53 protein-coding genes and 2 pseudogenes (1 of these 55 running past the window's edge) are annotated in these 56190 nt (G+C 71.9%); 24 read left to right on the top strand and 31 right to left on the bottom strand.

What is annotated here, in order from left to right; all coding sequences use genetic code 11:
• A protein-coding gene (locus ACZ4A5_RS13460) for an FG-GAP-like repeat-containing protein (RefSeq protein WP_467582179.1) crosses the window boundary here: on the top strand, positions 1-377 show its end. 1408 nt of this gene lie to the left of the window's left edge; only the last 377 of its 1785 coding nucleotides appear in the window; the start codon falls outside the window, past its left edge; its stop codon occupies positions 375-377.
• A gap of 22 nt (positions 378-399) precedes the next feature.
• Here ACZ4A5_RS13460 and ACZ4A5_RS13455 read toward each other — a convergent pair whose 3' ends face one another.
• Complete coding sequence (locus ACZ4A5_RS13455) at positions 400-1386, bottom strand: endonuclease/exonuclease/phosphatase family protein (protein WP_467582177.1); 987 nt, start codon at positions 1384-1386, stop codon at positions 400-402.
• Positions 1387-1909: 523 nt separating this feature from the next.
• Between ACZ4A5_RS13455 and mgtA the strand changes: the two genes are divergently transcribed.
• Both mgtA and ACZ4A5_RS13445 read left to right on the top strand, forming a co-directional pair.
• Entirely contained in the window at positions 1910-4681 is a 2772-nt protein-coding gene (mgtA, locus tag ACZ4A5_RS13450) for a magnesium-translocating P-type ATPase (protein ID WP_467582175.1), read from the top strand.
• A gap of 44 nt (positions 4682-4725) precedes the next feature.
• Entirely contained in the window at positions 4726-5511 is a 786-nt protein-coding gene (locus ACZ4A5_RS13445; protein WP_467582173.1) for an MgtC/SapB family protein, read from the top strand.
• Positions 5512-5562: 51 nt separating this feature from the next.
• On the opposite strand, the gene ACZ4A5_RS13440 is transcribed toward ACZ4A5_RS13445, so the two are convergent.
• From ACZ4A5_RS13440 to ACZ4A5_RS13430, 3 genes are all read right to left on the bottom strand, one after another.
• Positions 5563-6429, bottom strand: a complete 867-nt coding sequence (locus tag ACZ4A5_RS13440; protein ID WP_467582171.1) for a DUF2127 domain-containing protein — start codon at positions 6427-6429, stop codon at positions 5563-5565.
• A 224-nt stretch (positions 6430-6653) separates the two neighbouring features.
• The gene (locus ACZ4A5_RS13435; protein ID WP_467582169.1) at positions 6654-8354 is read right to left on the bottom strand and encodes an IucA/IucC family protein; all 1701 of its coding nucleotides are present in this window, start codon (positions 8352-8354) and stop codon (positions 6654-6656) included.
• A complete protein-coding gene (locus ACZ4A5_RS13430) occupies positions 8351-9541 on the bottom strand; it encodes an ATP-grasp domain-containing protein (RefSeq protein WP_467582232.1) in 1191 nt (396 codons plus the stop codon). The genes ACZ4A5_RS13435 and ACZ4A5_RS13430 overlap by 4 nt, the downstream gene beginning before the upstream one ends.
• A 189-nt stretch (positions 9542-9730) precedes the next feature.
• On the opposite strand from ACZ4A5_RS13430, the gene ACZ4A5_RS13425 reads away from it, so the two are divergent.
• Complete coding sequence (locus tag ACZ4A5_RS13425; RefSeq protein ID WP_467582167.1) at positions 9731-10153, top strand: hypothetical protein; 423 nt, start codon at positions 9731-9733, stop codon at positions 10151-10153.
• A gap of 183 nt (positions 10154-10336) precedes the next feature.
• A complete protein-coding gene (locus ACZ4A5_RS13420; protein WP_467582165.1) occupies positions 10337-11215 on the top strand; it encodes a TauD/TfdA family dioxygenase in 879 nt (292 codons plus the stop codon).
• Positions 11216-11447: 232 nt separating this feature from the next.
• Here the strand turns inward: ACZ4A5_RS13420 and ACZ4A5_RS13415 are convergent, their stop codons facing one another.
• The 6 genes from ACZ4A5_RS13415 to ACZ4A5_RS13390 form a co-directional block, all read right to left on the bottom strand.
• Positions 11448-11663, bottom strand: a complete 216-nt coding sequence (locus tag ACZ4A5_RS13415) for a DUF6243 family protein (RefSeq protein WP_467582164.1) — start codon at positions 11661-11663, stop codon at positions 11448-11450.
• 284 nt (positions 11664-11947) lie between these two features.
• Positions 11948-12325 (bottom strand): nuclear transport factor 2 family protein, encoded by a 378-nt coding sequence (locus ACZ4A5_RS13410; RefSeq protein ID WP_467582163.1) that lies wholly within the window; start codon positions 12323-12325, stop codon positions 11948-11950.
• Between the two features lie 151 nt (positions 12326-12476).
• The gene (locus ACZ4A5_RS13405; RefSeq protein ID WP_467582161.1) at positions 12477-13640 is read right to left on the bottom strand and encodes a magnesium and cobalt transport protein CorA; all 1164 of its coding nucleotides are present in this window, start codon (positions 13638-13640) and stop codon (positions 12477-12479) included.
• A 382-nt stretch (positions 13641-14022) separates the two neighbouring features.
• A complete protein-coding gene (gene lysA, locus ACZ4A5_RS13400; protein WP_467582159.1) occupies positions 14023-15360 on the bottom strand; it encodes a diaminopimelate decarboxylase in 1338 nt (445 codons plus the stop codon).
• A 51-nt stretch (positions 15361-15411) separates the two neighbouring features.
• Positions 15412-15816, bottom strand: coding sequence for an SAV_915 family protein (locus ACZ4A5_RS13395; protein WP_467582158.1), 405 nt, complete (start codon positions 15814-15816; stop codon positions 15412-15414).
• 247 nt (positions 15817-16063) lie between these two features.
• A complete protein-coding gene (locus ACZ4A5_RS13390; RefSeq protein ID WP_467582156.1) occupies positions 16064-16894 on the bottom strand; it encodes a helix-turn-helix transcriptional regulator in 831 nt (276 codons plus the stop codon).
• A 153-nt stretch (positions 16895-17047) separates the two neighbouring features.
• On the opposite strand from ACZ4A5_RS13390, the gene ACZ4A5_RS13385 reads away from it, so the two are divergent.
• Together ACZ4A5_RS13385 and ACZ4A5_RS13380 are read left to right on the top strand one after the other, a co-directional pair.
• Positions 17048-18745 (top strand): AMP-binding protein, encoded by a 1698-nt coding sequence (locus ACZ4A5_RS13385; protein WP_467582230.1) that lies wholly within the window; start codon positions 17048-17050, stop codon positions 18743-18745.
• Positions 18742-20376, top strand: coding sequence for an AMP-binding protein (locus ACZ4A5_RS13380; protein WP_467582155.1), 1635 nt, complete (start codon positions 18742-18744; stop codon positions 20374-20376). The genes ACZ4A5_RS13385 and ACZ4A5_RS13380 overlap by 4 nt, the downstream gene beginning before the upstream one ends.
• Before the next feature lie 141 nt (positions 20377-20517).
• Here ACZ4A5_RS13380 and ACZ4A5_RS13375 read toward each other — a convergent pair whose 3' ends face one another.
• From ACZ4A5_RS13375 to ACZ4A5_RS13360, 4 genes are all read right to left on the bottom strand, one after another.
• Complete coding sequence (locus tag ACZ4A5_RS13375; protein ID WP_467582153.1) at positions 20518-21192, bottom strand: hypothetical protein; 675 nt, start codon at positions 21190-21192, stop codon at positions 20518-20520.
• Positions 21193-21335: 143 nt separating this feature from the next.
• Positions 21336-23069: a glyoxylate carboligase gene (gcl, locus tag ACZ4A5_RS13370; protein ID WP_467582151.1), complete on the bottom strand. Its 1734-nt coding sequence runs from the start codon at positions 23067-23069 to the stop codon at positions 21336-21338.
• Positions 23066-23953, bottom strand: coding sequence for a 2-hydroxy-3-oxopropionate reductase (locus tag ACZ4A5_RS13365; protein WP_467582149.1), 888 nt, complete (start codon positions 23951-23953; stop codon positions 23066-23068). The genes gcl and ACZ4A5_RS13365 overlap by 4 nt, the downstream gene beginning before the upstream one ends.
• 98 nt (positions 23954-24051) lie before the next feature.
• A complete protein-coding gene (locus ACZ4A5_RS13360; protein WP_467582147.1) occupies positions 24052-24882 on the bottom strand; it encodes a TIM barrel protein in 831 nt (276 codons plus the stop codon).
• A 105-nt stretch (positions 24883-24987) separates the two neighbouring features.
• Between ACZ4A5_RS13360 and ACZ4A5_RS13355 the strand changes: the two genes are divergently transcribed.
• From ACZ4A5_RS13355 to ACZ4A5_RS13325, 7 genes are all read left to right on the top strand, one after another.
• The gene (locus ACZ4A5_RS13355) at positions 24988-25242 is read left to right on the top strand and encodes a thiamine-binding protein (protein ID WP_467582145.1); all 255 of its coding nucleotides are present in this window, start codon (positions 24988-24990) and stop codon (positions 25240-25242) included.
• 50 nt (positions 25243-25292) lie between these two features.
• Positions 25293-25628: a helix-turn-helix domain-containing protein gene (locus tag ACZ4A5_RS13350; RefSeq protein WP_467582228.1), complete on the top strand. Its 336-nt coding sequence runs from the start codon at positions 25293-25295 to the stop codon at positions 25626-25628.
• A 101-nt stretch (positions 25629-25729) separates the two neighbouring features.
• Entirely contained in the window at positions 25730-26284 is a 555-nt protein-coding gene (gene uraD / locus ACZ4A5_RS13345) for a 2-oxo-4-hydroxy-4-carboxy-5-ureidoimidazoline decarboxylase (RefSeq protein ID WP_467582143.1), read from the top strand.
• The gene (uraH, locus tag ACZ4A5_RS13340; protein WP_467582141.1) at positions 26281-26649 is read left to right on the top strand and encodes a hydroxyisourate hydrolase; all 369 of its coding nucleotides are present in this window, start codon (positions 26281-26283) and stop codon (positions 26647-26649) included. The genes uraD and uraH overlap by 4 nt, the downstream gene beginning before the upstream one ends.
• Before the next feature lie 8 nt (positions 26650-26657).
• The gene (gene pucL / locus ACZ4A5_RS13335) at positions 26658-27554 is read left to right on the top strand and encodes a factor-independent urate hydroxylase (protein WP_467582139.1); all 897 of its coding nucleotides are present in this window, start codon (positions 26658-26660) and stop codon (positions 27552-27554) included.
• A gap of 20 nt (positions 27555-27574) precedes the next feature.
• On the top strand, positions 27575-28972 hold the full coding sequence (locus ACZ4A5_RS13330; RefSeq protein ID WP_467582137.1) for an 8-oxoguanine deaminase: 1398 nt from the start codon (positions 27575-27577) through the stop codon (positions 28970-28972).
• Positions 28973-29204: 232 nt separating this feature from the next.
• Entirely contained in the window at positions 29205-30656 is a 1452-nt protein-coding gene (locus ACZ4A5_RS13325; RefSeq protein WP_467582135.1) for a nucleobase:cation symporter-2 family protein, read from the top strand.
• A 670-nt stretch (positions 30657-31326) separates the two neighbouring features.
• Here the strand turns inward: ACZ4A5_RS13325 and ACZ4A5_RS13320 are convergent.
• Positions 31327-32496 (bottom strand): helix-turn-helix domain-containing protein, encoded by a 1170-nt coding sequence (locus ACZ4A5_RS13320; RefSeq protein ID WP_467582133.1) that lies wholly within the window; start codon positions 32494-32496, stop codon positions 31327-31329.
• 163 nt (positions 32497-32659) lie between these two features.
• On the opposite strand from ACZ4A5_RS13320, the gene ACZ4A5_RS13315 reads away from it, so the two are divergent.
• Positions 32660-33136, top strand: coding sequence for a hypothetical protein (locus ACZ4A5_RS13315; RefSeq protein ID WP_467582132.1), 477 nt, complete (start codon positions 32660-32662; stop codon positions 33134-33136).
• Positions 33137-33188: 52 nt separating this feature from the next.
• Complete coding sequence (locus ACZ4A5_RS13310; RefSeq protein ID WP_467582130.1) at positions 33189-33743, top strand: HD domain-containing protein; 555 nt, start codon at positions 33189-33191, stop codon at positions 33741-33743.
• A gap of 163 nt (positions 33744-33906) precedes the next feature.
• Here ACZ4A5_RS13310 and ACZ4A5_RS13305 read toward each other — a convergent pair whose 3' ends face one another.
• Both ACZ4A5_RS13305 and ACZ4A5_RS13300 read right to left on the bottom strand, forming a co-directional pair.
• Positions 33907-34194: a TNT domain-containing protein gene (locus tag ACZ4A5_RS13305; protein ID WP_467582226.1), complete on the bottom strand. Its 288-nt coding sequence runs from the start codon at positions 34192-34194 to the stop codon at positions 33907-33909.
• A 50-nt stretch (positions 34195-34244) separates the two neighbouring features.
• Positions 34245-34688, bottom strand: a complete 444-nt coding sequence (locus ACZ4A5_RS13300; RefSeq protein ID WP_467582128.1) for an Imm63 family immunity protein — start codon at positions 34686-34688, stop codon at positions 34245-34247.
• Between the two features lie 264 nt (positions 34689-34952).
• On the opposite strand from ACZ4A5_RS13300, the gene ACZ4A5_RS13295 reads away from it, so the two are divergent.
• Positions 34953-36479 (top strand): YfcC family protein, encoded by a 1527-nt coding sequence (locus ACZ4A5_RS13295; protein ID WP_467582126.1) that lies wholly within the window; start codon positions 34953-34955, stop codon positions 36477-36479.
• 19 nt (positions 36480-36498) lie between these two features.
• Here the strand turns inward: ACZ4A5_RS13295 and pqqB are convergent, their stop codons facing one another.
• The 8 genes from pqqB to ACZ4A5_RS13255 all read right to left on the bottom strand — a co-directional run bounded on the left by pqqB (position 36499) and on the right by ACZ4A5_RS13255 (position 44019).
• Positions 36499-37392 carry a pyrroloquinoline quinone biosynthesis protein PqqB gene (gene pqqB, locus ACZ4A5_RS13290; RefSeq protein WP_467582125.1) on the bottom strand — a complete coding sequence of 298 codons (894 nt, stop codon included), beginning with the start codon at positions 37390-37392 and terminating at the stop codon, positions 36499-36501.
• 18 nt (positions 37393-37410) lie between these two features.
• Complete coding sequence (locus ACZ4A5_RS13285; RefSeq protein WP_467582123.1) at positions 37411-38988, bottom strand: hypothetical protein; 1578 nt, start codon at positions 38986-38988, stop codon at positions 37411-37413.
• Positions 38989-39085: 97 nt separating this feature from the next.
• Positions 39086-40150, bottom strand: a complete 1065-nt coding sequence (gene pqqE, locus ACZ4A5_RS13280; RefSeq protein WP_467582121.1) for a pyrroloquinoline quinone biosynthesis protein PqqE — start codon at positions 40148-40150, stop codon at positions 39086-39088.
• Positions 40143-40442: a pyrroloquinoline quinone biosynthesis peptide chaperone PqqD gene (pqqD, locus tag ACZ4A5_RS13275; protein ID WP_467582119.1), complete on the bottom strand. Its 300-nt coding sequence runs from the start codon at positions 40440-40442 to the stop codon at positions 40143-40145. Before pqqD ends, pqqE begins: the two co-directional genes overlap by 8 nt.
• 23 nt (positions 40443-40465) lie before the next feature.
• Complete coding sequence (pqqC, locus tag ACZ4A5_RS13270; RefSeq protein ID WP_467582118.1) at positions 40466-41164, bottom strand: pyrroloquinoline-quinone synthase PqqC; 699 nt, start codon at positions 41162-41164, stop codon at positions 40466-40468.
• Positions 41158-41346, bottom strand: a complete 189-nt coding sequence (pqqA, locus tag ACZ4A5_RS13265) for a pyrroloquinoline quinone precursor peptide PqqA (protein ID WP_467582116.1) — start codon at positions 41344-41346, stop codon at positions 41158-41160. The genes pqqC and pqqA overlap by 7 nt, the downstream gene beginning before the upstream one ends.
• A gap of 259 nt (positions 41347-41605) precedes the next feature.
• Positions 41606-43231 carry a malate synthase A gene (gene aceB, locus ACZ4A5_RS13260; RefSeq protein WP_467582114.1) on the bottom strand — a complete coding sequence of 542 codons (1626 nt, stop codon included), beginning with the start codon at positions 43229-43231 and terminating at the stop codon, positions 41606-41608.
• A 146-nt stretch (positions 43232-43377) separates the two neighbouring features.
• Positions 43378-44019 (bottom strand): nucleotidyltransferase family protein, encoded by a 642-nt coding sequence (locus ACZ4A5_RS13255; protein WP_467582112.1) that lies wholly within the window; start codon positions 44017-44019, stop codon positions 43378-43380.
• A 153-nt stretch (positions 44020-44172) separates the two neighbouring features.
• On the opposite strand from ACZ4A5_RS13255, the pseudogene ACZ4A5_RS13250 reads away from it, so the two are divergent.
• A pseudogene (locus ACZ4A5_RS13250) lies at positions 44173-44475 on the top strand (DUF5955 family protein); the annotation flags it as partial.
• Between the two features lie 114 nt (positions 44476-44589).
• On the opposite strand, the gene ACZ4A5_RS13245 reads toward ACZ4A5_RS13250, so the two are convergent.
• A complete protein-coding gene (locus ACZ4A5_RS13245; RefSeq protein WP_467582110.1) occupies positions 44590-45369 on the bottom strand; it encodes an IclR family transcriptional regulator in 780 nt (259 codons plus the stop codon).
• 257 nt (positions 45370-45626) lie between these two features.
• Between ACZ4A5_RS13245 and allB the strand changes: the two genes are divergently transcribed.
• Together allB and alc are read left to right on the top strand one after the other, a co-directional pair.
• The gene (gene allB, locus ACZ4A5_RS13240; RefSeq protein WP_467582225.1) at positions 45627-46979 is read left to right on the top strand and encodes an allantoinase AllB; all 1353 of its coding nucleotides are present in this window, start codon (positions 45627-45629) and stop codon (positions 46977-46979) included.
• On the top strand, positions 46976-48118 hold the full coding sequence (gene alc / locus ACZ4A5_RS13235; protein WP_467582108.1) for an allantoicase: 1143 nt from the start codon (positions 46976-46978) through the stop codon (positions 48116-48118). Before allB ends, alc begins: the two co-directional genes overlap by 4 nt.
• A gap of 478 nt (positions 48119-48596) precedes the next feature.
• On the opposite strand, the gene ACZ4A5_RS13230 is transcribed toward alc, so the two are convergent.
• The 3 genes from ACZ4A5_RS13230 to ACZ4A5_RS13220 all read right to left on the bottom strand — a co-directional run bounded on the left by ACZ4A5_RS13230 (position 48597) and on the right by ACZ4A5_RS13220 (position 52211).
• A complete protein-coding gene (locus ACZ4A5_RS13230; RefSeq protein ID WP_467582106.1) occupies positions 48597-49799 on the bottom strand; it encodes a cytochrome P450 family protein in 1203 nt (400 codons plus the stop codon).
• Between the two features lie 132 nt (positions 49800-49931).
• The gene (locus ACZ4A5_RS13225; RefSeq protein ID WP_467582105.1) at positions 49932-51716 is read right to left on the bottom strand and encodes a coagulation factor 5/8 type domain-containing protein; all 1785 of its coding nucleotides are present in this window, start codon (positions 51714-51716) and stop codon (positions 49932-49934) included.
• A gap of 69 nt (positions 51717-51785) precedes the next feature.
• Entirely contained in the window at positions 51786-52211 is a 426-nt protein-coding gene (locus ACZ4A5_RS13220) for a guanyl-specific ribonuclease (RefSeq protein WP_467582103.1), read from the bottom strand.
• A 214-nt stretch (positions 52212-52425) separates the two neighbouring features.
• Between ACZ4A5_RS13220 and ACZ4A5_RS13215 the strand changes: the two genes are divergently transcribed.
• The 4 genes from ACZ4A5_RS13215 to ACZ4A5_RS13200 all read left to right on the top strand — a co-directional run bounded on the left by ACZ4A5_RS13215 (position 52426) and on the right by ACZ4A5_RS13200 (position 54583).
• Positions 52426-53073 (top strand): helix-turn-helix domain-containing protein, encoded by a 648-nt coding sequence (locus ACZ4A5_RS13215; protein ID WP_467582102.1) that lies wholly within the window; start codon positions 52426-52428, stop codon positions 53071-53073.
• On the top strand, positions 53070-53264 hold the full coding sequence (locus ACZ4A5_RS13210; RefSeq protein ID WP_467582100.1) for a DUF6126 family protein: 195 nt from the start codon (positions 53070-53072) through the stop codon (positions 53262-53264). Before ACZ4A5_RS13215 ends, ACZ4A5_RS13210 begins: the two co-directional genes overlap by 4 nt.
• Positions 53265-53400: 136 nt before the next feature.
• On the top strand, positions 53401-54060 hold the full coding sequence (locus tag ACZ4A5_RS13205; protein WP_467582098.1) for a thiaminase II/PqqC family protein: 660 nt from the start codon (positions 53401-53403) through the stop codon (positions 54058-54060).
• 4 nt (positions 54061-54064) lie between these two features.
• On the top strand, positions 54065-54583 hold the full coding sequence (locus ACZ4A5_RS13200) for a GNAT family N-acetyltransferase (RefSeq protein ID WP_467582096.1): 519 nt from the start codon (positions 54065-54067) through the stop codon (positions 54581-54583).
• Between the two features lie 25 nt (positions 54584-54608).
• Here ACZ4A5_RS13200 and ACZ4A5_RS13195 read toward each other — a convergent pair whose 3' ends face one another.
• On the bottom strand, positions 54609-55739 hold the full coding sequence (locus ACZ4A5_RS13195; RefSeq protein WP_467582095.1) for an acyltransferase family protein: 1131 nt from the start codon (positions 55737-55739) through the stop codon (positions 54609-54611).
• Between the two features lie 225 nt (positions 55740-55964).
• Positions 55965-56190: pseudogene (locus ACZ4A5_RS13190) on the bottom strand (hypothetical protein); the annotation flags it as partial.

Below are 56190 nucleotides of genomic sequence, written 5' to 3'. Positions count from 1 at the left end.
AGGTCACCCTGCACAGCGGCGTGAACCCCTCCGGCGCCGGCACCGAGCGCCGCCTCGCCGACTCCGGCTCCTTCTGGCGCAATTCCACGACCCTCGCCGCCACCCTCCCCGCGGGCCGGGACCGCTCACAGGTCGCTGTGCGCTGGTCCGACGGCTCGCTGGGCAGCTTCGCCCTCTCCGGCAACGGGCTCTCCGGTACCCGGCTCCAGGCGTCCAACCCCTCCTGGGCGGCGCCCGCGATGACCGCGGGCGACTTCGGTGGCTCGGGCCGGGCCGACGGCCTGGTCGTCCGCTGGGCCGACGGCGAGACCGCGCTCTACGACGGCACCGCCGCGGACACCCTCGGCACCTGGAACCCGCTGGTCAACACCGGCTGACCGACAGTCGACTGACACTTCGTCAGCCATGCAGGGCGGCATCGACCACCAGTGCCCGGTGGTCGGTGTCCGCCAGGTCCAAAAAGCGCGCCGCGCGCGGCTCGACCGCGGCGCTGACCAGCACATGGTCGATCTGCGCGCCCAGCGGCGGCGCGGTGAGCGCGGGCCATGTCGGCGTCCGCGCCCGGCCCGCCAGGGTGGCGCTGTCCCGCAGCCCGGTGTCCAGGACGGAGCGGAACGCCGCGTGGTCCTGCGTGGCGTTGAAGTCGCCCGCGATGACCGTGGGCACCGCGCCCCGCCCGGCGGCCACGGCCCGCAGCCGCCCCAGCTCCCGCTGCCACAGCGCCACCTGGCCGGGCTCCGGCGGCATCGGATGCGCCACCTGGAAGCGCAGCGCCATCCCCGCCACGCGCACCACCGCCCGCGGCATCGCCAGCGTGCCGCGCACCTCGCCGTCCGGCTCCAGCGGGAACCTGCTCAGGATCGCCGAGCCCTCCGCCCGGCCGTTCCCGGCGATCCGGCGGTACGGGTAGGCCGCGCGCACCTCCGGGCCGTCGAGGGCGACCGCGCAGTTCTCCGGCGCGCACTCCTGCACCGACACCAGGTCCGGCTTCTCCCGGCGCAGCGCCTCCAGCAGCCCCGGCGTCGCGCCGCCGAACTCCAGATTCGCGGTGAGGATGCGCAGTTGGGCCCGCACCGGGCCCGGCGCGGGCGGGGGCACGGCGTCGTACGGGCGGAGGAAGAGGGCGACGGCCGCGGCGGCGAGCAGCCCCCAGGCGCAGCCGACGCCCCACCGCGCGCCCGCCGCCAGCAGCAGCGCGACGGCGGCCGGCACCAGCAACCACGGCAGGAACGCGAGGAGTTGGGGCACCGGCGTGAAGGCGTCGGTCCCCAGCGCCCGGCACAGCGCCACCGCGCTCACGGGAACCAGCAGCACCCCCGCGCACCAGCGCGCCCAGCGCCGCCGCCCGCCCGGCAGCCGCATTCCCTTTCCGACGTCTTCGCGCATCGTCCGGCCTTCGTATTACCCGCCCGGGGCGGACCCAGTTGACTTCCTATGGCAAGCTAGAGGCTGAAGGTGCCGCTCCGGCCGCATTGACGCGTATTTTCACGGCGCGGCGCCTGTGCTGTCCGTGACGAGCGAGGAGGTGATCGGGATGACCAGTCGGAGTCCCGAGGGAAGTCCTCGCTACAGCCGGTCGGCCGCTCCTCGCCGAGCGTAGGCGCTCCGCTTCTCCCTTTCCGGGCGCGTACGTTCCGTTGATTCTCCACTGAGCTGACCTGCGGCAACGCCTTTTTCCGGCGTTCATTGCCGCGCCGTTGTCGCGAGCCCATTCCCTTTTCGGTGTTTCCGGCCTTCCCGGCCGTCGCATTCCCCTTTTCCGTGCCCCGGGGCGCTCTTCGCCGTCCCGTCGCGCGGCCACCCTTCACTTTTCCGTGCCCCGGCGCGGCCGCGCCATGCCGTCATGTCGCTGTGCCGTCGCGTCGCCGCGCTGTCGCGCCGCCGTGTGCCCGGAGAGAGGTTTCTCGCCATGACCCACACGACCCTCACCCCCCAGAAGCTCGCGCCGCCGGGCCGCGGCCGCCGCGACCGCAAGGCCGCGGAGCTCCAGGCCCGTACCCGCGAGGCCGGTGACCGGCTCGCCCGCTACAGCTCCCTGCCCGGCAGCCAGGTCCTCCAGGACGTGCGCGCTACCGCGCAGGGGCTGCGGCACGACGAGGCCGCCCACCGTCTGGAGCGGCACGGCGCCAACGTCGTCGCCCACGAGCGCGCGCCCCGCTGGTTCACCCAGCTCGCCAAGGCGTTCGTCAACCCCTTCATCGCCGTGCTCGTCGCGCTCGACCTCGTCATGCTCTGGCAGTGGCTCCGGGCCGCCGACGACGAGCCCTTCGACCCGGGCATCGCCATCCTCGCCACGATGGTGCTGGTCAGCGGCGCCCTGCGGTTCTGGCAGGAGTACCGCTCGGGACGTTCGGCCGCCGCCCTGAGAGCCCTGGTCACCACGACCACGGCCGTGCGGCGCCGGGCCGGGCGGGGCGAGCGGCCCACGACCGTCGAGATCCCCATGGACCAGGTCGTCCCCGGCGACATCGTGTGCCTGGCCGCCGGCGACCTCGTACCGGCCGACCTGCGGCTGCTCACCGCCAAGGACCTCATGGCCGGCCAGGCCGCGCTGTCCGGCGAGTCCCTGCCGGTCGCCAAGGCCGACACCCGGACCCACGACTACGGGCAGAGCGTCACCACCGACCCCGTCGAGGCCGACAACCTCTGCCTCATGGGCACCACCGTCACCTCCGGCACGGCCACCGGCGTGGTCGTCGCCACCGGCTCCGACACCTACTTCGGCTCGATGGCCGGCTCCCTGGCCGGCGAGCGCCCGCAGACCAGCTTCGACACCGGCGTCCGCAAGGTCAGCTTCCTGCTGATCCGCTTCATGCTGGTCATGGTCCCCGTCGTCTTCGCGATCAACGGCTTCACCAAGGGCGACTGGGACGAGGCGTTCATGTTCGCCCTCGCGGTCGCGGTCGGGCTGACCCCCGAGATGCTGCCGATGGTCGTCACCACCAACCTCGCGCGCGGCGCCGTCGCCATGTCCCGGCGCAAGGTCGTCGTCAAGCGCCTCAACGCCATCCAGAACCTCGGCGCCATGGACGTGCTCTGCACGGACAAGACCGGCACGCTCACCGAGGACCGCATCGTCCTCGACCGCTACCTCGACGTGCACGGCCAGGAGGACACCGAGGTCCTCGAACACGCCTACCTCAACGCCCACTTCCAGACCGGACTGCGCAACCTCATGGACCAGGCGGTCATCGACCGGGTGCTCGAGGCCGAGGAGGTTGTCGTCGACGCGCGCTTCACGATGGTCGACGAGATCCCCTTCGACTTCGCCCGCCGCCGGATGTCGGTGGTCCTGAGCCGCAACAGCCTCGCGGCGGCCCCCGGGCCGGGCGAGCACATCCTGATCACGAAGGGCGCCGTCGAGGAAGTCCTCGCGCTCTGCACCCACATGACGGACCGTGGGCAGCGGGTGGAGCTCACCCCCGAGCTGCGCCGGAAGGTCACCCGTACGGCCGAGGACCACAACCGGCGGGGCCTGCGCGTCCTCGCCGTGGCCACCCGCACGCTCCCCGCGGAGCTCCCCCATGGCCTGAACGGCATGGGAGGTGCCCCCACCGCCTACACCGTCGCGGACGAGACCGAGCTGACCCTCCTCGGCTTCCTCGCCTTCCTCGACCCGCCGAAGGCCGACGCGGCGCAGGCCCTCCAGGCCCTGGCCGACAAGGGCGTCACGGTCAAGGTCGTCACCGGTGACAACGAGCTGGTCGCCGCGCGCGTCTGCGCCGACGTCGGCATCGACGTGGGCGAGGTCGTCACCGGCGCCCGGATCGACGGCCTCGACGACGGCGAGCTGCGTGCCCTGGTGCGGACCACCACGCTCTTCGCCAAGACCAACCCCGTGCAGAAGGCCCGGATCGTGCGCGCGCTCCAGGCCGAGGGGCACACCGTCGGCTTCCTCGGCGACGGCATCAACGACGCCGCGGCGCTGCGGGAGGCCGACGTCGGGATCTCCGTGGACACCGCCGTCGACATCGCCAAGGAGTCCGCCGACATCATCCTGCTGGAGAAGGACCTGATGGTCCTGGAACAGGGCGTGGAGCAGGGCCGGACGACGTTCGGCAACACCATCAAGTACATCAAGATGACGGCCAGCTCGAACTTCGGCAACGTCTTCTCGGTGCTGGTGGCCAGCGCGTTCATCCCCTTCCAGCCGATGCTCGCGATCCACCTGCTGGTGCAGAACCTCGCGTACGACATCTCCCAGCTGGCCACCCCGTGGGACCGGATGGACCCGGAGTACCTGCGGCGGCCGCGCACCTGGGACGCCAAGGGCATCGCCCGGTTCATGCTCTGCGTCGGTCCGATCAGCTCGATCTTCGACATCACCACCTTCCTGGTGATGTGGAATGTCTTCGGCGCGAACAGCGAGGCGCACCAGACGCTCTTCCAGTCCGGCTGGTTCGTCGAGGGGCTGCTCTCCCAGACCCTCGTCGTCCACATGATCCGCACCCGCAGGATCCCGTTCCTCCAGTCCCGCGCCTCGGCGCCGGTGCTGGTCATGACCGGGCTGGTGATGGCCCTCGGCATCTTCCTGCCGTTCTCGCCGCTGGCGTCGGCGCTGTCGATGGAGCCGCTGCCGATGGCCTACTTCCCGTGGCTGGCCGGGATCCTGCTCACCTACTGCGCGCTCACCCAGGTGGTGAAGACCTGGTACATCCGGCGGTTCAGCACCTGGCTGTGACCGGCCGATAGGGATACGGACGAGAACGAGGAGGAACGTGCGGCATGGTCATCGTCAATGAGTGGCACATGGCGGCCAACATCGCGGCCGGCCTGGGCTTCGGTGCGATCATCGGGCTGGAGCGCCAGTGGCGGGCGCGCATGGCCGGACTGCGGACGAACGCGCTCGTCGCGGCGGGCTCCGCCCTCTTCGTCCTGCTGTCGCAGTACGGTTTCGCGGCGGCGACGAGCACCACGGGCTACGACGGCTCGCGGGTCGCCGCCCAGATCGTCTCCGGCATCGGCTTCCTGGGCGCCGGCGTCATCATGCGCGACGGGCTGAGCGTCCGCGGCCTCAACACCGCCGCCACGCTGTGGTGTTCGGCCGCGGTCGGCGCCCTCGCCGGGACAGGGCTGTACGTGGTCGCCGCGCTCGGCACCGTCGGCGTGGTCGGCGCGAACACCCTGCTGCGGCCGCTGGCCCGGGGCCTGGACCGGGGCTCGCACGGCGTCGAGGTGGCCACCGACTACCACTTCGAGGTCGTCTGCACCGAACCCGAGGAGGCCCACATCCGCACCCTCGTCGTGCAGGCCGTCACCCGTCCCGGCTTCCGGCTGCGCTCGGTCCACAGCAGTGACGCGGAAACGGGCAAGGTGATGGTCGCCGCCGACCTCACCACCGAGCGCCGCAACGACAGCCTCCTCGAAGAGGCCGTCAGCAGGCTCTCGTTGGAGCCCGCGGTCTCGGCCGTGCGCTGGACGGTCCTGCACGGGCCGGACGACACGGACGACGACTACCCGACGGAGACGCGCGGGCGGCGCCGGGTGCGGGACTTCTTCACGGGGCGGTGAGCGGGCGCGGGCGGCCTGCGCCGGCGCGCCTCGGAGGCCGCCGCACAGGGGTCACGGAGTCCGCGGCGGGGAGGCGGCGGGGCCGGGGTAGACGCGTTCGAGGGCGTGCCAGCCCGTGTCGTGGGCGCGTACGGCCTCCTCGGCGCGCCCGCCGCCGCGCAGGCCGAACAGCCGCTTGGCGAAGAGCAGATAGATCACGACCGCGAGATTGATGATCAGGGTGAGGACCTTGGTCGCGCTGACGCGGCCGGTGAGTTCGTAGACCTCGGGCACGAGCAGCACCGTGGTCGCCACGAACGTGAGGTACTCCGCCCAGCGCCGCGCCCGCCACAGGCCGACCGCCTCGACGCCTTCGAGCACCGCGTACGCCGCGATCACCAGACCGATGATCCACAGCGTGGAGGTGTGCGCGCGGAACGCCTTGTCGAGCTCGCCGAGCAGCCCGTGGCCGGACCGGCCGCTGGGGCCGCCCACGCCGTTCTGCAGGGCGTCCACGACGCGGTAGAACGGATCCTTCAGCCGGGCGCGCTCCCCGGCGAAGAGGAACACGGCGACCGCCAGCACGGCGAGCACCACGAAGTGCAGCATCCGGTCGATGGCGATCAGCCGCAGGACGTACCGGTCACGCAACGGCCTGCCCCGCAAGGGCAGGTCGACCGCCCCCCGGTCCGGCGGCGTCTCACGGCCGGGCCGCCGCGGCGCCGGGTGCGGCAGCCAGGCATCACACCGCAGACACCGGTGCCAGCGCACCCCGCCCGCCGCCTCCCGCACGAACAGCGCGTCCTCGGGCCGCACCCGCGCCGCGTCGGTCCCCTCCAGCCGGTGCCCGTGCAGCCCGCACTCGATCAGCTCGTACCACAACTTCCGCTTCCGCGGCCGCACGCCGGGTGCGTGAACCGCCTCGGGCTCGTCCGCCACTGCTCCTCCTCGGTACCGGCTCACGAGCCCGGCGTCAGGGCCGGCCCCGCCACCACCAGCGTAGGGGCGAAGAGGACCGCGGCCCAGGAGGAAGTCCCCCCGGAGGGGGCGTTCCCGCGGAGAAATACGCCGTGGGCGCGGCACCGGCGCCCGCGCCGGAGCGGCAGGCCGGCGCGGTGGCTGACGATGCCGTCGTCGTGCACCGGCGGCCCGGGGGACAGCGGTCATGCCGGCCGCCCCGGACCGGTGGGGAGCAGGTAGTTGGGCCCGTCGACGTAGTGCTTGTTGATGTCCACGGCCCCCGAGCGGTCCTTGCTGAACAGCGTTCCGGCGGTGACCATCGCCTTGATCGGCAACCGGGGCGCCTCGAGCACCCGGGCGCGCAGCACCGCGGCCGGGCCCGGGGGAAGCCGGTCGACGGCTTCGGTGAGCCGGTCCCGGAGGAGGCCCAGCCAGGTGTCCAAGGGGCCCCGGCCGCGTTCGGCCAGTTCGAAGGCGAGGGCAGCCGCGCACAGGTGCACGGGCACGGTCGTGAACAGGTCGGCCAGCGGGCCGTCGTCGGTGACCAGGGCCCGGGGGTCGGTGAAGCCCAGCAGCCCGGCGGCCGCGTCCCCGCCGATCCGTGCGGCAAGGCGCGCGGGGTGCACGCGTGGCCCGTCGTTGTCCTTGAGCAGCAGCCGCATCCGGGGGAGGCCGCCGTGGCGGTCGAGGACGATCGAGGTGTTCTGCTGGTGCGCCTCCAGCGCGACGCCATAGGAGAAGAGGGTGGTGTGCCAGTCCAGCAGCAGCCGGAGGTAGGCGTCGAACAGCGCGACCGCCGAGCCCCCGTAATGGCACGCGGCGAGCACGTCGATGACGGGACGGCCGTCGGGGCAGGTGGCCAGCAGGGCGGCGACCGGCACCACATGGGCGCCGTCGAGGCCGGGCGGGTAGCGGCGTACCAGCGCGGCCAGCAGTTCGTGGCCCGCGCCGAGGTGGGTGCGTTCATCGGTGAGCAGCACGGTGCCGGCGAAGCGGGGCTCGCGAGCGGCGATCTCCGCCAGCAGTCGCTGCCCGCACTCGCCGTTGGGCAGGACACCTGGTTTGATGGTGCGCCGGTTGAGCCGTCCCAAGGTGGACGTGGCCAGGGGGAGTTTGATGTGGACGCGGGGGTCCTCGACCACGGCGACGGTCCGCATGGACAGCGTGGGGACCACGGCCGGCCACGCCGTCTCGGCCAGCCGCGCGCTGCCGCCGAGGCCGGCGGCGGTGACGGCCTCGGCGAGCGGGCCCTCGGCGGTGAGCGGGTGAACGGGCAGCGCCAGGTCATCGCCGCCGGGCCGGGCCAGGCCGAGGGAGGCGGGGGCCGGCCACCAGCGCGGCAGCCGGGCCCGCCGCCCGAGGGTCAGCGCCTCACGCGGCAGGACGAGCCAGCGCAGGCCGAACGCGGGCCGGAATTCCGGTGCGTACGCGAGGAGCTGGCGCTCGTCGAGACCGTCGCGCACCCGGCCGGTGGGGTAGACGGGATGGTCCCGGAAGGCGGCCAGCGTCTCGAAGGCGAGGGAGCCCCGCACCCCCGTCCACTCCGCCACGGGCCCGTGCTCCTCGGCCAGCCTCCCGGCCACGCGCGACCACTCCCGACCCTGCAACCGGACCATGGCCACAGCCTGGTCGCATTCGGCGCGGAAGGCGTCGAAACCCGGCAGATCCCGCTCGGCCACGCCCTCGCGCAGCCGGTCCAGCACGGCACCGAGGCCGGGGAGCGGGCGCACCCGGATCTCGCACTGGAAGCCGTCGGGACGTACGGGAACGTCCACCCCGGGAAGGACGAGCCAGTCGCCGTCGGGCCGTCGCTCGACGACCGCCCCGGGGCGCAGGCCGTACGGGTCCTCCCGCAGCAGGGCGCCGAGGGCCCGGGCGAGGACTCCGTCCTCCTCCGCCGTCACGCGATCTCCCAGCGATGGGCGGCGCGGAACGCCGCCACGACCCGTCCGATCCGGTCCTGGTCGGGTCCGATGGCCCGGATGACGCCGAGGTGGTCGCGGTCGGAGTGGTGAAGGGGGTGCTCCTCGCCGATCTCGCGCTGCGGCCGGTAGACCAGCCGCACCCCGTCCCGGTCCCACTCCGTGGCCCCCGGTGCGGATGTGAGGGTTCCGGCGCGCTCGGCATGCACGGTCTCGATACGGAGCAGCCGGCCCGCTCTCCGTACGCCGAGACCGGCCGGGAGCGGGTGGCCGAGGTGGGTGCCGAGGATGTGCTCGAACAAGGGGATGCCGAGCGCCTCGGCGAGACCGAGGTCGCCCTGGTCGCCGGAGGAGCGGTAGTTGACCTCGATCACGCGGACCCGCTCGCCCTGGATCACGAACTCGGTGTGGCAGGCGCCGAACCCGACACCGAGGGCCTCGAGCCGCGCGACGACCTGCTCCACGTGCGTCGGCGCGGGCAGCAGATCGGCGCGCCGCAGGACGAAGTGCGGTGGCGTGACATCCACTTCATGGAAGGAACCGAGGATGTGCAGGACGTGCCCGTCCCCCAGGGTCTCCAGGCTGCGCAACGGCCCCGCGAGGTAATCCTCGACGACCAAGGGCAGGCCGGGCCGCCGGGACCACACGTCCCGGCAGTGGCGGAGCAGTCCCGCCCGGTCCTCGACCAGCCGGGCGTCCTCACTGGCCACCCCTTCGCGGGGTTTGACCACGCAAGGGAAGGGCGGCCGGACATCCTCCGCTTCCCGGGACCGGGTCAACTCCGCGCTCCATACGGTCTCCAGCCCCGCGTCGGCGAGGGCCCGCCGCATCTGCGCCTTGTTCTTGGTGAGCAGCGCGGCCCGCCAGCTCTTGCCCGGCAGGCCGAACCAGTCGCCGGCGAGCGCCGCTTGCACCTGGAGGTGGTCGCTGTTGGTGAACACGGCCTCCGGCCGGCGGCCGAGCGCCCCGATACGGGCGATCACCTCGCGGAAGTCGCGTACCTCGCAGGGGACGATGTCGATCCGGGGCCACACGCCCCCGTCGCGGCCCTCATAGGCCCGTCGGTGCGCTTCGGGCGCGTCGGTGAGCAGTGTGACGTCGAGCCCCAGCCGGGCGGCGGCCGGGAGATAGCCCTCGGTGACGGAGTCGGTCGGGGGCAGCGCCAGCATATACAGCACTAGGGAACTGTAGGACCGGCATCGGCCATGTCAACACCACGTCGGTGTCGTGCAGTTGGCCTGCCGCACGCCGAGCCGCCCGGTCCGTTCGCCCCGTAACCTCCGCCGCGTCCCACCGTTAGGCGAACGGTATGAGGAGCAGATCATTCAGCTCCGGAACCCGCCTTTCAAGGAGACCTGATGTCCGTACGGTCCTGGTTCGGCGCCGTGGCCCTCGCCGCCGCGACGGTCCTGTCCTGCACGCAAGCCGCCTCGGCCCACGGGGAGCACGGTTCCCACGAAGCGCATGCGACGCGCCTCGTCGCCGAGAACGCGAACGCCAACCTCTTCCCGCCCTCCGTCGGCGTGAGGGCCTTTCTGAACGACGCCGAGACCGGCAAGCCGCTCAGGGGCAAGCGTGTGGAGTTCACGACCCCCGACGGCACCGAGATCTGTCGCGCCGTCACCGGAGGCGAGGGCGAAGCCTCGTGCGTCGGACCCCTCCGCCTGGGTACGGCGAGCGCCGGCACGCTGACCAACGGCTACGTCGCCACCTTCCGGGGCGACGAGCAGTACGGGGCGTCGTACGCGTTCGGCACCATGGGCCTGCTGGTCCGCCCCTGAGGCGCCTGCCTGGCTTCCGGTCTTCAGGTCTTCCGGTCTTCCGGCCTTTCGGGAGGGAGGGCACCCTCTCCCAACGAGGGGTCTACGACGTCCTTTTGCCTTCAGTATGGGGAGCCGTGACGCATGTCCGGTCCGGTCTGCCCGGGGACGGCAAGGGTCCGCAAGGCTGGAAGGAGCCCGCTGATGGACATACCGGTCGCGGCCACGGGGCCTTCCGTGTGGGAGGGCGCGACGCTGGAAGAACGGGACTGGCTGGTCCCGTCGCACCCTTCGCTGCTCGCCCCGGCACCCGGGCGGGCCACCGACGAAGCGTCCTGGGGCCCGGAGGGTGCCGATGCCGTGGCCCGGGCCGCGCGGTGCCTGAGCCACGGCCCCGGGCTGGCCCTGGTGCGCGGCCTCGGCCTCGGCACGTTGACAGATGACGAGTGCGTCGAGGCGTGCCGGCGGTTCATGGCACCGCTGGGCGACGTGCGCCCCGCGCGCCCGGACCACCCGGGCGACGGCCTGGTGACGGCCGCGGCCCCCACCCCCGCACCCTCAGCACGTCCGCACGGCCCGGACACAGACCTCGCCCCGCACACCGACCGGGCGAGATTCCCCGGGCCTCCGCGGCTGCTGGGCATGCTGTGCGTCCGCCAGGCGCGCCACGGCGGCGAATCGGTGCTGGTGAGCGGCCACGCCGTACACAACGCACTGCTCAGGTCCCGACCGGAGGTCCTGCCCCACCTCTACCAGGACTTCCACTTCGGCCGCGGGCCGGACTTCGACCGCGTCTACCCCGTCTTCCGGCGCGGCGACGGCCGCCTGCGCGTGCAGTACAACCGCTACTGGATCACCCGCGGCCAGCAGGAACACGGACTCCCGCTGTCCACCGCTCGGATTGCCGCGCTGGACGCCTTCGACGAGGTCCTGGCGGACCCCCGCATGGCCCTGCGCGTACGGCTCCGCCGCGGTGACCTGCTACTGATGGACAACATGGCCATCCTGCACGGCAGGACTCCCTTCACCGACCCGCCCCCACCGCACGCCGGCCGCTGCCTGGCGCGGGTGTGGGCCGACTGATCGTTCTTCAGCCTCCGGTGTCGCGCTTGGCCGGCAGCCCCCGCTGTCATTCGCGTACGCGAAGCCGATCAAGGCGTCGCGCCCTCGCGGCTACAGCCCCCGTATCCCGCTGAGCGGTACAGGCCGCGCCGCGCCCGGTACGGCAGCGGTGCCCTGATAGGGCGGCAGGGCCCGGACCGTGCGTCGCGGTCCGGGCCCTGCCCATGCGGTGCCGCCCTGCGGCGGCGGTGCGTCAGCTCTGCGCGGTGTCGTTACTCGCCTGCCCGGCGGCCTCGGCCGCGCGTGCCTTCTCGCGCATCTTGCGCACCAGCTCGGCCTTCTGGTCGGCGGCATTCTGGCGGTCGCGGTTGCGGTGCGGACCGTTGTTCTGCCGTTCGGCGCGGGACAGCTTCTTGCGGTGGCCGCCGCCCTGGCCCACGGGGTTGTTGATGTTCTTGCTGTCGGTCACGGGTTCTCCCGGTGATGCTGTGAAGTGATCTACGGATTCATCGGTGGGGGACGGGCGCGGCGACGTCGAAGGACGTCAGCGGGGGCCCGTCACGCTCTCACTCGTAAATCGGTGTCTGGAAGAACATGACAGAGACGTTACCTGGTTCCGCTCGGTCCGCGCGCCAGGGTTTTCGCCGGGGCAGGCGTCCCCTCAGCACCCGCGGCCTGCCCCACCGCGAACCGCGGCCTCCGCACGCCGACGGGGCACGTTCAGAAGAAGGACAGCGCCAGAAGTTCCGGGCCTCAGGAGGCGAACGGCTCGATCTCCCCCGCGAAGACGATGATCTGGTCGATGAGGCTCCGTCGCAGGTGGACGACATCCGTTCCCGCCAGGCGGGGGCCTCCCTCGGGCGTGGTGAAGACCCACTGGTAACGGGCCCATTCGTCAGGCATGTCCACCGCCGAGCAGCGCACCATCGTGCCGGTCCCCGCCGGGTGGCGCCGGATGTCCAGCACGAACCGCTCGACCGCCCCGATCCCTTCGCTGCGGCCCAACGGCCCCCAGAAGACCACGTCCGAGGTCAGGGCCTGCGAGAGCAGGGCAGTCACATAGCTGTCGTCCGAGGCGTTGAACGCCGAGATGAACGTGTCGATCGCGGAGCGTGCGGTCTCTTCCTGCATGCCCCAGTAATACCAGCCGTTTCGCGCGCGCTCGTCCCCCGAGCCGCCTTCCGGTCCCGGTGAACCCTCCCGGTCACAGCACTGGGCAGCTTCCGGGGCGCGATCCGTGATTCGCTGCTGTTAAGTGGATCAAGGGGGCGTGTCTTGGCTGCTACAGCCAGTCCCGCCGCTTGAAGACGACATACAAGCTCACACACACCACGGCCATCAGCAGGATCGCGAACGGATACCCGGCCGCCCAGTGCAGCTCCGGCATGTGGTCGAAGTTCATGCCGTAGATCGTCCCCACCAGCGTGGGAGCGAACAGGATCGCGGCCCACGACGAGATCTTCTTGATCTCCTCGTTCTGCTCGAACCCCGCCTCCGCCAGCGCTCGCATCTCCGCGTTCTGCTGTTGGGTGACGAGGGTGGCGTTGACGGCGAGGATGTCGGCGAGGGCGGAGCGGAAGCCGTCCACCCGCTCGCTGGTGTGGGTGACGTGGTCGGCTACGTCGCGGAGGTAGCGCTGGAGTTCGTCGTCGGTGCCGTATTTCGCGAAGCCCGCCATGAGGTTGTTCAGCATGCCCACCAGGGGACGGGTCGCGCGCTGGAACTCCACCATTTCCCGGGCGAGTTCGTAGATGCGGCGGGAGACCTCGGGGTCGCCGCTGAAGACCTCGGTCTCGATCTCGTCGATGTCGTTCTGCACGCCGGACACCACGGGGGCGTAGCCGTCGACGACCGCGTCGAGGATCGCGTAGAGGACGGCCTCCGGGCCCAGGGCCAGCAGCTCGGGGGTGGCCTCCATGCGGCGGCGGACCGCCGAGAGGTCAGGGGCCGCGCCGTGCCGGACGGTGATCACGAAGTCGGGGCCGACGAAGAGATGGAGCTCGCCGAAGTCGACCTCCTCGGGGGCGTCCAGATAGCGCGCGGCCCGCAGCACCACGAAGAGCGTTTCGCCGTAGCGCTCCAGCTTGGGGCGCTGGTGGGCCTCCAGCGCGTCCTCGACGGCCAGCTGGTGGAGATCGAACTCCTCGGCCAGTGAAAGGAGTTCGTCCTCCGAAGGCCGGTGCAGCCCGATCCAGGCCATTCCCTGCGGCTGCTCGCGCAGCTGTCGGTAGGTGTCGGCCAGCGAGGTGGGGGTGGCGGCGCGGTGGCCGTCGCGGTAGACCGCGGCGTGGACGACGCTCGAGGCGCCGTCGTCGGCGGAAGGACCGGCGGTGGTCTCCGCCGGTGCCCGGCCGCCCGGCCCGTTCGCACGGGTACCCGTGGGCCGCAGCCAGGAGTGCTTCTTCGGCAGGGACCGCTCGCGGCGCGGAGGAGGGTTCTCGGGCATGGGGCGCACTCCCTCTCGCTCGGCTTCGGACCGCGAACAGGATATACGGGCCAAAAGAAGCGTTCGGGGCAGGTGTGGCGGATGAGGCCGATGTGAGCCGCGCCCGACGTCCCCGGCCGAGCCGCGCCCGACGTCCCCGGTCAAGCGCTCACGGCCCGGCGGCCCAGCGCCTCCCCGGCCCGGGTCCCCGCACCCCCAGCCGGGCACCCCCCGCGCCCAGCGGACAGACGACCCAGCGGACAGACGGCCCGGCGCCCCCAGCGGCCCGTGGGACACCAGTGCCCGGTGCCGGCTCGGGCCCAGCCCCAGGCCAGCCGCGCCCCCAGCGGCCCGGCGCCCCGGCGCCCCAGCGGCCCCGCGGCCCCGCGGCCCCGCGCGGCCGTCAGTCCCCCACGTCCCGGCTGCGCAGATCCTCCAGCGTCTCCCGCCGTACGAGCAGCCGTGCGCGCCCCTCGGACACCGCCACGACGGGCGGCCTGCCCACCAGGTTGTACGCCGAGGCCATCGACACGTGGTACGCCCCGGCCGCCGGGACGGCCAGGATGTCGCCGGGGCGGATGTCGCCCGGCAGCTCCACGTCCTCCGCGAGGACGTCGCCCGCCTCGCAGTGCCGCCCCACCACGGTCGTGGTCCGCGCGGGCGCGCCCGAGGCCCGGCCCGCCAGCCGGACGGTGTACCGCACGCCGTACAGCGCGGGCCGCGGGTTGTCGCTCATCCCGCCGTCCACGGCGACGAACGTGTGCCCGCCGGTCGTCTTGACCGACAGCACGCGGTAGAGCGCCACGCCCGCCGGGCCCGCGATCCAGCGGCCCGGCTCCACCGTGAGCCGGGGCACCGGCAGGCCGAACCTGGCGCATTGCAGGGCGAGTTCGGCGGTCACCCGCGTCGCGTACAGCTCCGGGTCGAGCACCGGGTCGCCATCCCGGTAGGCGATGGCGAAGCCGCCGCCGAGGTCCAGCTCGGGGAAGGTCACCCCGTGCCGGTCGCGGAGCAGGGCGAGCAGCGCGGTGAGCTTGCGGACGGCGGTGACGTACGGGCCGATGCCGGCGATCTGCGAACCGAGGTGGCAGTGCAGCCCGGCCAGTTCGAGCCGCGGCTGCGCCAGGATCCGCGCCACCGCGTCCTCGGCCTCCCCGCCCGAGATGGGCAGGCCGAACTTCTGGCCCTCCACCCCCGTCCGCACGGCCGCGTGCGCGCCCGCCGCGACGCCGGGCACGACCCGCAGCAGCACCCGCTGGCGGGCGCCCGGCGGCAGCTGCGCGGCGAGCGAGGCGATCTCGCCGGTGCTGTCGATGACGATCCGGCCCACGCCCAGGCGCAAAGCGTCCCGCAGGTCGGCCGGGCTCTTGGCGTTGCCGTGCATGACGATCCGCTCGGCGGGGAAGCCGCTGAGCGCGGCGAGCTCCAGCTCGCCGGCCGAGCAGACGTCCAGGCTCAGCCCCTCCTCCTCGACCCAGCGGATCATCGCGCGGGAGAGGAACGCCTTGCCCGCGTACGCGACGTCCGCGTCCGGCAGCGCGGCCCGCCAGGCGCGGGCCCGGCCGCGCACCTCGGCCTCGTCGATGACGTACGAGGGGGTGCCGAAGCGGTCGGCGACCTCCGCGAGGGAGACGCCGCCGACGGCCAGGCCGCCGGTCCGCAGCGGCTGTGTGGAGGCGGGCCACACGGGCACGCCCGAGGGGGAGTGGGCCGGGGCACATGCGGTGAGCGGAAGGGACACGGGAGCCTTCTCGGTGACGTGCGGTGCGGACGGGGCGGGCAGCGGGCGGCGTCAGTCGCGGGACGGGCCAGGGCTCCCGTCCGGCAGCGTGAGCGGGCCCGTGGGACGGACCGGCGGGGCGGTGAGCTGCGGGTCCACGGACACGAGGTCCACCCCGAGCGGCGCCGCGAGCGCGCGCACGGCGGGCAGCGCGAGGCGGACGGAGACCTGATCGGTCCCCAGAACGTCGGAAAGCCGCCGCTTCGTGGTGAAAGCGACGGCGGTACGGTCGCCCAGCGGCGATCGGAAGACCCGGAGCGAGAAGCCACTGGAGCAGCGCCGCACGGGTACGTGGAGCGGGAGTGCCCGGACGGTGGCCGGGCCGGTCGAATGGTCGGGTTCCGACGGCTCTCCGTCGTCGGCCTGCGGGCTGTCGACCGCCGCGATCGCGGCTGCTTCGGAGGGAGTACGGCTCAAGTGCATGACGATCCTCGGAAGGGTGTCGGTACGGCGGGGTGGTGCCGCCGCTCGCACACGCTATGCCCGGGGGCCGGGTGCGGGAGCCGTTCATTGACAGCCTGTTGACCCCCCGTGCCGCTCCTTTGACGACCTGTTGACACGGTTGCGGCATGGGGTGCCATCCGCCCACGGCAGAGGTTGCCGATGAGGGCGCGCACCCGCCCGCCGCGGGCGCATGACCTTCAAGCCCCCTCACCACCCCCGCTTACGGCAGCACCCCCGCCCGCCGGGCCGCCACCACCGCCTCCAGCCTCGTGTGTGCCCCCAGCTTCCGCATGCCCGAGCGCAGATAGCTCTTGACGGTCTCCGGCCGGAGGCCCAGCCGCTCCGCGGCCGCCGCGTTCGTCGCGCCGGAGGCCACGCACGCCAGCACGTCCACCTCGCGCGGGGACAGGTCCACGGCGGGCTCGGCGGCGCCGGGGGAAGAGGCCCGGGCCAGCCGGCCGCAGGCGGCCAGTAATTCCTGGCGCAGCCCGGGGTCCTGGACCCGCTGGGCCAGCGCGCGCAGCGACCCGTGGGCCTCGCGGACCTCCTCCCACATCGCCGGGTCCGCCGTGGTCGGCTGCTGTGCCACGGAGAGCAGCTGATGGACCTCGTCCCGCACGGCGAGGGTCTGTTCGAGGTCCCGCGCCGCGTCCATCGCGGCGCTCAGCGAGCGGTCGCCGAGCGCGAGCGGCCGCCGGAGCGCGCCGTAGAGGACACCGCGCACCCGCCCCCGTACGACCACGGGCACGGCCATGACGGAACGCAGGCCCTCCGCGGCCACCGCCGCGTCGTACTCATGGCTGATGACGTGCGAGGACTGATAGTCGGTGACGGACAGCGGCCGGCCCAGGGCGGCCGCCTTGCCGCCCAGTCCGCTGCCCGTGCGGATGGCCAGCCCGCGCAGCGCCGGTGTCGTCGTGCCGGTCATGTCCGATATCCGGAACTGCCGTGAGCTCGCCAGCAGTCCCCCGAAGGCGACCGAAAGCCCCGTGTTCCTGCGCATCCGCAGCAGAGCGGCCCGGACCTCGGCCGCCCCGTCAGGATCACCCATCACTGCCTCCCCAACCGGATGCGAAGTCGGAATCTCCGTATCCCTGAAATGCGGCTACCCCTGTCCGGGGGTGGTGAGACTCAGATCACCGTCGCACGATGCTAACCAGCGGGCCGGTCACCCGGACCGTGAACTGGAGGACACATGACGCCCATGCAGCTGACGGACGCGGTGCGGGGCCCGGGCGGGCCCACGGCGGAGTTCCGCGCGGCGCGCGACTTCCTGCTCGCGCGGCGCACGGACTACGCGGCCGCGTACGAGGGGTTCGGCTGGCCGCGTCCGCGGGAGTTCAACTGGGCGCTGGACTGGTTCGATGTCATCGCCGAGGGCAACGACCGCACGGCGCTGTGGATCGTCGAGGAGGACGGCGGTGAGGCACGGCTGTCGTTCGACGCGCTGCGGCGCCGCTCCGACCAGGTCGCGAACTGGCTGCGCGGGCACGGCGTCCGGGCCGGTGACCGCGTCGTCGTCATGCTCGGCAACCAGACCGAGCTGTGGGAGACCGCGCTCGCCGCGATGAAGCTGCGGGCCGTCGTCATCCCCGCCACCCCGCTGCTGGGCCCGGCCGACCTCGCCGACCGGATCGAGCGCGGCCGGGCGGCCCATGTGCTCGTACGGGCCGAGGACACCGGCAAGTTCGACGGCGTGCCCGGCGACTACACCCGGATCGCCGTCGGCGGCACCACCGCCCCGGGCTGGCTCGCCTACGAGGACTCCGCGACCGCCTCCGGGACCTTCACCCCCGACGGGCCGACCCGCGCCGACGACACGCTGCTGCTCTATTTCACCTCGGGCACCACCGCGCGCCCCAAGCTGGTGGAGCACAGCCACATCTCGTACCCCATCGGCCACTTGTCGACCATGTACTGGATCGGGCTGCGCCCCGGCGACGTCCATCTCAACATCTCCTCGCCCGGCTGGGCCAAGCACGCGTGGTCCAACCTCTTCGCGCCGTGGAACGCCGAGGCCACCGTCTTCGTGCACAACTACACCCGCTTCGACGCGGCCCGGCTGATGGCGGAGATGGACCGCTGCGGGGTCACCAGCTTCTGCGCGCCGCCCACGGTCTGGCGGATGCTCATCCAGGCCGACCTGGGCGCCCTGCGCACCCCGCCGCGCGAGGTGGTCGCGGCGGGCGAGCCGCTCAACCCCGAGGTGATCGAGACCGTGCGGCGGGCGTGGGGCGTCACGATCCGGGACGGCTTCGGGCAGACGGAGACCTCCGTGCAGGTCGCCAACCCGCCCGGCCAGGTGCTCAAGACCGGCTCCATGGGCCGCCCGAGCCCCGGCTTCACGGTCGTCCTCCTCGACCCCGTCACCGGCCTCCCGGCCGACGAGGGCGAGATCGCCCTCGACCTGCGCGAGCGGCCCGTCGGCCTGATGACCGGCTACGCGGGCGACCCGGAGCGCACGGCCGAGGTGATGGAGGGCGGCTACTACCGCACCGGGGACATCGGCTCGCGCGACGCCGATGGGTATATCACCTATGTGGGCCGCAGCGACGATGTGTTCAAGTCAAGTGACTACAAGGTCTCCCCCTTCGAGCTGGAGAGCGCGCTCCTCGAGCACGAGGCCGTCGCGGAGGCCGCGGTCGTCCCCGCCCCCGACCCGCTGCGGCTCGCCGTGCCCAAGGCGTACATCGTGCTCGCGGAGGGCTGGGAACCCGGCGCCGCCACCGCGAAGGCCCTCTTCGCGCACTCGCGGGCCACTCTCGCCCCCTACAAGCGCGTACGGCGGCTGGAGTTCGCCGAGCTGCCGAAGACCGTGTCCGGCAAGATCCGCCGCATCGAGCTGCGCGAGCGCACCGCACGGGGCGGCGGAGACGAATACCGAGAGGAAGACCACCGGTGACCACACCCGCGTACGCGGCCGGCAGCACCTCCGTCCCGTTGATCGACGACACCATCGGCGCCGACCTGGCCTTCACCATCGAACGCTTCGGTGACCGCGAGGCGCTCGTCGACGTCCCGAGCGGCCGCCGCTGGACCTACGCGGAGTTCGGCCGGGCCGTCGAGGAGGTCGCGCTGGGCCTGCTCGCGAAGGGGGTGGCGAAAGGGGACCGGGTCGGGCTCTGGGCCGTCAACTGCCCGGAGTGGGTGATGGTGCAGTACGCCACCGCCCGGATCGGCGCCGTCATGGTCAACGTCAACCCCGCCTACCGCGTCCACGAACTGGGCTTCGTGCTGCGACAGGCCGGCATCGGCGTGCTCGTCTCCTCCGTCGAGCACAAGACCAGCGACTACCGCCGCATGGTCGAGCAGGTGCGCGCCGACTGCCCGGCGCTGCGCGACGTCGTCTACATCGACGACCCCACCTGGGACGGGATGATCCGCCTGGGCGAGCGGGTGGCGCCCGGGCGGCTGGCCGAGCGGGAGGCACAGCTCGGCTGCTACGACCCGGTGAACATCCAGTACACCTCCGGCACCACCGGCTTCCCCAAGGGCGCCACGCTCTCCCACCACAACATCCTCAACAACGGCTATTTCGTGGGGGAGTCGGTCGGCTACACCGAGGCCGACCGGATCGCCGTGCCCGTGCCCTTCTACCACTGCTTCGGCATGGTCATGGGCAACCTCGCGGCCACCACCCACGGCTCCTGCGTCGTCATCCCGGCGCGCTCCTTCGACCCCGTCGCCACCCTGCACGCGGTCGAGCGGGAACGCTGCACCTCCCTCTACGGCGTCCCCACCATGTTCATCGCCGAGCTGAACCTCCCCGACTTCGCCACCTACGACCTCTCCTCGCTGCGCACCGGCATCATGGCCGGCTCGCCGTGCCCGGAAGAGGTGATGAAGCGGGTCATGACGGAGATGCACATGGCCGAGGTGGCCATCTGCTACGGCATGACGGAGACCTCACCGGTCTCCACCCAGACCCGGGCGGACGACCCGGTGGAGCGGCGTACCGGGACCGTGGGCCGGGTCCTGCCGCACCTCCAGGTCAAGATCATCGACCCGGACGGCGGCGCCACGCTCGCGCGCGGCGAGGCGGGCGAGCTGTGCACCCGCGGCTATTCGGTGATGCTCGGCTACTGGGACGAGCCCGACCGCACGGCCGAGGCCGTCGACGCCGACGGCTGGATGCACACCGGTGACCTCGCGGTGATGGACGAGGACGGCTACGTACGGATCGTCGGCCGCATCAAGGACATGATCATCAGGGGTGGGGAGAACGTCTACCCGCGGGAGATCGAGGAGTTCCTCCACTCCCACCCCAAGATCGCCGATGTGCAGGTGATCGGGGTCCCGGACGAGAAGTACGGCGAGGAGATCATGGCCTGCGTCGTCCTCCGCGACCCCGCCGCGTCCCTCAGCCGCGACGAGCTCGCCCGCTACTGCCGGGGCCGCCTCGCGCACTACAAGATCCCGCGGCAGCTGTGGATCCTGGAGTCCTTCCCCATGACGGTCAGCGGCAAGGTCCGCAAGGTGGAGCTGAGGGAGCGGGCCGCGGCGAGCGGGCTGACCGCCGCCCGCGCGAGCTGAGATGGCTGGAGGGGCCCGCGATCCCCCGTTCGTGTCGCGGGCCCGCGGCAAGTCTGTGCCCGGAGGGGGCCGGCATGCCATGCCGAAGTTCCGGTTCAGAGGAAGAATTGAGGTTGGCGGGGCGGACCGGGGCCCGCGTGATCAGGACGGGCCCCGCTCGACCAGTTCATCGGCCGCTCCGTTCAGTGGTTGCGGAGTGCCCGTCAGATCCATGACGAACAGCGGGAGTCGGAGCTCCTCGGCGCGCGATCTCGCGTCGCGCTCGTATCCCGCGAGGGAGAAGAAGGTGCCGGTCGCCGCGTCGTTCAGGCCGTGCAGCCACAGGCACTCGACCGCGCGCAGCGAGGTCGGCAGGGTGGTCGGGTCGATCCGGGCGACCAGTCCCTCGGCCCGCAGGTCGACCCCCGACTCGGCGGGGTCGCCCGGCCGGGTCACGTCTGCGAACCCAGCCAACTTAAGACACCCCTCGGCAACCACAATAGCGCCCTCCGGGGTGGAGATGGCCACCGGGCGGAAGGCGGGCCGCAGGGCCCGCGGCCCGCCTTCCGGGCCGCGCACAGGCTCGACGGGCAGCCGCACCACGGTGCCGCAGGAGCACCCGAACTCCGGCCGGGGCCACTGGTCCTGGCGGTCGCAGGCGGGGCAGCGGACCGCCACCCAGGAGTCGCGCCAGGTGCGGTGCACCAGTAACTCGGGTGAGGCGTCGGGCAGGACGGGCAGGGTGAGCGGTGCCCCGCACGCGCAGGGGAAGGTGGGCGGGGTGAAGGAGTGCTCCCGACGGCATGTCGGGCAGTGAACCGGCACGCTCTTGGCCATTTTCTCGGCTCCAGCAACGGGTCCGTGGGTGTGTGAGTACGGGCCCATCGTCCACGATGAGGGCGCGCCGGGGGCGTGAATGGTGTCCTTGCCCGCAGGGGGAGGCGCGAGATGCCGTCGCGTGCCGGTCCGGCGCGCCCGGTTCAGCGAAGCGGCTCGAACTCCCTCACCGAGTCGATGTCCGGGCCGTGCGGCGTGTTCGCCTCGCGCTCGATGAGGATCTCCACCAGCACTGGGCGGGACGTCGCCACGGCCTCCTTGCGCGCCCACTCCACCGCCGTGCGGATGTCGCCCGGATCCACGACGCGGCGCCCTGAACAGCCGTACGCCTCCATCAGCTTGACGTTGTCGGTGCCCGTCTCGTCGTAGTGGATGTCGACCTGGTAGTTCATGCCGTAGCCGATCGACGCCTGCCGGATCAGGCCCAGGTACTCGTTGTTCAGCATGATCAGGACGAACGGGACGTCGTACTGCGCGGCGACCGCCAGCTCCTCGACCATGTACTGGAAGCTGTAGTCACCCACGATGCCGACGACCTCGGTGTCACCCCTGCCCTGGCCCTGGAGCGCCTTCTTCACGCCGATCGCCGCCGGGATCTCCCAGCCCAGCGGGCCCGCCTGCCCGCACACCTGATAGCGCCGCGGCAGATGGGACTTCTGGTGCTGGCCGCCCCAGATCTGGTAGAGGCCGATGGCGGTGACGAAATACGTGTCGGGCCCGAAGATCTCGTTGATCTCCTTGTAGACCCGGGGCGCCTTGACGGGCGTGCTCGTGAAGTCCTCCCGGCGCACCAGCGTCCGCTTGAGCTCCCGGCAGCGCTCGGCCCACGGCGCGATGGCCGGCCGCGCGCCGCGGGCCCGCGCGGCGTCCAGCAGGGCGGTGAGGAACAGGCCGGCGTCGGAGACGATGCCGAGGTCCGGCTCGAAGACCCTGCCCAGCTGGGTGGGTTCGATGTCCACATGGACGAACGTCCGCTCGCCGCGGTAGACACCGAGGTCCGCGCCGGTGTGCCGGTCGCCGAAGCGGGCGCCGACCGCGAGCACGAAGTCCGCCTCCAGGAAAGAGGCGTTGGCGTAGCGCTGCGAGGTCTGGATGCCGGTCGTGCCCATGTGCAGCTCGTGGTCGTCCTCGATGGCGCCCTTGCCCATCAGCGTCACCTGGAAGGGCACCCGCAGGAACTCCACCAGCTCCCGCAGCGCGGCCGACGCCTCCGCGAGGATCACCCCGCCGCCCGCCAGCACCAGCGGCCGCTCGGCGGCCAGCAGCAGGTCGAGGGCGGCCTCGACGCGGGGCGGGTGCGGGGCCACGGCGGGGACCGGCAGCCGGGCGTCGAGCGCGGGGTCGTAGGAGATCTCGCGCCCCGCGATGTCGAGTGGGATGTCGATCAGCACCGGCCCGGGACGGCCCTCGCGCGCCACGCGGAAGGCTTCCCGGAACACCCACGGGATCTGCGCGGCCTCCTTGATCTGCACGGCCCACTTGGTGACCGGCCGGACGATCTCCACGATGTCGACCGCCTGGAACGCCTCCTGGTGCAGCTTGGCCGACACCGCCTGCCCGGTCACGCACACCATGGGCACGGAGTCGGCGAACGCGGTGTAGAGCCCGGTGACCAGGTTCGTCGCCCCCGGCCCCGAGGTGGCGAGCGCGACGCCGACCCGGCCGTTCGTACGGGCCCAGCCGTCGGCCATGTGTGTCGCGCCCTCTTCGTGACGGACGATCAAGTGCTCGATGCCGCCCACGGTGTGCATCGCTTTGTACAGCGGCAGGATCGCCGCCCCGGGACAGCCGAACGCGATGTCGACGCCCTCGTCCTTCATGATCTGTACGGCCGCCTCCATGGCGGGCACGCGCTTTCGCGTGGACCGGTCGCTCATGAGGCCACCCCCGAGAGCCGCTCGACGCCGCGCAGCAGGGCGGAGTGGTCCAGGGCGCCGTCGCCCTGCGCCCGCGCCGCGGCGACCAGCGTCGCGGCCACCGCGCCGAGCGGGAGGGCGGCGCCGACGGCGCGGGCCGCCTCGGTGACGATGCCCATGTCCTTGTGGTGCAGGTCGATGCGGAAGCCGGGGGCGAAGTCGTGGGCGAGGAAGTTGTGCCGCTTGCGCTCCAGCACGGCCGAACCGGCGAGCCCGCCGCCCAGCACCTCCAGCGCCGCGCCGAGGTCGACGCCCGACTTTTGCAGGAAGACCACCGCTTCCGCGCAGACCTGGATGTTGACCGCGACGACCAGCTGGTTGGCGGCCTTCACGGTCTGGCCGCTGCCGTGCGTCCCGCAGTGGACGACCGTCGTGCCGAGCGCGCGGAACAGCGGCGCGGCCAGGTCGAAGTCGGCGCGCTCCCCGCCGACCATGATCGAGAGCACTCCTTCGACGGCGCCCGCCTCACCGCCGGACACGGGCGCGTCCAGCACGCGGATGTCCCGCGCGGCGGCGGCCGCGGCCAGGGCGACGGAGGTGCTCGGCGCGACGGTCGACATGTCGATCAGCAGCGTGCCGGGCGCGGCGTGCGCGAGCACCCCGTCCTCGCCGAGGGTCACCGCCTCCAGCTGGGGGTCGGCGGGGAGCATCGTGACGACGATGTCGGCGCCCCGGACCGCTTCCGCGACGGAGGCGGCGGGGGTGCCGCCGGCTTCGGCGAGCCGGTCGAGCTTGTGCTGCTCCAGGGTGTGGCCGGTGACGTGGTATCCGGCCTTGAGCAGGTTCTCGGCCATGGGGGATCCCATGATCCCGAGTCCTATCCAGGCGATCCGGGGGGTGGGCATCGGGGTCCTTTCGCTGGTTGTGCGGGTGCGGGTGCGGGTGCGGGTGCAGGTGCGCACGGGCGCGGGGTGCGGGGGCGTACGGGGTGCGGGCCCGGTGCTCATCCGGCGCCGAGGCGGAAGTCCTCCAGCCAGCCGAACGCCTCGGCGTGCGGCGCCGCGTACTCCAGCCCCACCCACCCGTCGTAGCCCGTCTTCCCCAAGTGCCCCAGCAGCTCCGGGAAGTCAAGCGCTCCGGACCCGGGCGCCCCGCGCCCCGGCGCGTCCGCGATCTGGACGTGGCCGGTCACGGCGGTGTGGTCGTCGATCACGGCGCGCAGGTCCTCGCCGCCCATCGCCAGGTGGTAGAGGTCCATCAGGAACCGCGCGTTGCCCAGGCCGCTCGCCGCGTTCACGGCCTCGGCCAGCGCGACCGCCTTCGCCGCGCCGGTGAGGGGGTAGAGCGGTGACTCCACCGCGTTGAGCGCCTCGATCAGGAGCACCGCCCCCACCCGGTCCGCGGCGCGTGCCGCGCGCACGAGGTTCTCCAGGGCCAGCGCGTCCTGCGTGCGCGGGTCGACGCCCTGGACGCGGCTGCCGTAGAGGGCGTTGAGTGCCGTACAGCCGAGCGAGGCGGCGAAGTCGGCGGCGACGTCGAGGTTCGCGCGGAAGCCGTCGGAGGCCGGGCCGGGTATCGAGAGCGCGCCCCGGTCGGGGCCGGGCAGCCGTCCGGCGAAGAAGTTCAGGCCGACGAGCTGTGTCCCCGCGTCGCGCAACGCGCCGCGCAGGGCGTCGAGTTCGCGCTTCTCCGGCACGGGGCGGTCCGGCCAGGGCCACCACAGCTCGACCGCGGTGAAGCCCGCCGCGGCCGCTGCGGCAGGCCGCTCCAGGAGGGGGAGTTCGGTGAAGAGGATCGACAGATTCACATCGAAGCGCGGCTCCGGAAGACCCATGACAGGTACTCGCTTCCGTATGGCGGAATTTGAATTCTGCTCAACGGAAGCGTGCCCGCGGGCCGCGAAGGCTGTCAAGGGGAGTCGCGGCGCTACCGTGTGCCCATGCTGCGATTGCGAGTGGAGTTCACGACCGAGCCCTTCGACCTCGACGAGGCGCCGCCCCACGCGGAGGCGGCCCGCGAGGTCGTCCAGGGAGCCGACCTCGACGCCGTGGACGTCGGCCCGTTCGGCACCACCGCCGAGGGCCGCGCCGAGGTGGTGCTGGCCACCGTGGACGAGGTGCTCCGCGAATCGCTGCGCGCCGGTGCCACGCGGGTGTCCCTGCAGCTCAACGTGGTCGGGGAGAACGGCTCGTGACCGCCACGGACGACGCCTTCCGCGCGGCCGTCCGGCCGCTCGTCGACGCCATGGGCGGCGAGATGGTCGACCCGGAGCACGCCCTGGGTGACGACGTGCTGCTGTCCTGGGAGGGCCGCGCCGTCGTCGCCGTACGCCTGCCGCACCTCTCCGACTCCCTCGACCGCATCCTGGCCGACCTCGAACGCCGGCACGGCCTGCCGCTGTCCGAACTCGACCGCAAGACCAAGCAGTCGGTGGTGCGGGGTCTGGAGGCGCGCGGCGCCTTCTCCGTACGGCACGGCGTGGAGACCGTGGCCTCGGCGCTGGGCGTGAGTCGCTTCACCGTTTACAACTACCTGAACCGGGAGAACCCCTCCCGGGGTGAGGGCCGTCGCGCGGATTAGCGGGCCCGTGGAATTCAACAAACTGTTGACGCCGTGTTCTTCGAGGCGTTAGCTATGCGCAGCCCTTCCCCGCCCATCGACAAGCGGCCACGGAGGCACCCGTGACTTCGAGTCCGACGCCGGGCCTGGCCCGGTTCAACGAGGTGGCGGACAGCGCGGCCCGCGCCGCGCTCCGCGAGATCTGCGCCAGCCGGACGTGGGCGAGCGCCCTGCTCCCCCACCGGCCCTACCCCGACACCGCCGCCCTGTGCGCCGCCAGCGACACCGCCATGGCCGCCCTCACCCCGGCCGACCTCGCCGAGGCGATGTCCGGCCACCCGCCCATCGGCCGCCCCACCCCCGGCGACCCGGTGTCCGCCCGCGAACAGCGCGGCATGGCGGGCGCGCCCGCCGCCCTCCAGGCCGAGATGCTCGCGCGCAATCTCGCCTACCAGGAGAAGTTCGGGCACGTCTTCCTGATCTGCGCCACCGGCCTCACCGCCGGACAGCTGTACGACGCGATCCGTTACAGGACCGACAACACGCCGGAACGCGAGCGCGAGATCGTGCGCACAGAACTCGGCAAGATCAATCGCATCCGGCTGACCCGGCTCGCGGAAGAGCCGCAGACGGCGAACGTCACGCCGGAGCCCGACGACGGAGGAGCGCCACCATGAGCGGCCGGACGATCCCTGTGACCGTGTCCACCCACGTCCTGGACACCACCATCGGCCGCCCGGCCCGGGGCGTCGCTGTCGAGCTGTCCGTCCGGGAGAAGCCCGACGGCCCCTGGGAGCCGGCCGGCATCTCGACGACCGACGCCGACGGGCGCTGCCAGGACTTCCCCCCGCTGCCGGCCGGCGCCGGCCAGGCGCGGCTCCTCTTCGCCGTCGAGCCCTATCTCTCCCGCTCCGGGGAGCGGGACGGGGGCGCGGCCTTCTTCCCGGAAGTGGCGATCGCCTTCGCCGTCACACCGGGCGAGCACTATCACGTACCGCTGCTGCTCAACCCGTTCGGCTATTCCGTTTACCGAGGGAGCTAGCGACCCCCATGCCCATCCTTGGCCAGAACCAGTACGGCAAAGCCGAGACCCGCGTCCTGAAGGTCACCCGTGACGGGGACACCCACCACCTGAAGGACCTCAACGTCTCGGTCGCGCTCTCCGGTGACATGGAGGACGTCCACCTCTCGGGCTCCAACTCCCGCGTCCTGACCACCGACACCACCAAGAACACCGTCTTCGCCTTCGCCAAGGAGCGCGGCATAGCCTCGGCCGAGGCGTTCGGCGTCCACCTGGCCCGGCACTTCGTCGTCAGCCAGCCGGCCGTCAGGACCGCGCGCATCCGGCTGGAGGAGTACGCCTGGGAGCGCATCGAGACCCCGGGGGAGCGGCGGCACTCCTTCGTCCGCGCGAACCAGGAGACCCGCACCGCGCAGATCACCTTCGACGGCCGCGCATGGCAGGTGATCTCCGGGCTCAAGGACCTCGTGGTGCTCAACACCACCGACTCCGAGTTCCACGGCTACGTCAAGGACCGCTATACCACGCTCCAGGAGACCCGGGACCGGATCCTCGCCACGCAGGTCCACGCCCGCTGGCGGCACGCCCGGTTCGACGACACGGTGCGATCCCCGGACTGGAACCGCAGTTACACGGCCACCCGGGAACACCTGCTGACCGCCTTCGCCGAGACGTACTCCTACTCCCTGCAGCAGACGCTCTTCCAGATGGGCTCGCGGGTCATCGACCGCCGCCCCGAGATCGACGAGATCCGCCTCTCGCTCCCGAACAAGCACCACTTCCTGGCGGACCTCGAACCGTTCGGCCTCAAGAACGACAACGAGGTCTACTTCGCGGCCGACCGCCCGTACGGCCTCATCGAGGCGACCGTCCTGCGTGAGGGCGCCGAGTCCGCCATCCCGGTGGACCTGACGAACCTTCCGTGACCCGACTGCGAGGAATCACCGTGGCCGCACCACCGCAAGCACCGCACGCACCCGAGCGGACTGTCATCGAGAACTGCGCCGTCGCCACCGTCGACGCCCAGGACACCGAGCACCCGAGCGGCCACGTCGTCGTCGCCGGGAACAGGATCGAGTCCGTGGGCCCGGGCCCGGCCCCCGCGGGGCTGACCGGAGTCGTCCGCCGCGTCGACGGCACCGGACACCTCGTCACCCCCGGCCTCGTCAACACCCACCACCACTTCTACCAGTGGCTCACCCGCGGCCTCGCCCAGGACTCCGTGCTCTTCGACTGGCTCGTCGCCCTCTATCCCATCTGGGCGCGGATCGACGAAGAGATGGTGTACGCGGCCGCGCGGGGCTCCCTCGCGATGATGGTCCGCGGTGGCGTCACCACCGCCATGGACCACCACTACGTCTTCCCCCGCGGCTCCGGCGACCTCCTCGGCGCCGAGATCCGGGCCGCGCGCGAGATGGGCGTGCGGTTCAGCCCCACCCGCGGTTCGATGGACCGCGGGAAGTCCGACGGCGGCCTGCCCCCCGACTTCGCGGTCGAGACCACCGAGGCCGCGCTGATCGCGACCGAGGAGGCCATCGACACCTACCACGACCCGGCCTTCGACTCGATGCTGCGGATCGGCGTCGCCCCCTGCTCGCCCTTCTCCGTCTCCACCGAACTGCTCCGCGAGGCCGCCGTGCTGGCCCGCCGCAAGGGTGTGCGCCTGCACACCCATGGCTCGGAGACCGTCGAGGAGGAACAGTTCTGCAAGGAGCTGTTCGGCATGGGGCCCACCGACTACTTCGAGTCCACCGGCTGGCTCGGCGACGACGTGTGGATGGCCCACTGCGTCCATATGAACGACACCGACATCGCCGCCTTCGCCCGCACCGGCACGGGCGTGGGCCACTGCCCCTCCTCCAACGCCCGGCTCGCGGCCGGCACGGCCCGCGTCCCCGACCTGCTGCGGGCCGGCGTCCCCGTCGGCCTGGGCGTCGACGGCACAGCGTCCAACGAGTCCGGGGAACTGCACACCGAGCTCCGCAACGCCCTGCTGATCCACCGGCTCGCGGGCGGGGCAGCCGCCCTGAAGGTCCGTCAGGTACTGCGGATGGGCACGTACGGCGGAGCCCGAGTCCTGGGCCGGGAACGGGAGATCGGCTCCCTGGAGCCGGGTAAGCTCGCCGACCTCGTGCTCTGGAAGCTCGACGGGCTCGGGCACTCGACCATCGCCGACCCCGTCGCCGCGCTGGTGCTCGGCGCCGCCGCGCCGGTGACCTTGTCCCTGATCAACGGCCGGGCCGTCGTCGAGGACGGCAGACTGACCACCGCCGACGAGGACGCCATCACCCGTGGCGCCCGCGACGCCTCCCGCCGCCTGGCGCGCATCGCGGCGGGCGACTGACGCCTCCTGCCCGGCCCGGCCTCGCCCGGCCCGGCCCGAGACCCGGCGGAGGTGGACGGACCTCGGCCGGGCCCGTGGACCTCCGGGTCCCACGGGCGGCGGACCGGGGCGCCCGCACGACGGCGCCCCGGTCCGTTCCCGCCCCCTCACGCAAGCCCCCCTCTTCCTTGCAGCGCCGCCTCCCTGAAGCCGTGTCACATCGGCGACACGAAAATCGACAGGAGGAACCGCCGTGGCCACAGTGCCCAGGTTCACCGAGCGAAGCACCGAGCCGGCCGCCGCGGGCGGCGACAGCGGCGATGTCCACCCGGTGGACCGGCTCCTGCCACCGGGGAAGCTGCTGGCCGGCGGCTTCCAGCACGTCGCGGCGAGCTACGCGGGCGTGGTCGCGCCGCCCCTCGTCCTCGGCGCGGCCCTCGGACTCTCCCCGCTGGAGATCACGTTCCTGGTCAGCGCCGCGCTCTTCACGGCGGGCATCGCGACGCTGCTCCAGACGATCGGGTTCTGGAAGGTCGGAGCCCGGCTGCCGTTCGTCAACGGCGTCTCCTTCGCGGGCGTCGCCCCCATGGTGGCCGTCGCGAACGCCCAGCCCCACAAGGGGGATGCCCTGCCGGTCATCTACGGCGCGGTGATCGTGGCCGGGGTCCTCGGCTTCCTCCTGGCCCCTTACTTCTGCAAACTCATCCGCTTCTTCCCGCCCGTCGTCAGCGGCACCGTCATCACCCTGATCGGCATCACGCTGCTGCCGGTCGCCTTCACCTGGATCCAGGGCGGCCAGTCGGACCACCCCGCCTCGCTCACCGGCCTCGGGCTGGCGGGCGCGACGCTCGCCGTCGTTCTCGGACTGCGCAGGCTGCTGCGCGGCTTCCTCCGGCAGATCGCGGTCCTCCTCGGCCTGGTCGCCGGCACCCTGATCGCCATTCCGGCCGGCGCCGTCGACTTCACGCCCGCCGAGCACGCCCGGATCGTCGGCTTCCCCAGCCCCTTCCACTTCGGCGCCCCGCACTTCGCGATCTCCGCGATCGTGTCGATGTGCGTGCTCATGCTGGTCTGTATGACCGAGAGCACCGCCGACATGCTCGCCCTCGGCGAGGTCGTCGGCCGCGAGGCGGACGAGAAGGTCATCGCGCGCGGCCTGCGCGCGGACACGCTCGGCACCGCCGTCAGCCCGCTCTTCAACGGCTTCGCCAACAGCGCCTTCGCCCAGAACATCGGCCTCGTCGCGATCACCCGCGTCCGCAGCCGCTTCGTGGTCGCGGCGTGCGGCGTGATGTTCGTGGCCCTGGGCCTGAGCCCGGTCTTCGCCTCCCTCATCGCGGTCGTCCCCCGCCCGGTCCTCGGCGGCGCGGGCATCGTCCTCTTCGGCAGCGTGGCGGCGAGCGGCGTGAACGTCCTCCGCGGGGCGGGCCTGGACAAGGGCGACAACCTGCTGGTCGCGGCGACGTCGCTGGGAGTGGGGATGATCCCGGTGATCTCCCCGAGGTTCTACGACGGCGCGGGAATCCCCGCGACCCTGAAGATCATCCTCGACTCGGGGGTGAGCGCGGGCTGCATCGCGGCGGTGGCGCTCAACCTGCTCTTCAACCATGTGGGACGGGGGCGGGGTGCTGCTTCCTCGGCGCCGGGGGAGGAGTGTACGAAGAGCCCCGCCATCCCGGCGCCCACCACTGGGCCGGGTCATTGAGCCGTGCTTTGTGACCGCCGTCACCGGGCCGGGGGCAAGGGTACGCTCATCGGGTCAACTCGGCCGCGCCTGGGGCGTGTTCGCCCTCGTAGTGGCTTGCCATCTGCGCCCTGACGGCCCGCCTCCGGCGAGGTTCTCGGCGCACTGGGCTCGGCGGAGTGCGATGCCGAGATGCAGGCATTCCGTACATGTGGACTGTGGCCTGCGTGGATTGGCGCGTGGTACGGAGACTTCGGCCCATGGGTGCAGGGGGACGATCATCATGGGTGGCCGTCCTTGGCCGTAGGCGTTCCGGAACCCTGGGAGGTGTCCGAGAGCGGTGCGCGCTCTTGGCCCGTCTCCGACGCGCCGACGCCTGACCCGGGGGTGTGCAGCCGTGTCCGGGAGCCCTTTACCCGCGCGGTGTTGAGCGCATTGGCAGGGCGGGTACTCCATGGTCCCGGCGGAGAGGTCCCGCCCGTCCGGCGACTCTCCCGGGGTCCGGCTCACCCTGAGCGCGCCGCCGGTGCCATGCTCTGCGATCATTCGGGCCAGTCGTGCCCGTGCTTCGCTTGTCATCGTGTCCCGCCTGCCCTCTCTTCCTGGCTTGCGGGCCCAACCTAGGAAGCGGAACGGCGGTTGTCTGTGGCACTTCGGCTATCAGCCGGACGGAAGTGCCCTGAGTGATCCTTCAGCAGGGCAGTCCGACCACGTCGGCCATGGCTCGCATCTCGGTCGTCAACGTACGTCGGCCTTTGATCACCCGTTCGAGGATCACGCGGGCGTACCGTTGGTTCGGCAGCCACTCCGGACTGTCGTTGTTGATCTGCCCGAGTTTGCCGAACGCTTCCGCGTACTGGCCTGTTTTGGCGTAGGCGTCGGCGACATCCAAAAGGTGACGGTTGCGATTATTGGACGTCGGCTTGAGCCCCTTGGCAGGGATTGTTTCAGCCAGTCTCAGAACTAGGTCCGGCCTGTCCGTGACACTCGCGTTCTCCGCCCTTTTGAGAGCCACCGTTGTGGGCCCGAACGTCCTCAAGTAATCGTTCTCGGGGGAGTATTCCCTGCCTAGTGCGACGGCCGCCGCTTTGGCGAACCTCAGAGCGTCGGCGGCGTCCCCAGGCTGCGAGTTGCGGACGGCTGCGGCGGATACCCGAAGGAGCATCCACCCCCACGTGCTCAGCTCTGCCGGAGTCGCACGGGAAATTTTGGGTTCAGTCTCGTCCGCCCACTTCACGGCCAAGTCATATGCCCTGCTCAACTCGCCTTGGCGGAGGAGTAGCCAGCACTGGGTGTTGATCGTGGCGGCAGCCTCCATGCGGTCCACTGCGTCGTCCAGAGCTCGCTCCAAGGCCGTCTCGGCAGCGCTGAACTGTCGCGTCTGGACCATGAGCCACCCGGCGAGCTGCAAGAGCCGCACCCGGACGGCCCTGCCCTCCGGACCCAGCGCGTCGGCCTCCTGGAGCAATCGCGGCAACAGCACCGACAGGGCACCGTACTCGTCATTCGAGAACAGTGGCGTGATCTCCTGGATGGCGTTGCACACTCCCACGACTGTGGGCGGTTCATCGTCCGCCCAAACCGCCAACGGCGGTCGTTCAATGGCGTTCCGGACTTCGGTCCACTGATCCACCGTCGCTGTGCTCGGGTCTTCCTCGTGCGGGCCTGAGGCCAGGCGCATGGTGGGCACACGGAGCGCGGCGGCGAGCATTCTCAGCGTCTCCAGCCGCGCACCTTCCCGATCTCCTTGTTCAAGCTCTCGAATGGTCGAGAGCGAAACCCCCGATGCGGTGGCCAACTCCCTTTGCGACAAGCCCCTACGCTTACGAACGGTCTTCACGTTCTCGCCAGCGTTGCTCATGTCACGAGAGTACGCCGCAGGGCGGGGGACGGTCTCCCCGCCGGTTGCCCCCCCCTGGACCGGAAGTGTGGGTCACTCTCTGAGGGTCGGATCAGGGGTCAGGCTGTCGTCCGGGAATTCGACGAGCGACTGCATGACGCCTACCTGTGAGTGAGAGGGAATCATGAGGATGGGGATCACCGGGCACCGTGGGCTGCCCGTCGAGGTGGAGCAGCGCGTACGGGCTGCCCTCGTGGAGGTCGTCACGACGTGCGACCCCGTGAGCCTGGTGGGGGCGAGCTGTATCGCGGACGGACCGGACACGTGGTTCGCTCAATCCGTGCTGGACCACGGCGGCCGGATCGAGGTCATCGTGCCTGCCGAGAGGTATCGGGACAGCCTGCCGGCATGGCACCGCGCCACGTACGACGAACTCCTGGGCCGGGCCTCGGACGTGCACCACACGGGACTCACGGATTCCGACTCGCAGGCACACATGGCGGGGAGTGAGATCCTCGTGGGGCTCGTGGACGAGCTCTGTGCCGTGTGGGACGGGCAGCCGGCGCGAGGCTACGGCGGAACCGCCGACGTGGTCGCCTACGCACGCCGCACCGGCGTCCCCGTTCGTGTCCTGTGGCCGACCGGGGCGAGGCGGGGCTGACGGCACGGTCTGAGACTGAGCGCCCCATGATCCAGTGGAGAGGACACGCCGCATGACCGACGACCGGCACGCCAAAGGTTCCGTCAGCTATCTGATGGAGATGGGTGCTCTCAAGAGGGCGAAGCGATCAGGGTGGTGGATCGCGGGGGTCAAGGACCCCGAGACGATCGCCGAGCACAGTTTCCGTACCGCTGTGGTCGGTTCCGTCCTCGCGATGATGGAGGGAGCCGACCCCGCGAAGGTCGCCCTTCTGTGCACCTTCCACGACACCCAGGAGACCCGGGTCGGCGACATCCCCTGGATCGGCCGTCGCTATCTCACTGCCGCCAAGAACGAAGATGTCACCGCCGATCAGGTCGCGGACGCGCATCCGGCGGTGGCGGCAGGTATTCAGGCGGTCGTCGACGAGTACGAGAACGGTGATTCGCTCGAGGTCATGGTCGCCCGCGACGCGGACAAGCTGGAGTGCATGATCCAGGGACTCGAATACCTGGAGCAGGGATACAGCAACGCCCGGGAGTGGGTCGACAGCACCCGGGCCAAGCTCAAGACGCCCTCCGCCGTCAGCCTCGCCGATGCCGCGCGGACGATGTCGTCGGTCGAGTGACAGCGCACCTACTTGCGCTGAAGGGCTGCCCTGGTGGTCCGCCCGGAGGGATCCTCCCGCGTGGACCACCGCACAGCGCCGCATTCCCCGAGGAGAGCTACCTCGCCCGACTCCCTCTCCGCGTAGCGATCCGCAGAGGCCGCCCACAGGCAAGCCGCCCCGGTCACCGCACCGGTTCCTCACGGATGTAGCCCTGGTCGATGAGCCACTGCACCGAGATGCCCTCCGGGAGCAGGAACTGCGTTCCGCCCCCGGGCTGTTCGAACCAGGGAGCGACCTTGCCCGACTGGATCACGCCGTACTTCTCGGCGTCCTCCTGAGTCCACGGCCGGATCCAGCTGTACACGTGGTACCCGCACCCCACATGGGTGGGCGGCAGGGAACGCTGGGCGAAGGGCGTCCCCTGCGGGTGCGCGAACCTTCCCAGCGGGCTCCCGAACCGGTCCCACACCTCCGTTCCACCCGCCGACCGCTCCCGCTTCTTCCCGCGCCGCCACAGCCTCACGACCGCCCCCCGACCGGATAGGCGTCCACGTCCTCAAGGCGCACTCCCGGACACTGCTGCGGGATCTGCGCCCGGAACCGCTCCGCCCACTCGGGCCGGATCAGCCCCAGCAGCTGGACCTGCCTGGCCAGCCATCCCACCCGGGTGTCGTCGCAGCCGGGCAGCAGACCGCGGTGGCCGAGCTCCCAGCGGGCGGCGGCGTCGCGGGTGGTGTGCAGCGCCGCCCAGTACAGAAACTCGTCCAGGTCCCCGGTCGCGCGGCGCTCCACTTCCTTGTCACGCTCCCGCACCACCCAGTGGACGGCGCCGTCGTGGACTTCGGCATGGGGGTAGCCGGCATCGGGAAGGCCGTCGCCGACGACGTCCGCGCCGTCGAGCCCTTCGACGCCCGCCAGCATGCTACGCACAGCGGCGTAGACACCCTCGAGAGTTATCGTCATGCAGACGACTATCGCATCGCACACCGGCACTCTCGGTGTGGGTTCGCTCACACGGCAGCTGGCGCGCACTCACTCCGCCCGGTCCGCGGCTCCTCAGTCACCTGGACTTGAGCCGCGCGATTCGACCGTCTCCGTCCGCGGCCTCCAGGCCCTGGCTCGCCCGCACCCGATGCGGAAACCCCCGGACACACCCCGAACCGAACACCCCACCGCACGCCAATCCGGGCAAGATGGGTGAAATCGTCGCCCCCGGAGAGGCCCGCCGTGGATCAGCCAGCCGAGACACCCGCCCCCGCGGACCCGCGTCCAGGCCGCCGGAAATTCGTCTTCCCCAGCGCCCTCACCGTCCTCGCCGCCGTCACGGTCGTCGTCTGGGCCCTCACCTTCGTCATCCCCTCCGGCACCTACCGCCGCAACGACACCGGCAAGCCCCTCCAGGGCACGTACCACCGCGAGGCCGCGCCCGGGGACTTCGTGCACCGGCTCGGGGACCTCTTCCTCTCCCCGGTCAACGGCCTCTACGGCATTCGCGACAGCGGGACCGGGCAGGTCGCCCCGGACGCGGCCGGCGCGCTCTACGGCAGTGCCGGGGTCTTCCTCTTCGTGCTGGCCATCGGCGCGTTCATCACGGTCGTCTTCGCCACCGGCGCCCTGGACCGCGGCATCGAACGCCTCGCCCACCGGCTGCGCGAGCGCGGGGCCCTGCTGATCGCCGGAGTGATGGCCGTCTTCTCACTGCTCGGCACGGTCGAGGGCTTCGCGGAGGAGACTCTCGGCTTCTACGGCCTGATCGTGCCGCTGATGCTGGCCCTCGGTTACGACCGCATGGTCGCCACCGGCACCATCATCCTCGGCGCGGGCGTCGGCGTGCTGGCCTCGACCGTCAACCCCTTCGCCACCGGCGTCGCCTCCTCGGCCGCCGACGTCTCGCTCGGCGACGGCATCGTGCTGCGCTTCGCGATGTGGATCGTGCTCACCGCGGTGACCATCGGCTACGTCCTGCGGTACGCGCACAAGGTGCGTACGGACCCCGCCCGCTCCCTGGTCGGCTTCCTGCCCGGGGACCGCGAGCTGGCGGCGGAGGCCGAGGAGCCGCCCGAGCTGACGGGGTTGCAGAAGGGCGTGCTCGCCGCGGTGACCGCGGTCTTCGCCTTCATGATCTTCTCGGTGATCCCCTGGGCGAGCGCGCTCACCGGAAAGGCCGACGCGACGCCGTACGACTGGGAACTCGGCTGGTCCTTCGCCCAGTTGGCGGCGCTCTTCCTCGTCGCCGCCGTGCTCATCGGTGTCGTGGCCCGGCTGGGCGAGCAGGAGCTGAGCGCGCGGGTCGTCCAGGGAGCGGGCGACTTCATCGCTCCCGCGCTGACCATCGTGCTCGCCCGCGGCGTCACGGTGATCATGAACAACGCCCGCATCACGGACACCGTCCTGCACTCCATCGAAGGCGCCGTCTCCGGCACCCCGGCGGCGCTCTTCGGGATCATGGTCTACATCGTCAACCTCCCGCTGGCGTTCCTCATCCCCTCGACCTCCGGCCACGCCACCCTCGCGATGCCCATCCTCGCGCCGCTCGCCGACTTCGCGGGCGTCACGCGCTCGGTGGTGGTCACCGCCTGGGAAGCGGCGAGCGGGGTGATGAACCTCTGGGTGCCGACCACCGCCGTCATCATGGGCGGCGTCGCGCTGGCGAAGGTCGGCTACGACAGATACCTGCGCTTCGTCTGGCCGCTGCTGCTGCTCCTGTCCGTTCTCGTCTGCGCCTTCGTGGCCCTGGGCGCGGTCGCCGGCTGAGCGTTCCGCGCACCGGCGCTCACAGCCGGATCTCCTGCCCGTCCGCGGCCACCTCCACGAGCGCGGCCGCCAGCGTGGAACGCTCGCACGAGGCGGGGTCCGCCGCCGGGTTGGTGTTGTTGAGATGGGTGTAGAGACAGCGCACCCCCGTGCGGCCGCGCAGCCGGGCGAGCGTCCCGCCGGCACCGCTGATGGGCAGGTGGCCCATCGCGCGGGCCCCCGGGCCGTGGCCCGTCCTCCGCTCCATCTCGTCCTCGCTCCAGAAGGTGCCGTCGAGGATCACGCATCCCGCTCCGGCCAGGGCGGCTTCCAGACCCCGGGGCCACCGGGCGAGCGACGGGGCGTAGACGGCCGCCGCGCCCGTCACGGCGTCGTCGAAGCGATAGGCCACCACCCACGGCCCGGGCAGGGCGGAGCCCGCCGCGTAGCGCGGCCGCTTGTCGCTCACGGGGATCGCGGTGACGCGCAACCGGCCGTCGCCCAGGGCCAGTCCACCGGTGAGCGGCCGCCAGCGGGCCGCGCCGTAAGGAGCGAGCAGGCCGCGCAGCGGGAAGTCCTCGGCGAGGGACGCCGTCACGGCCGCCGGGGCGAAGAGGTCGAGGGCCGCGCCCTCGCGCAGCGCCAGCAGCCCGGCCGTGTGATCGAGCTCGCCGTCGGTGAGGAGCACACCGCGCAGCGGGGTGCGCCGGGTGCCGGGCGGCGGGGAGAGCTCGGGGGTGGCGAGGATCTGCGCGCGGATGTCGGGGGAGGCGTTGACGAGATACCAGGCGCCGGGCGAGGCGCTCACCGCCAGGCACTCCTGGGTCCGCCACACCGCCGGGCCCGCGGCCCGCGCCCGGGTGCAGCCGGGGCAGGCGCAGTTCCACTGCGGCAGCCCGCCGCCCGCCGCGGTGCCCAGAACGCGCAGCCTCATCGCCGGCCCGCTCCGCCGTCAGCCCAGCAGCCCGTAGACCTGCAGCACTCCGGAGAACGTCGGTACGTACACCCTGCCGCCCGCGACCGTCGGCGGCGCGAACTTCGCGAACAGACCCACGTCGTCGCGGGCCGCGTTCATCTTACTGTTCCACACCTCCCGGGTCAGGTCGGTGGCCTGGTAGGCGCGGAAGACGCCCTCGACCACGGCCTGGTTGGCGTTGTCGCGGTACGGGTGCGTCGCCCAGACCAGCCCGGTCGCCGGGTCGTCGCCGTCGGCGGAGACGGACAGGAACCCGCCCGGCATCCCGGGCGCACCGCCCGGCACGCCCCTGGGGTCGGTGGTGGTGCTCGTCGAGGCGGGCGTCGTCCGGAAGGTGCCACCGGTGAAGCGGTAGGCGCGCAGGAAGGCGTTCTCCGGCCATACGTACACCCAGGGCCCGCCGCCGCCCCGGAAGTTCCAGTGCACCGCGCCGCCGTGGATGTGATGGGTGTCGCGGTCCGGCGCGACCACATAGAAGCTCTGCGCGATCTGACTGTCCGAACCGGCCTGGAAATGGCCCATGTCGCCGGTGTCCAGCAGATAGAACTTGCCCTCCTTGCCGCCGCCCAGCAACAGCCGGGTGCCCGGGATCAGCAGCGGCCCGGCGGAACCCAGGTCGGCATCGGCGGCGTCCAGAGCGGCGTTGTCGAACGGCGAGAACCAGTCCGCGAGCGCGAGGTCGGGCGTCAGCTTGACGACCGCGTCGCCGAGCTCCGAGCCGTCCGGGCGGAAACCGCCGTTCCCCGTCATGAAGTAGAGGTTTCCGACGTCGTCGGCCGCGAGCCCCTGGCCCGCCTGCCAGATCCCGCCCCGCCGGGTGCCCGGCGTGGTCACGTACACCCCTGTGCGCCGGAGGTCGCTCGCGTCGAAGCCGAACACCCACCCGTGGTACGGGTCCTGGTCGCCGTAGGAGGCGAACGCCACGTACACCCGGCCGCCCGCCAGCGTCAGCGCGGAGCGCTGGATCTGCCGGTTACTGGTGAAGGTCAGCTTCCCCTGGGCGCTGCCGTCACCCGTGCCGGGCACCGACGCGGCGATCCGCACCGGCCCGCCGAGCGCCTCCCGGCCGGTGGAGAGGTCCAGCGCGTGCAGGGTGTGGTGGTACGCGCCCTGCTCCTTGGTGAAGGCGACGGCATACAGGACGTGCCGCTCCACATCGATGACCGGCGTGCTGAGCACCCCCACCTCGACCGCGATGTCGCGGTAGCCCGGCGGTCCCACGTTCGCGTCGGGCAGGGTGACCGACGGGCCCAGCGAGGCGTGCCACAGCGGCGCGGAGACCGCCGGGTCGCCGGCGTCGAAGGCGTAGACGCTGTTGTGCATCGTCGCCGTGAAGACGACGTCGCGCACCCCGTGGCCTTCGACGGGGCAGCGGGCGAGATAGAGGGGCTGGGCGTGGATCTGCCCGTCCACCGCGCGGCTGAAGAGCTTGCCGAAGGTGGCCGGGCCGACGTTGCCCGGACGGAGGACCGTCTCCAGCAGGTTGGCGCCCGTGCGGCGGTTGTCGTTGTGCTGGGTCGTGACCGACAGCCCGGCCGGTGGCAGCGGATTCATGGCGTCGTCTCCTGCGGTGCCGGGTGGTGGATACGGGCGTACGGGTCCTGCGGTGCCGGATGGTGGACACGGGCGTACGGGCCGGGGCCGTCGGGGTTCAGCCGCGGGGGCGGGCCGCGCCGGGTATGGCCGCTGCCTCGCGGACGAGGTCGCGCACCAGGCCGTGGTGCGGGGAGAGCCGGCACGCCGGGTCGGTGGCCGCGGCGTCGCCGGTCAGCTGGAACGCCTGGCAGCGGCAGCCGCCGTGATCGGTCTCCTTGCGCGGACAGCTCCGGCACGGCTCCCGCATCCACGCCGTGCCGCGGAAGAGGTTGAACGCCTCGGAGCGGAACCAGATGTCCGCGAGGCCCGACCGCCCGGCGTTCGGCACGGCCAGCCCGGGTATCCGCGCCGCCGCCGAGCACGGCAGCACATCGCCGTTGGGCGCGACGGTCAGCTGGCGGCTGCCCCAGCCGCGCATACAGGGCTTGGGCACACCGTCGTGCAGATCGGAGACCACATAGACGATCTCCAGCCGCCCCGCCAGCCGCTCCCGCGCGGCCCGCACCACGGACTCGGCCGCCGTCAGCTGCTCGCGCGTGGGCAGCAGGGCCCGGCGGTTGAGCAGGGCCCAGCCGTAATACTGCGCGTTGGCCAGCTCCAGCCGGTCGGCCCCCAGCCGCACGGCCAGCTCGATCAGCGCCCCGGCGCGCTTCATGGTCGCGCGGTGCAGCACGGCGTTGAGCGTCAGCGGCAGGCCCGCGTCCTTGACCAGCGCCGCGGCCGCGAGCTTCCGCCGGTGCGCCCGACGGCCCGCGAGCGCGTCCGCCTCCGCCGCGTCGGAACTCTGCACACTGATCTGCACATGGTCGAGGCCGGCGGCGACCAGCGCGGCGAGCCGGGCCGCGGTCAGGGCCTGACCGCCGGTGATCAGGCCGGTGTAGAGCCCGAGGCCGTGCGCGTGCGCGACGATCGCCGCCAGATCGCGCCGCACCAGCGGCTCCCCGCCGGACAGATGCACCTGGAGCACCCCGAGCTCACGGGCCTCGGTGAGCACCCGGCACCACTGCGGCAACGTCAACTCAGCGGCGTAAGCATGGAGTTCCACCGGGTTGGAGCAGTACGCGCAGTGCAGCGGACAGCGGTACGTCAGCTCGGCGAGCATCCCCGATGGCCTATCCATCGCCGCGCTCCGGGGGAGCGGGGCAGGCTTCGACCAGCCGCCGCCGCGCCAGCTCGGCGAGGAAGGACCGCACCTCCCCGGCGGACACCGAGGCATACCGCCCCTCCAGGGCCCGGGTGAGGGCGTGCTCGTCGGTGGCGCCGTCGCACAGCGCGAGCACGGCCGCGCCCGTGTCGTTGAGCACCAGGACGCCCTCCGGGTGCAGCAGGACGCCGGCGTCCCGCACCGGGTCATGGCCCAGCCGCACGCCCCCGCGCAACCGCCACCGGACTCCCGCGCCGGCGCCGCTCACCGTGGCCGGAACCTCGTCCGCGCTCACCGGGCCCGGCCCGCGTGTTCGAGAGCGTCGAGGATGCTCCACAGCACATCGCACTTGAACGCCAGCGCGGCCAGCGCCGCCTGCTGCCGCTCCCGTGTGGTGCAGTGCGCGAGGACCAGATCCAGGGCGTGTCGGGCGTCGCGGGTGGCGGCGGCCGGGCGCTCGGCGAAATAGGTGTGGCCGGACGCGGTGACCCAGGGATAGTGCGCGCGCAGCGCCTCAAGGCGCTCGCGCATCAGGTCGGGTGAGAACAGCTCGGTGAGCGAGGAGGCCACGGCCTCGGTCCAGGGGCGGGTGCGGGCGAAGGTGACATAGGCGTCGGTGGCGAAGCGGACGCCGGGGAGCACATGACGCTCGTCCAGCACCTCCGAACGGCTCAGCCCCGCGGCCTCGGCGAGGTCGAGCCACTGGGCGTGGCCGCCGTGCCGGTCGTCGGTGCCGTCCTGATAGAGGATCCGCCGCACCCAGCGCCGACGCACCTGTGAATCCGGGCAGTTGGCGACGATGGCCGCGTCCTTCTGCGGCAGGCACTTCTGGTAGTACCACCGGTTGGCGATCCACTGCCGCAGCTCCTCGCGGCTCAGCTCGCCGCGGTGGAGGCGCAGATGCAGCGGGTGCCGGTGCCAGTAGCGGTCGGAGTGGGCGCGCAGCGCGTCGGTGAATTCCGCCGTGCTCCAGGCGGTGGTCATCACCATCGCCCGGCGTAGGCCGTGACCTCTTGACCGAGCTCGATGTCCGTGAAGGCGGGGGGTGACCAGGGCCGGAGCGCGGGCCCGCCGGAGCTCTCGCGGGGTGTGGGCGGGGCCTGTGGCGCGTTGACGGCGCGCGGGCCCGCCGTCACCGGACCGGGGAGGGAGCCCGGGGCCGGTGATGCCATGACGGGCGGGGGAACGCTGGTCGTCGCAGCTTCGGCCATGACATTCCCCCGTCGTCCGCGTGGGCAGGGCGACCGGCGGGTGTGCCCTGCTCCCTTCCAGGGTGAGCCAGGGCACACATGGGCCACAATCACTGAATCGGGTGAACAATCATCCAATCACCTGTCACATGGGGCTGTTTCACCCCTCAGGTCGACCGGAGCCCCCCTCCAGCACGCGCCCACTCCCGGCTCGGGCCCGTCCTCCGCCCGGAGCCCGCCCTCAGGCCGGCCGGTCCAGCAGCTCGTACGCGGGCAGCGTGAGGAACTCCGCGTAGTCCTCGTCCAGGGCGACCTTCAGCAGCAGGTCGTGGGCCTGCTGCCAGCGGCCCGCGGCGAAGGCTTCCTCGCCGGCCTCGGCGCGGATCGTGGCGAGCTCCTCCGCGGCCACCCGGCGGGCCAGTTCGGCGGTGGCCTTCTCGCCGTTCCCGAACACCACCCCGGCGTTGATCCACTGCCAGATCTGCGAACGGGAGATCTCGGCGGTGGCCGCGTCCTCCATGAGGCCGAAGATGGCGACGGCGCCCGAGCCGCGCAGCCACGCCTCGATGTAGCGGATGCCGACGGCCACCGCGTTGCGCAGCCCCTCGTACGTCGGCCTCGCCTCCAGCGAGTCGACCGCGAGGAGTTCGGCGGCCGTCACGCGCACGTCCTCGCGCAGCCGGTCCTTCTGGTGCGGCCGGTCGCCGAGGACCGCGTCGAACGACGCGCGCGCCACCGGCACCAGGTCGGGGTGGGCGACCCACGAGCCGTCGAAGCCGTCGCGCGCCTCACGGTCCTTGTCGGCGCGGACCTTCTCGAACGCGGCCTTGTTGGCCTCGGGGTCCTTGCGGGAGGGGATGAAGGCCGCCATGCCGCCGATCGCGTGGGCGCCGCGCCGGTGGCACGTGCGCACCAGCAGCTCGGTGTACGCGCGCATGAACGGCGCCGTCATCGTCACGGCGTTGCGGTCGGGCAGCACGAACCGCGGCCCGCCGTCGCGGAAGTTCTTGACGATCGAGAAGAGATAGTCCCAGCGGCCCGCGTTCAGCCCCGAGGCGTGGTCGCGGAGTTCGTAGAGGATCTCCTCCATCTCGTACGCCGCGGTGATCGTCTCGATCAGGACGGTGGCGCGGACCGTGCCCTGGGGGATGCCCACGTAGTCCTGCGCGAAGACGAAGATGTCGTTCCAGAGGCGTGCCTCCAGGTGCGACTCGGTCTTGGGGAGGTAGAAGTACGGGCCCTTGCCGAGCTCGATGAGGCGCCGGGCGTTGTGGAAGAAGTAGAGGCCGAAGTCGGCCAGGGCGCCGGGGACGGGCCGGCCGTCGACGGTCAGGTGGCGCTCGTCCAGGTGCCAGCCGCGCGGCCGGACCACCACGGTGGCGAGCTCCTCGGCCGGCCGGAGCGCGTACTCCTTGCCGCGGGCGTCGGTGAAGTCGATGCGCCGCTCGTACGCGTCGGTCAGGTTGAGCTGGCCGAGTACGACGTTCTCCCAGGTGGGTGCCGAGGCGTCCTCGAAGTCGGCGAGCCAGATCCGCGCGCCGGAGTTGAGCGCGTTGACGGTCATCTTGCGGTCGGTCGGGCCGGTGATCTCCACGCGCCGGTCCTGGAGCGCGGCCGGCGCGGGCGCCACCCGCCAGCTGTCGTCCTCGCGGATCGAGGCGGTGCCGGGGAGGAAGTCCAGGGTGCTCGTCCGCGCGATCTCCGCGCGGCGTGCGGCGCGGCGGGCGAGCAACTCGTCGCGGCGCGAGGTGAACCTGTCGTGCAGTGCGCCGACGAAGGCGAGCGCCTCCTCGGTCAGCACCTCTTCCTGTCGCTCCACGGGAGGGGCGTCGACGACGACCGGCGAGGACGGCGCTGGTGCGGACATGAACGGTCACTCCTTCAGCGGGGACGGCTTCAGCGAGGACGGCACGGAGTGCCGTGCGAGCCTGATCGAATGGAGAATAGTTTCCTCATGGTGGAAGTTCAATGGCGCCCGGTGCCAAACCGCGCGACAGGCGTCCCCGCCGGCTCTCAGTCGAGGAGCCGCAGATCCTCCGGTGTGTCCACGTCGTCCGGCGCCGCGACGTCCCCGCACTCCACCAGCGTCACCGCCCCGGCGTGCGCCCGCAGATACGCGCGCGCCCCCCGGTCGCCGACCGCCGAGCGCGCCACGCCCTCCCAGTGCTCGCGCGCGAACAGCACCGGATGGCCGCGCTCACCCCCGTACGCCGCGGCGGCGAGACCCGCGCCCGCCTGGTGCGCGGCCAGCAGCCGGGCCACCGCCGCGGCCCCCACGCGCGGCTGGTCCACGAGCGTCACCAGCACCGCCGGGGCGTCCGTGGCGGCCAGCGCGGCGAGTCCGGCCCGCAGCGAGGACCCCATGCCGTCGGCCCAGCCGGGGTTGTCCACCAGGACGCAGCCGGGCAGTTCGGCCCGGTTCCGCACATCCGCCGCGCGGGCGCCCAGCACTACGTACCGTGGTACGCAGCCACCGTCCCGCAGTACCCCGGCCGCGAACTCCACCAGCGGCCTGCCCCGGTGGCCGAGCAGCGCCTTGGGCCGGCCGCCCAGCCGCCGCCCGCCACCCGCCGCCAGCAGCAGCCCGGCCACAGGCAAGGCGCCGGGCCGGGCGCCCTCGGCGGGGTCGTCTCGCGTGTCCGTGATGCGCGTCATGGACCCTGCATACCGCATCCGCTCATCCGGCAGGGGGGAGTCCGCTTCGTCACCCGTGCGTGCGGAGTACGGCCCCAATTTCGCTGTGCGTATAGCGCGCTGTACGGAAAGTGCGTTAACTGATCGGCGCCAGCGCGTGGGAGGGGGAGTGTCGTGACGGAAGGCGCCGTTGTGGTGGAACAGGAGCAAGATCGCGTCGGTCAGGACCCGGGAGTGGACGCGTTGAGAGCCGCGGTGTCCCGGCTGCGCCGGGCGCTCGCGGCACACCCCGCCCGGTTACCCGACCGGGACGCCGCCGAGGACGAACTGGCCGCGCTGGACGCCATGGCGCGCGAAGGGGAGCCCGAGGTGGCCCGGCTGCGCCGCTCGCTGCTCCTGGTCGCGGGCGCGGTGGGCTCGGTCAGCGCCCTCGCGGCGGCCCTCGGCGAACTCCGCGCCGCGATCGACGGCTTGGGCGGGGCGCGCGTGCCGGAGCAGGGGAGGGGCAGGCCCGCGGGCACGGTCCGGCAGGAAGAGGGGCGCAAGCCCCCGGCGCGGGCCGAAGGCTTCCGCCAGGGGTCGTGAGGAAGGTCAGGCAGTGGCCGCCAGCGCCAGCGAGAGCTCCGCGGCGACCTCCTGGAGCAGCGGCACGATCCGCTCCGTCGCCGCGTCCGTGACCCGGCCCGCGGGCCCCGAGATGGAGATGGCAGCGGCCGTGGGGGAATTGGGCACCGGGACCGCCAGGCAGCGGACGCCGATCTCCTGCTCGTTGTCGTCCACCGCGTAGCCCGACTCGCGCACCCGGGCCAGCGCCTCCAGGAAGACGTCCGGTGTGGTGATCGTCTTCTCGGTCGCGGCGGGCATGCCCGTACGGGCCAGCAGCCCCCGCACCTCGTCGTCCGGGCTCTGGGCGAGCAGTGCCTTGCCGACACCCGTGGTGTGCGGCAGCACGCGGCGGCCCACCTCGGTGAACATCCGCACGGAGTGCCGCGACGGCACCTGTGCCACATAGACGACCTCGTCGCCGTCGAGCAGCGCCATGTTCGCCGTCTCGCCGGTCTCCTCGACCAGCCGGGCCAGGTGCGGGCGGGCCCAGGTGCCGAGCAGCCGGGAGGCGCTCTCGCCGAGCCGGATCAGCCGCGGGCCGAGCGAATACCGCCGGTTGGGCTGCTGGCGTACGTAACCGCAGGCCACCAGCGTGCGCATCAGCCGGTGGATCGTGGGCAGCGGCAGTCCGCTGGTCGTCGACAGCTCGCTCAGCCCGACCTCGCCACCGGCGTCGGCCATGCGCTCCAGCAGATCGAAGGCGCGCTCCAGTGACTGGACACCGCCACTGGTCGGGGCGGTTCTGGGGTCGGCGGACGAGGGCACGTCTGGGTCCTTCCGGTACAGGGGTGGGAGCAGCCTACCGGGACATCGGGGGCTTTACGCCCCGCCTTCCGCGATTTGAAAACAGACTTCTGTTACATGAAAAACATAAGGGATCTGGGGGTCTTGACGGGTAACGGACACGGCTGAAGACTGCGTGCACCGCGGTTCAACAGAACGTTGAAATTTCGCCCGGACGGCGCGAAGGGCCCTCCGGAGGAAGGGGCGTGGGCGTGGGCACGACGGAAGCGAGAGAGCCGGTGCCGCCGGTGGAGCTGGTGCTGCGCTCCACCCGCGTCGTCACCCCGGAAGGCGTCCGGCCCGCCTCCGTCACCGTGGCCGGCGGCCGGATCGCGGCCGTGCTGCCGTACGGGGCCGACGTGCCGGGCGGCCCGGGACCGCACGCGTCCGCGCCCGCCGTCGAGGACCTCGGTGACGACGTCCTGCTCCCCGGCCTCGTCGACACCCACGTGCACATCAACGACCCCGGCCGCGCCGAGTGGGAGGGCTTCGCGACCGCCACCCGGGCGGCGGCCGCCGGTGGCATCACCACGCTCGTCGACATGCCGCTCAACAGCCTCCCGCCCACCACCACCCTCGACCACCTGCGGATCAAACAGGACACCGCGCGCGGCAGGGCCCACGTCGACCTCGGCTTCTGGGGCGGAGCCCTGCCCGGCAACCTCGCCGACCTGCGACCGCTGCACGACGCCGGGGTGTTCGGCTTCAAAGCCTTCCTCTCGCCGTCCGGCGTCGAGGAGTTCCCCTCGCTCGGCCCTCGCGAGCTGGAGGCGGTCGCGGCGCGGATCGCCGACCTCGACGGGCTGCTGATCGTGCACGCCGAGGACCCCGGCCACCTGGCCCGCGCCCCGCAGGCCGACGGACCCCGCTACTCCGGCTTCCTCGCCTCGCGCCCACGCGCCGCCGAGAACGAGGCCATAGCCCGGCTGATATCCGTCGCCCGCAGGCTGGGCACCCGCGTCCACGTCCTGCACCTGTCGTCCTCCGATGCCCTGCCGGTGATCGCCGCCGCCAAGGCCGACGGCGTGCGGATCACCGTCGAGACCTGCCCGCACTTCCTCACCCTCACCGCGGAGGAAGTCCCGGACGGCGCGACCGAGTTCAAGTGCTGCCCGCCCATCCGCGAGGCCGCCAACCAGGACGCCCTGTGGGCCGGACTCGCCGACGGCACCATCGACTGCGTCGTCTCCGACCACTCGCCCTGCACCACCGACCTCAAGGTCCCCGACTTCGGCCGGGCGTGGGGCGGCATCTCCTCCCTCCAGCTGGGCCTGCCCGCCGTCTGGACCGAGGCCCGGCGGCGCGGCCACACCCCGCATGACCTCGCCCGCTGGATGTCCGGCGGCCCGGCGGCCCTCGCCGGCCTGCGCCACAAGGGCGCCGTCGAGGCAGGCCGCGACGCCGACTTCGCCGTACTCGCCCCCGACGAGACCTTCACCGTCGACCCGGCCGCGCTCCACCACCGCAACCACGTCACCGCCTATGCCGGCAAGACCCTGCACGGCGTCGTACGGGCGGCCTGGCTGCGCGGCCGCCGGATCACCGGCCGTGAGCCCACCGGCCTCCTCCTCGAAAGGCAGCCCAGCGCATGAGCGGCACACCCGCGGACATACCCTCCTTCACCGGCGACGCGAACCCCTACGCGGGCGGCGACCCCTACGCCGACTACCGCACCGCGGCATTCCCCTTCGACCACTTCCCCGACCTCGCCGACCGGCGGCTGGGCGCCGCGGTGATCGCCGCCAACGACGAGTTCTTCGCCGAGCGTGAGAACCTCCTCCAGCCCGGAGCCGCCCGGTTCGACGCCGGACACTACGGCCACAAGGGCAAGGTCATGGACGGCTGGGAGACCCGCCGCCGCCGCGGCGCCTCCGCCGCCGCGCCCCACCCGGCCGAGGACGACCACGACTGGGCGCTCGTCCGGCTCGGCGCGCCCGGGATCGTCCACGGCCTCGTCGTCGACACCGCCCACTTCCGCGGCAACCACCCGCGGGCCGTCAGCGTCGAGGCCACCGCCCTGCCCGGCACGCCCTCCCCGGAGGAGCTGCTCGCCGACGACGTGAAGTGGACGGTCCTCGTCCCCCGCACGCCCGTCGGCGGCCACGCGGCCAACGGCTTCGCCGTCCACTGCCCGGAGCGCTTCACCCACCTGCGGCTCAGCCAGTACCCCGACGGCGGCATCGCCCGCCTCCGCGTCCACGGCGAGTCCGTCCCCGACCTCGCCTGGCTCGCCGCCCTGGGCACGTACGACCTCGCCGCCCTGGAGAACGGCGGCCACGTCGAGGACGCCTCCGACCGCTTTTTCTCCTCCCCCTTCCACAGCATCCACCCCGGCCGCTCCCGCCGCATGGACGAAGGCTGGGAGACGCGCCGCCGCCGCGACCGAGGCCACGACTGGGTCCGCTACCGCCTCACCGGCCGCGCCGAACTACGCGCGATCGAGATCGACACGGGCGGCTACAAGGGCAACGCGGCCGGGTGGGCGACGCTTTCCGCCCTCGACGCGACGACGGGGGCGGACCCCGCGTCCCCTGGCGCCGGCTGGACGGAGATCTTGCCGCGGACGCGGCTTGAGCCGGATGCGGTGCATCGGTTTGTGCTGGGGGGTTCTGTGGTGGCGACGCATGTGCGGCTGGATATCCATCCGGATGGAGGGGTGGCGCGGGTGCGCGTGCATGGGTCTTTGGCGGGGGATCTCTCCGCGGGCGGGCCGGGTTCTGGGAGCGGCTGAGTCTGTGGTTGCGGTTCGGGTGGCCTCAATCGCCGGCCGGGCTTGGTTTGTGGTGGGTGCCGGGGGCGGGTCTTCCGGGCTGGGGACCTGGAACGCGGTGCGGGTGCCGTTTCTCGTATGGAGTGCCCCGAATTCGCACCGCGTTCCAGAACCCCACCCTCCAGCCCCACCCCCTCCCACCGGAGAGCACGTGCGGGACGTATCCGCTTCAGGGTTCGCCTTCAGCCCGTTGGGGGCACCTCTGGGGGCACCCCCGGACGGAGTCTGGGGGAGGTAGCTGGGGGAGTTTGAGGACAACGCGCGAAGCGTGTTGCTGGGGTCTGGGGCACGCGCCCCAGTTTCGGGAAGGGGCGGGTAGGGGAAAAAGCGCCGCAGGCCAACGCACCCGCAGCCGGGGGCCTGGGGCGCGTGCCCCAGTGCGGGGAGGGGCACGGCTGGGGCACAAGCCCGCCGCAGGCGCACCCCGCCCCGCCCGGAATCAGAACCGCACAGGCAACCTCTCCGGCCCCCGGATAAGCAACCCCTGCCGCCAAGCCAGCGAAGCCGGATGCGCGTCAAGGGCAAGATCAGGGAAGCGATCCAGCAGCGCACCGATCGCGATCCGGGCCTCAAGACGCGCCAGCGGCGCCCCGAGGCAGTAATGGATGCCGTGCCCGAAGGCGACATGCCCCCGCGCGTCGCGGCGGATGTCGAAGCGGTCCGGCTCGGGGAAGCGCGCGGAGTCGCGGTCCGCGTCGGCGAGGACGGGCAGGACGAGCGCCCCGCCACCCGGTATGCGCACACCGCCGATCTCCACCGGATCGGTCGTGAACCGATAGGTCGGCGTCTCCACCGGCCCGTCGTAGCGCAGCATCTCCTCGACGGCGTTCTCCATCAGGCCCGGGTCGGCGCGCAGCTGTGCCAGCTGGTCGGGGTGCTGGAGGAGGGCCAGCACGCCGTTGGAGATCAGATTGACCGTCGTCTCGTGGCCGGCGACGAGCAGCAGCCAGGCCATGCCGAGGAGTTCCTCGGCGGAGAGCCGGTCGCCGTCCTCGTCGGTGGTGCGGATCAGCGCGCTCAGCAGGTCGTCGCCCGGCTCCTCGCGCTTGGCGGCGATGAGCCCGGCGAGGTAGGCGCCGCCCTCGCTCGACGCGACGGCCTTCTCCTCCAACGGCGCGGCCCCGACGGCGATGTTGGACCAGGCCCGGAACGCCTTCCGGTCGAGTGAGGGCACGCCGAGCAGCTCGCAGATGACGCCCATGGGCAGCGGGAAGGACAGGGCCTCGACCAGGTCGACGCGGCGCCCCGGTGCCGCGGCCATCGCCTCGATCAGCTCGTCCGTCATCCGCCGCACCTGAGGGGCCATCGCCTCGACGCGCTTCGGGGTGAACTCCTTGGCGACGAGCTTGCGCAGCCGGGTGTGGTGCGGCGCGTCGGAGATCAGCATGTGCGGGCCCGAGGCCACGGGGATGAGGCCGATGTCACCGGTCGCCGCCTGCCAGTCCTTGGACAGCCGTGGGTCGTTGAGCGTGGCGCGCACCTCGTCGTAGCCGACGACGAGCCAGGCTTCCGCGCCCTCCGGCATCCACGCCCGGTGCACGGGCCCGAGCGCGCGTAGTTCCGCGTAGACACGGTAGGGGTCTTTGGCGAACTCCTCACCCATAGCCGCCAGATCGACGATCGCGCCGGTGTCCGTACCCATGGCGAACCTCCTCGTTGACCAAGGCAACCATATTAACGTTCGACGGTCTTCCGCTGAAGGGCGCGTCGGTGAGACCTAGGTCCCAAAAGGCGGGTGGCGCCGTGGGGTTGGCGCCTGATGTTGCGCCTCCGGTCAGGGGTAGGAGCGGAGATACGCGACATTCGCGGTCGCGTCGGACGGGCCGCCGGTGTCGTTGACGATGTGCCGGATCGTGCCTGTGCCGCCGAGCGAGACCGTGACCAGGTGCTGGAAACGCACCCCGGCACGGCGCGGCGCCGCGAAGGCGCGGTCGGCCACCACGCGCGGATCCGCGGTGAAGTGGCCGTAACTGCCCAGCCCCCAGCCCTCGTGGCGCGCCACCCGGCCGCCGACCTCGTAGGCGGGGTAGCCCCTGGTCGCGCCCTGCCTCCAGGCGGCCTGGGAGGGCGGGTCGTAGGGCAGCTCGTTCTGGAAGAAGTACGTCCGTCCGTCCTCGCCGTTCCAGACGGTCTGCCGGCGCTGGTAGTGCTCGACGAACAGCCCGTACATCGTGACGCGGTCGCCGTTGACGACCAGCCCCTCGGCGGCGGTGTTGGCGGCCCAGCCGACGCCGGAGCCGTGGTCGGCGCGCCACAGCCACAGGTCGTCGCCGATGACGTCCGAGCTGTTGACGACGAGGGTGCGCACCGCCTTGCCGGTGCCCGCCCCGCCGATCCGGAAGAAGACGTCGTGCAGCGAGACGGGATCGCGGTCGTGCCGCCGGTGGGCGCCGGGCGGTCCGATCTCCATCAGCGTGGGTGAGGCGACGGGCCCGGCGTCGACGAGGAGACCCGCGACGCGTACGCCGTCCACGTCGGCGACGGACAGGGCGCTCGTGCCGCGGTCGGGGACGAGGGTCGCGAGCCCCAGCCCGAGGACGACCGTGCCGGGACGGGTGATCCGCAACGCCCGGTCGAGGTGGTGGACGCCGGGCAGGAGCAGCAGGTCCTTCCCGTGCGCGAGCGCCGCCTGGATCCGGGCCGTGGGCGTCCCGGGCCGGACGACGAGGAACCGATCGAGCGGCCGCGAGGAGCCCGGCTGCCGGGCGCCGCGCTCCCAGGTGGTGCCCGCGGTGGCGGTGCGCAATCGGGGGACGAAGACGCGGTAGGCGCCCGCGCGGTCGACGTAGAGGAACGGCTTCTCCCGTACGCGGGGCGTCCGGTCGACCCGGGTGTAGGGAGGGTGCGGGAAGGTGCCGCCGGGGGCGTTGGGCACGCCGACGAAGACCATGTTCCAGGCGCCGCCGCTCCAGCCGCCGATGCCGCTGTCCCGGGTCAGCCACTGCTGCTGGGTGCCCGAGCGCACCTGCCCGTCGATCCGGGAGTCGGCGAGGAAACCGCCGCTGGCCCAGCCGCCGTCGTCGAGCCGCAGGTCGCCGCGGAGGTGCATCCGGCGGTACGGGGCGGCCTGGGACACCGCCCAGCGGTCGGCCCCGTGGGCGGGGGTGACGCTGAGGTTCTCGGCCTCGCGCCAGAAGTTCTGGGTGGCATCACCCTGCCGCCAGTCGGCCTCGGCGTGCACGGCGCCCCTGATGGTGACGTCGTCGGGCGACATGCCCAGGCCCGCGACCTGCGTGGAGAAGCCGACGTTGACGTCCACGTCGTATGTCCCCGGCTTGAAGAGCAACGCCTGGCGGGCGGGCCCGAACTGATCGCGCTCCTGCCGCCGGAAGACCTCGTCCACCTTCCGCTGGATCACGGCCCTCGGCGTCGTGGGACCGAAGACGGTGACGTCCGGGCCGAGGTCGGGGACGGCCGGACCGGGGACCTGGGGCCCGAGCCCGGGGGCGGTGCGCGGAAGCGCCGGTGTCTGACACAGGGCCAGGCAGACCGCGGCCGTGGCCAGCGCGGTGACCAGGGCGGCGGGGAGTGGCCGGGAGCGTACGGACCGGGATCTCACCGGGCCATTGAAGCGGAGGTCCCGCCGTCGTGGCCGACGGCGGGACGGGACGCGCGGTGGGTGATGGGCTCAGCAGGTGAAGTCGACCCGGGCGAAGGTCGCGTAGTGATCGCCCGTGTAGTAGTCCTCGTGCTGCTGCTCGCCGGTGATGATGCGCCGGGTGCCACGGTTCGGGGCACCGGGGGTCTTCACGGTGTACTCGTGGTAGTAGTCGCCGGCCTGCTGCGGCAGCACGCCTTCACGGTTGGAGAAGACGATCCCGTCCCGCGGATAGGGGAACGGGCCGCCCTTGTCGATCAGGGTGATGGTGTCGTGCGCCTGGGACGGCAGGTTCCCGTAACAGACGCTGCCGACGGCGTCCTCGGAGAAGGAGGCGGCGGTGACGGCCGGGTGGGCGGCGGTGGGAGTGGCGGCGACCGCGGGGCCGCCGATCAGCAGCGCCGAGGTGAGGGCCGCGAGCGCGGCGGTACGCATGAAACGAGGGGGGTTGGTCATGACGCCCAGCATGACGCGCGTAGCGCATGACATGTCAATGCCAAAAAGCAGAGTTTCCCGGCTGTTCACCGGGGGTGGGGCGGGAGATGAAGTGATCAAGAAGAATCCATGAAGAGCCCTGGTGACTGCCTGGGCGGAATCTTTGCTTCACCTCATTTTTGCCTCATGGGCAAAACCTTTGCCTCTGAGGTATGCGGCCCGCTATACCGGAGGCATGAGCCCGTCGCCCGACCTGGCCGCGCAGTCCGGCCCGGCCGATCTCGCCGATCTGCCGTCCGTCGCCCCACGCCTGCGTGATCTGCGCAGACGCAGCGGCCTGACCCTGGAGGCCGCCGCCGCGCGCGTCGGTCTGTCCCCCGCGCACCTGTCCCGCCTGGAGACCGGCCGCCGCACCCCGTCCCTGCCGATGCTACTGACACTGGCGCGCACGTACGCCACCACCGTCTCGGACCTGCTGGGCGAGGCGATCCCCGAGCGCGATCCCATTGTGCGCGCGGATCGCATGGAAGCCCAGGAGTCCGGCGGCTGGACGTACTGGCGGGCCGGCGGCTCCGGCCGGGCCATGCAGGCGCTGCGGCTGCACGTGCCCCCGGGCGCGGGCGGCCAGGCGGAGCTGGTCCGCGTGCACCCCGGCGAGGAGTGGCTCTACGTCACCCGCGGGCGGCTGCGGCTGACGCTCGGCGAGGCCGTCCACGTGCTGGACCCCGGCGACGCCGCGCACTTCGACTCGCTGACCCCGCACCGCATCGCGGCGGCGTCGGGCGAGGGAGCGGACCTGCTGTTCATGCACACGCTGATGCAGAGCGGCGCGACCGAGCTGTGCCTCGGCGGCGCCGCACCGACCCGGAGGGGAATGCCGTGAGCAACGCCTCGCAGGACCTGAACACCGCGGAGATCGCCCCTGCGGCACCTGCCGCACCGGGTGCGAAGAAGGTGAACGAGCAGGACCGGGCACCGATAGCGATCACGATCCGCATCTTCATCTACCTCGTCGCCGTCCACTTCTTCGCCGGCTTCCTCTTCCTCCTCTTCTACCTGGCCGGAGCGAAGTGAGTTTCCATCCGGCCGGAGCGAAGTGGGCGCGGCCCAGCGCGCCTTGACGCGCCGTCCCGGGCGTGAGCCGTGATCTTCTGACAACCTGTTCCGGGGAACTCCTCATCCCTCGGACCTCGGACAGGAAGGCGTCGCGATGGCTCGTACGGCCCGGGAAGTGCTGGCGGACGCGGTGGCGGGACTCACGCCCGCCGACGGGGCGAACCCCCTGGTGCCGCTGATCGCGGCGGGCGAGGCACCGCGCGAAGTCTTCGCGGCCCTGGCCCTGGAACAGCACCACATCATCCCCGCCGACCGCCGCAGCTTCCTGCACCTGGCCGACCGGGCCGGACTCCAGCCCGCCGTGACAGCCTTCTTCCGCTTCCTCGCGGAGGGCGAGACCGAGGCCCTGCACCGGCTGATGTTCCTGACGACCGCCTGCGGCCTGGACGAGAAGGCGGTACGGGCGTACGAGCCGCGGCCCGGCTGCCAGGCATACCCCGCGTACGCGGCCTGGCTCGCCCTCGGCGCCGAACCCGTCGACGCGGTGGTCGCCCTCACCGCCAACTTCGCGGCCTGGTCCGACTACTGCGCGACCGTCAGCCGGGCCATGCGCGACCACTACGGCTTCGACGACCAGGCGTGCGCCTTCTTCGACTTCTTCGCCACCCCGTCCTCGGAGGCCGACGAACTCTCCCTCGCCGCCGTCACCTCCGGCCTGGACACCGGCCTGCTCTCGGAACCGACCGCCCACCGCTACGGCCGTCTGCTCCAGTCCTACGAGCTGATGTTCTGGGAGACGCTCGCTGTACGGTGAAGCCATGGTGACCTACCGCGTCGCGACCCCGGAGGACCGGAAGCGGGCCGAGGCGATCGACAACTCCTTCACGACCGACACGATCCTGGAAGTGACCGCCACTGACGGCGAATTCCGGGTGCGGCAGGTGCCGGTGGACCCACCGGTGCGCAAGATCTACCCGGACGACGAGGAGACCGGCGGCGAGGAACACATCATCGTCGCCGTCGACACCGAGGGCGATGTGTGCGGCGCGATCACCTTCGCATACGCCTCCTGGAACCGCCGCCTCCACATCGCCGACCTCAGAGTGTCCCCGGCCCATCGCGGCCAGGGCATCGGCACGGCTTTGATGGAACGCGCGCTGACCCACGGCCGCGAACTCTCCGCCCGCACGGCGTGGCTGGAGGTCACCAACGTCAACGCGCCGGCGGTACGGGCTTATCGCCGCATGGGCTTCGCGCTGTGTGGGCTGGACACGTCGCTGTATGTGGGGACGGAGTCGGAGGGGGAGGTGGCGTTGTTCATGAGTCGGGGGGTGTGAGCCCCCCCGACTCCGCAGACCTGATTCAGGCCGTGGTCGGCTGCTTCTTCCGCCGGCTGCCGGACAGCAGCTTCACACCGGGCTTCTCCACGTACTCATGCAGGAGTACGGCGCCGCCAAGAGAGACCGCCAGCACCAGGCCCAGATGCGCGACCATGGGAATGGTGAAGTGATGGGTCTTGAGGAAATGGTCGACGCTGAATATGACGATCTCGTGCACCAGGTAGAAGGCGAACGAGACCTCTCCCAGATACACGTTGATCCGGTTCCTGAAAGGTGAAGGTTCACCTCGGATGTCGGCGCGCGCGGCCGCGGCGATGGTCAGCGTGTACGGGATGACCGTGTCGGCGGCCCAGTGGAAGTCGAAGGGCATGACGTGACTCGGGCCGAAAACGACCAGGACGGACAAGGCGAGGCTGGCGGCCAGCCCCGGACCGCGCCAGGCGCCCTTCTTCACGAGCAGTGCGACGGCGATACCGATCACGAACTCGATCAGTCGCATGGGCGGGAAGACGTAGAGCAGGAACTTCGGGTCCCAGCCGGTCGCGTGCTCGACGGACTTCATGTACAGCGGGGCCAGGACGACACAGGCGTTGCCTGCGACCACCGTCATCCACAGGCCGCGGGTGGAGAATCGCCGGACGAGCTTCACCACGAGCGGGAACGACAGATAGAAGAGGAACTCACAGCTCAGCGACCAGGAGACGCCGTTGTACCCGAACCACCAGTCCTTCCGGTTCGGAATCCAGGACTGGAGCAGGCTCAGGTTCGCCAGCGCGATGCGGAGGTCGAGGGCCTTGCTCATCCAGATCATCGTGGCCACGGCGACGAAGAACGTCACCAGGTGGCTCGGGTAGATGCGGGCGAAACGTCGCCGCCAGAACCCGGTGACGGTGTCATGGGGACGCGCCGACCAGGCAAGGACGAATCCGGAGAGAATGAAGAAGAAGGAGACCGCCGAGGGGCCGGCGTAGACGATTTCCTTGAGCCTGAAGACGTGCAGGGAGGTGCCGGAGGATATCTCCTCGTAGCCGAAGTGGAAGCAGGCGACGAGTAGCGCCGCGTACCACCGCAGGCCGGTGAGCGAATCCAGACGCACCCGTGAGGTGGGGGGCTTGTCGGACGGCTTGGTGGTGATGGGGGCTATCAGGCTCACTGTCGATTATCCCAGGTTGAGAGCAGGCGAGTCCTGCGGCGTCGGTTACGTCACAGAGCAGTGCGCGAGCGTTGTGCGGGCCTTGGTGCACACTCACCAAGGCCCTCTGAAACGCCTGTCTTCCGCCCGGCAGGAGCGGACGGAAGACCGGGGTGTACTGTGTACGGTCAAGATCGTCCCGTAAAGGGCATCAGGATGCCTGATCGTCATGACGGGACAAGCTTGCTAGATTCGGACCTTACTACCCGGTTCGCCGACGCCGGTGGCGAGGGTCCCTTGTTCGGTCCAGCCGCCGTGTCCGGTGCCGCCGTTGTTGATCCAGGCGTCGATGGCGCCGTCGTCGTGGAGGACGAGGTAGTCGGCTTTGCCGTCGCCGTTGATGTCGGCGAAGCGGATTTTGTCGGCGGGCTGGCCGACGCCGGTGGCGAAGGTGCCTTGTTCGGTCCAGCCG

It is taken from the genome of Streptomyces sp. NPDC025618, assembly GCF_055558795.1.
The sequence above is the reverse complement of the archived record's forward strand: the minus strand, read 5'-3'. Positions and strand labels throughout refer to the sequence as shown.

Coding starts and splice junctions, on each gene's coding strand:
- ACZ4A5_RS13455 (WP_467582177.1), bottom strand. CDS start 1,386: ATGCGCGAAGACGTCGGAAAGGGAATGCGGCTGCCGGGCGGGCGGCGG.
- mgtA (WP_467582175.1), top strand. CDS start 1,910: ATGACCCACACGACCCTCACCCCCCAGAAGCTCGCGCCGCCGGGCCGC.
- ACZ4A5_RS13445 (WP_467582173.1), top strand. CDS start 4,726: ATGGTCATCGTCAATGAGTGGCACATGGCGGCCAACATCGCGGCCGGC.
- ACZ4A5_RS13430 (WP_467582232.1), bottom strand. CDS start 9,541: ATGCTGGCGCTGCCCCCGACCGACTCCGTCACCGAGGGCTATCTCCCG.
- ACZ4A5_RS13425 (WP_467582167.1), top strand. CDS start 9,731: ATGTCCGTACGGTCCTGGTTCGGCGCCGTGGCCCTCGCCGCCGCGACG.
- ACZ4A5_RS13420 (WP_467582165.1), top strand. CDS start 10,337: ATGGACATACCGGTCGCGGCCACGGGGCCTTCCGTGTGGGAGGGCGCG.
- ACZ4A5_RS13410 (WP_467582163.1), bottom strand. CDS start 12,325: ATGCAGGAAGAGACCGCACGCTCCGCGATCGACACGTTCATCTCGGCG.
- ACZ4A5_RS13405 (WP_467582161.1), bottom strand. CDS start 13,640: ATGCCCGAGAACCCTCCTCCGCGCCGCGAGCGGTCCCTGCCGAAGAAG.
- ACZ4A5_RS13390 (WP_467582156.1), bottom strand. CDS start 16,894: ATGGGTGATCCTGACGGGGCGGCCGAGGTCCGGGCCGCTCTGCTGCGG.
- ACZ4A5_RS13385 (WP_467582230.1), top strand. CDS start 17,048: ATGCAGCTGACGGACGCGGTGCGGGGCCCGGGCGGGCCCACGGCGGAG.
- ACZ4A5_RS13375 (WP_467582153.1), bottom strand. CDS start 21,192: ATGGCCAAGAGCGTGCCGGTTCACTGCCCGACATGCCGTCGGGAGCAC.
- gcl (WP_467582151.1), bottom strand. CDS start 23,069: ATGAGCGACCGGTCCACGCGAAAGCGCGTGCCCGCCATGGAGGCGGCC.
- ACZ4A5_RS13365 (WP_467582149.1), bottom strand. CDS start 23,953: ATGCCCACCCCCCGGATCGCCTGGATAGGACTCGGGATCATGGGATCC.
- ACZ4A5_RS13360 (WP_467582147.1), bottom strand. CDS start 24,882: ATGGGTCTTCCGGAGCCGCGCTTCGATGTGAATCTGTCGATCCTCTTC.
- ACZ4A5_RS13355 (WP_467582145.1), top strand. CDS start 24,988: ATGCTGCGATTGCGAGTGGAGTTCACGACCGAGCCCTTCGACCTCGAC.
- ACZ4A5_RS13350 (WP_467582228.1), top strand. CDS start 25,293: ATGGGCGGCGAGATGGTCGACCCGGAGCACGCCCTGGGTGACGACGTG.
- uraH (WP_467582141.1), top strand. CDS start 26,281: ATGAGCGGCCGGACGATCCCTGTGACCGTGTCCACCCACGTCCTGGAC.
- pucL (WP_467582139.1), top strand. CDS start 26,658: ATGCCCATCCTTGGCCAGAACCAGTACGGCAAAGCCGAGACCCGCGTC.
- ACZ4A5_RS13320 (WP_467582133.1), bottom strand. CDS start 32,496: ATGAGCAACGCTGGCGAGAACGTGAAGACCGTTCGTAAGCGTAGGGGC.
- ACZ4A5_RS13315 (WP_467582132.1), top strand. CDS start 32,660: ATGAGGATGGGGATCACCGGGCACCGTGGGCTGCCCGTCGAGGTGGAG.
- ACZ4A5_RS13310 (WP_467582130.1), top strand. CDS start 33,189: ATGACCGACGACCGGCACGCCAAAGGTTCCGTCAGCTATCTGATGGAG.
- ACZ4A5_RS13300 (WP_467582128.1), bottom strand. CDS start 34,688: ATGACGATAACTCTCGAGGGTGTCTACGCCGCTGTGCGTAGCATGCTG.
- pqqB (WP_467582125.1), bottom strand. CDS start 37,392: ATGAGGCTGCGCGTTCTGGGCACCGCGGCGGGCGGCGGGCTGCCGCAG.
- ACZ4A5_RS13285 (WP_467582123.1), bottom strand. CDS start 38,988: ATGAATCCGCTGCCACCGGCCGGGCTGTCGGTCACGACCCAGCACAAC.
- pqqE (WP_467582121.1), bottom strand. CDS start 40,150: ATGGATAGGCCATCGGGGATGCTCGCCGAGCTGACGTACCGCTGTCCG.
- pqqC (WP_467582118.1), bottom strand. CDS start 41,164: ATGGTGATGACCACCGCCTGGAGCACGGCGGAATTCACCGACGCGCTG.
- pqqA (WP_467582116.1), bottom strand. CDS start 41,346: ATGGCATCACCGGCCCCGGGCTCCCTCCCCGGTCCGGTGACGGCGGGC.
- aceB (WP_467582114.1), bottom strand. CDS start 43,231: ATGTCCGCACCAGCGCCGTCCTCGCCGGTCGTCGTCGACGCCCCTCCC.
- ACZ4A5_RS13255 (WP_467582112.1), bottom strand. CDS start 44,019: ATGACGCGCATCACGGACACGCGAGACGACCCCGCCGAGGGCGCCCGG.
- alc (WP_467582108.1), top strand. CDS start 46,976: ATGAGCGGCACACCCGCGGACATACCCTCCTTCACCGGCGACGCGAAC.
- ACZ4A5_RS13230 (WP_467582106.1), bottom strand. CDS start 49,799: ATGGGTACGGACACCGGCGCGATCGTCGATCTGGCGGCTATGGGTGAG.
- ACZ4A5_RS13220 (WP_467582103.1), bottom strand. CDS start 52,211: ATGACCAACCCCCCTCGTTTCATGCGTACCGCCGCGCTCGCGGCCCTC.
- ACZ4A5_RS13215 (WP_467582102.1), top strand. CDS start 52,426: ATGAGCCCGTCGCCCGACCTGGCCGCGCAGTCCGGCCCGGCCGATCTC.
- ACZ4A5_RS13205 (WP_467582098.1), top strand. CDS start 53,401: ATGGCTCGTACGGCCCGGGAAGTGCTGGCGGACGCGGTGGCGGGACTC.
- ACZ4A5_RS13200 (WP_467582096.1), top strand. CDS start 54,065: ATGGTGACCTACCGCGTCGCGACCCCGGAGGACCGGAAGCGGGCCGAG.